Source organism: Pseudomonas sp. W5-01 (assembly GCF_046540435.1).
GTDB lineage: Bacteria > Pseudomonadota > Gammaproteobacteria > Pseudomonadales > Pseudomonadaceae > Aquipseudomonas > Aquipseudomonas graminis_B.
This window is the reverse complement of the sequence record NZ_JAXCIP010000012.1, coordinates 1-56,067: the sequence shown is the minus strand read 5'-3', so window position 1 is coordinate 56,067 and position 56,067 is coordinate 1. Positions and strand designations below refer to the sequence as shown.

Sequence of the window (56,067 nt, the reverse complement as noted above, 5' to 3'; positions counted from 1 at the left end):
GATCGAAGTGCTGGTTGCGCTGCTGATCTTCAGCGTTGGCATATTGGGTGTGGCGATGCTGCAGCTCAACGCGCTGAAGTACACCGACAGCTCGATGCGCAGCATGCACGTCAGTTTCATCGTCCATGATCTTCTCGAGCGAATCCGCGCCAATCCGGGCACCAGTTATGCGCTGGCTTCGCTGAGTCAGGCGCCATCGTCCGGCAGTCTCGCCGTCCCACGCCAGCAAGACCTGTACGACTTCGCGACGCAGTTGAGACGCGCGGTCGGTGACGATGCCGAGGCATCCATTGCGGTGTCGGGATCGAGCGTGACCGTTACATTGAAGTGGGACGATTCCCGCGCCAGCCAGGAGGCCGCACAGAAGCAGACGCTGACGTTGACCGCAGATGTATCTGCCGAGCGGGGCGCACGACCATGAGGCCTTTGGAGAAAGGCTTTGGCCTCGTCGAAGTTATGCTGGCGCTGGTGTTGGGATTGGTGATGTCGCTGGCCTTGGCGCAGATATTCATCAGCTCAAAGAGCAGCTATGCCAGTCAGACATCGTCCGCCAGCCTGCAGGAAGACGCGCGATTCGTGCTCAGCAAAATGGTCCAGGAAGTGCGGCTGGTCGGCATGTTCGGCTGTTTGGGAAAAGTCGACGACGCCAGCGTCGGCAATGGCTTCTCCAAGGCGTTTGAAGCGCCGATCCACTGGGACGCGAGCTCGCAGACACTGAGCCTCGCCACCGCCGGAACCGGGGAGGGCGGAGGCTGGTCGACCTGGGTCATACACACCGACTGCGTGTCATCCGCCACCGCGTACTCCAACGGCCGGGCGCCCCGGCTCGCCGGACATGAGACCGCGATGCCCATTCACAAGCAGGTGTATCGCTTCAACAAGGCCCGCAATGAGCTGTCGCTGAATGGCCAGCCCCTGGTCAGCAATGTGCGCGCGTTCAGCGTGCTGTTCGGCGTTGCCGGTTCGATCAATGACCGCTCCGTTGCGCGGTACGCGGCCACCGCCGAACCCTCGTTGATCCGCAGCGTACGGCTGACCCTGACACTGTTCGACCCCGCAGATCGGGGGCAGGAACAGACCATCGACGTCGTTGCCGCCCTCCGTAATCGGCTGGGGTGATCACATGAATATGAATCCACAACGTGGCGCGGTGTTGATCGTCAGCCTGGTGTTCCTGCTGTTGCTGACCCTCTTGGCGACATCGTCGATGCAGAACGCCACCCTCCAGGAAAAAGTGGCGGGCACGCTCAAGCGGCGTGATGCGTCGTTTCAGTCCGCCGAGACAGCGCTGCGCATTGCTGAATCAAACATCCTGTCATCCGGGTTTTCACTGCTGGCCTGTTCGTCGCCAGCGAGATGTTTGCCTCCGCCTGAAGCGCTGACACTTTCCAAAAGCGGAACGGGCGGGGCGTCGGGTGTGGATTGGGTCGCGACGCGCGGTGGTTTTTACGGCATTCAGCATGTCGGCCAAACCGATCAGCCGCCCGGTGGCGGAGACGGTCAGTTTCGGATCCTGTACCGCGTGACGGCCATCGGCATTGAGGGCGACTCACGCACCGTGATCGAAAGCATTCACACCGAGGAGCGTCGCGTGATGTGGCGGCAGCGGCAATGAACAGACCATCCGCGGGTTTCACCCTGATCGAGCTGCTGATTGCCATCGCCATCGTCGCGATTCTCGCCGCCGTCGCGTATCCGCAATACAGCGAATACACCCGGAAAACCCGCCGCTCGGAGATCGCCGGGGTGCTGGTTGAAGAGGCGCAGAAGCTTGAGCGGTTTCATTCACGGGCAGGGCAATACTCGGACGTCAGCGGGCCTCCGGCGTTTAGTCATGAGGTGTCGATGGGGAATGCGTTTTATCGGATAGGGGCTGAGCGCAAGGAGCGGACGTTCACGCTGACCGCTTCGCCGGTTGGCGGAGGAATGATGGCGGGCGATGCGTGTGGGAATTTTGTGCTGGAAAACACTGGCAAGCGCGACAATCTCGGGATGTCGGGGGCTGCCAGTGTGGCGGGGTGTTGGGGGCGCTGAAATGACCTGGATCGGCTACGGCGCCGCGCGTCAGGGCGTTCGTCCGCCGAAAACAGCCACACATCCCCCCGGCAAATATTGAAACAACCGGTTGCTATATAGTTTCTCCATCAAGGAGAGATTAAATGCCCAAACGGTGTCGGGGTTTTACGCTGGTCGAGTTGCTGGTGACCATCACGTTGGTCGGCATCCTCGCCGCGATCGCCATTCCAAGTTTCACCTCTGCTATTCAGAACACCAAGGCCGACACGGAAGTAAGCGACTTTCAGCGTTTCCTTAACTACGCCCGCCAACAGGCTATAAACAGCGGCACTGTCATCCGTGTAACGCCATCGGTGGCGGGTGCTGCCTGGAATACTCAGCTGAGTGCCATTGATCCTGCGGCAACGGCGCCGATTCCCATTCTGCGAGTTTTGCCAGCGATGGACTCTGCATCAGTGCTTGCAGTGAGCGGAAATCCTACTGCGATCGACTTCAACAACCTGGGGGGGTTGGCCGCACCGGTGCCGACGGCGGCTGCTGCCGTAAGCATCACCTACACACGCGGCACCATCACCCGCGTGATCAACATATGCCTGAGCGGCCGTATCGTGTTGGGCGGTTGCTGATGAAGGCCAGAATTGATTCCAGGCAACAGGGCACGACGCTGATTGAGGTGCTGGTTGCCCTGCTTGTTCTAGCCATTGGGCTGTTGGGTGCGGCAGCGCTCCAGTTGAATGCGCTGAAATACACCGACAGTTCAAGGCTCAGCAGCCAGGCCAGCTTTATTGCGTACGACATGATGGATCGCATACGTGCCAATCCTGATGCTGACTATAGTTTGACTTCCCTGGCGGCGGTGACTTCTGGTCCCAATCTGACTGTTCCGCGGACGCAGGACCTCTACGACTTCAAGACTAATATCCGAACTCTCGACCCTGTCACGGGGGATGGGACGATTGCGGTGGATTCGGCAAATAAGCGGTTGGTCACCATTACTGTGATCTGGAGTGATGCCCGGGCCACCAACACGGCAACTGCCTTGCAGACCTTCAAAGTTACAAGTCGTGTGGCGATAGACGCGAAGGTGACGCAATGAAGCACCGCGCCAGGGGCTTCGGCCTGATCGAGATCATGATCTCGCTGCTATTGGGTTTGCTTATAGTGGCGGGTGTTATTCAGATTTTCATTTCAGCCAAGAACACCTATCTGTCACAGAACGCCTCGGCGGTCATGCAAGAGGATGCACGTTTCATCCTCACCAAGATGGCTCAGGAAATACGCATGGTCGGAATGTTTGGCTGTCTGGCGACGGTCAAAGACTCAAGCGCCAACAGTGACTTCGCCGCTGCGCAAATGACGCCGGTCCGGTGGGATAACGCAACGTCGAAATTGACGCTGGTAACAGCCGACGTGGGAAATAATGGTGGTGTTCCTACCTGGACCGTTGTCTCCGATTGCAAGTCAGGAGCGACCGCTCGGACCGGAACGGCCATCCCTGCCGCCACCGAATTAGCATTTCCAATACGCCAACTCGTCTACCAGTTTGCGAATAAGCAGTTACTTCTTGGGGGGGCTGTCATCGTAAATAACGTGAATGACTTCTCGGTGATGTTTGGTACTGCCAATACGGCGTCGGACACAACGGTTACAGCGTACACCGCGACGCCCGCCAGCATGGCTACGGTGCGCAGCGTCAGGCTGACCCTAGAACTGCAGGACGCAACAGGTCGAGTTAAAAACCAGAAGTTCAGCGTTATGACCGCTTTACGCAACCGTCTCTACTAGGTGTTGCCATCTTGAATGTAACCAGACACAGAGGTGTACAACGTACCCGGGCCCGCGAGCGCGGAATGGCGCTGATCGTCAGTCTGGTGTTTCTGTTGCTGCTGACGTTGATCGGGATTTCATCAATGCAGAACGCTACGCTTCAGGAAAAGATGTCCGGCAGCGTCAAGTTCCGCAACGAGTCCTTTCAGATTGCGGAGGCGGCTGCGCGTATGGGGGAGTCTGCAGTTCAGGCCAGTAATTACAAGCTGGCGACATGCATAAAATGTGCTCCACCTCCGGAAGCTACAAGCGTAACGGGACCGGGTGCCAACAGTACCTCGGGAGTGACCTGGTTCGCGACGACAGGCATGACGGGAGGTTTGTGGGCTGTCCAGAAAATCGCCACAACCAAGGACCCGGTTAACATCAATTCTGTGGGGTGGGATGAAAGTAAGTCGTGGACGCTTTATCGCATCACAGGCGTTGGCATCTCTGGTAACTCACGAACTGTAGTGGAAAGTATTTATGCCAAACGTTGAGTGGTGCCGCAGGGCAAGGCTTTATCTGTGCAAGCTGATGATGGGCGCACTGCTTGGCCTTTATGGCTCGGCCACCGCTTTCGCCGCATTTGTGCCGTCTGATTCTCCCTTGTTAACCGTGGGGTCGGTGACGCCGAACGTCATGCTGCTGGTGGATGACTCCGGGAGTATGAACAGTATCATCTGGGCCTCGGGGTTTGATCCCAACGCGGATCCGGTTCAAGTTTACAGCTGCAATTCGGATTTCAACTGCAGTAATGTCACTGCAATGGATATGACGGACACCAACTTTTTTGTGGGAAACCTGCGTGCCGGCGGCTGCGATAATGGGTATGACGGTTTCTACAAGTTCACCACACGCACGCGCGTCTGTCTCAAACTCCCCGACCCGGTGGGCAACGGGAATACCCGGTACACCACTGCTTACATCAGCTACTTGCTTTACGCCACGTCGTTGTCCAAAAAAGACTACACGGATGATTCGATTCCCGACGATTACAGAATCAGTGTCGCGCGCACGGTGTCTGCCGCGCTGGTGGCCAGCAATCGAAATCTGCGAATTGGCCTGGCCACCTTCAATCCCCCTACGAGCGGAAACGCTGGGCCTGGCGGCAACATCGCAAGGGCGATCAGCGATCTGTCCCAGACGACCGCTACAACTACCGCGCAAGCCAATGCCAACTACAACTCGCTGATCTCGTCCATCAACGGCCTTGCGGCAATCGCCAACACGCCATTGGCTGAAACCTATTACGAGGTGACCCGCTACTTTCGCGGAATGACGCCCTATTACAATACGACGCCTTCGACCTACACCAGCCCGATTCAGTACCGTTGTCAGCGAAACTATGGAGTCGTGATTACCGACGGTCTGCCGACCTACGATCGAACCTTCCCCACGAATGATCCGCTGGGCGGCGCAAGCTTGCCCAACTGGGACGGCAAGAACAACGACGGTGATAACCTCAATGGCGATGGGGAGGGTGACACCCTTTATCTGGACGATATCGCGAAATTCGCCTACGACATCGATATGCGAGCGAGCGGAACCGATGCCGCCGGCAAGAGCTGGGACGCTGCAGATTTCACCAAACAGAACATGTTCACCTACACAGTAGGATTTACAGCAGCCAATGCAATGCTCTCGGACGCGGCCACTTATGGTAAGGGTACTTATTACCAGGCGACGGACAGCGCGGGTCTCAATGCTGCGTTATCCGCGGCTCTGAACGACATCACCTCCCGCGCAGGAACCGGGGGAGGTGTAGCGTCGAATTCATCCACACTGTCCAGCTCATCGGTTTATTTCCAGACGCAATACGATCCGACTGACTGGCGGGGCACAATTAAGGCTTCGGCAATTTTGGCTGATGGAACCGTAAACACCGCATCGCCTATCTGGTCCACCGACAAACAAATCGTTCCGGGCATTACTGCTACTTACGAGTCCTGGAACTCCCTGACCAATGCCGTTATTCCGTTGTCCTTTCCAAGCTTTTCATTGCCCCAACAGACCGTGCTCAACGCCAATCTGCCGCTTGGGATTTCTGGGCTGGATTTAGTGCAATGGAGTAAAGGGACGAACAAAACAGGATTGAAAACGCGTACGGTGTTGCTCGGTGATGTGATCAACTCGCCCTTGACGTACGCCTCACCTACGGACAACCCAGCGTCGGACCCTGCCTCTGATAATAGCTATTCCACGTATTTGGATATCAAATCAAACTCAATGAATCCCTCCCTCGTGGTCAACGCCAATGATGGGTTAGTCAACGTGATCGACCCGTCGACCGGTAACAGGCTTTATGGGTACATGCCATCCACCGTTCTCGCGAACCTGCATTACGTCGCTGACCCTAACTACATCAACGGCGTATCTCACAAATTTTTGGTGGATGGGCAAATTTCCATCGTAGATGTCCAGTTTGCTTCGTCCTGGAAAACTCTAGCCATCGGGGGGACGGGCTCCGGTGGCAAGGGATTTTATGCGCTGCAGCTGTTTAATGCCGGTGCTTCTAATACGGTTAAAGCGCTTTGGGACATCAGCAGCGTTAGCACAGGTTTTGCCAACATGGGTTACGCGTATGCCAAACCGGAGGTGGCTCAACTGCCAGACGGCCGATGGGCAGCATTCATCTCTAATGGCTATGGCAGCACCAATGGCGTGGCGTCACTCTTTGTCGTTGATGTCAGCAATGGGGCTCTGATAAGAGAGATCGCCGTCGATACCTCGGGCAACAATGGATTGTCTTCAGTCAAGCTACGCGTCAATGCACAGAGTGTTGTTCAGTACGCTTATGGCGGTGATTTGAAGGGTCAGATGTGGAAGTTTGACTTCACGGGGCAAACCGCATCCACCTGGAAAGTAGGGCTGGGTGGAAGTCCACTGTTCACTGCCTCAGGAGGGGCGAATCAGCCGATCACTGCTCAGCCGGTCGTGGGAAATAATCCGAACGGCGGCAAGATGGTTTATTTTGGCACGGGCAAATTGCTCGAAACCGCGGACAAGACCACAACCGCGACTCAAGCGTTTTATGCGGTCTGGGACAATGACGGGACGAGTGCCAACTATCGCGAAAGCGACCTTGTAGCGCAGGCTATAAATGGGGTCTCAAGCGGAGCTTCTGGGCAGTTTTTTACCACTACCCAAAATGATGTGAATTATGCAGCCAAGAAAGGCTTCTACCTTCCGTTGATCTATAACACCGTCGCGACGGGGGAGCGTGTCATCTATCCGGCGACACTCGCGTTCGGCCGGGTTCGATTTACCACGGCTATCGTCGACACAGGTGATCCATGTTCAAGCTCTGGATCGGGTAGATACGTTGAACTTGATGCATTAAGCGGGCGGATGCTTAGCTATCCGGTTCTGGATACAAACGGTGATGGGCAGGTCAACAGCGCTGACGCTAATTCAAGCGGTATCCTGATAAGCGGTGGCGTGCCTAACGCAGCCGTTACGCTTGATAAAGAGAACGGCAATCAAGCAATTCCTTTGGGCGGTTTAGGTACCCCTCAAACCATCACTGATTTGGGCGGGGTGTCAAACCGACGCATCATGTGGCGACAGATCAGATGAGGAAAGAAAAAATGATGGGCAGTAAATCGAAAGGATTCACCCTCATAGAACTGATGATCGTGGTGGCCATTGTGGGTATTCTCGCGGCGATCGCGTACCCCAGTTACACCGAGTACGTGCGGCGCACTCACCGTACCGAGATTGCCGGGTTGCTCATGGAGCAGAGCCAGATTCTGGAACGCGCTTTTACCAAAACCGGCAGTTATCTGAACGTGCCAGTCGCTGGGAATGCTTGGTACAACGTTGCCATTGCCTATTCGAACGCTACTACTGGTATGGACTTTACGCTGACCGCGACGCCTGTCCCCGCCTCCATGATGAACGGCGACAAGTGCGGCACCTTCCAGATCACCAATACCGGCGTGCGCACCAACTCCACCGGGCTGTCGAATAAAGACTGTTGGGGCCGTTGAATCCATGCAGATGAACAGGCCGTGGCCGTCGTGCTAAATCAAAACATAGTCATCATCGGCGGAGGCGTCATCGGCCTTCTGACCGCCTTCAACCTCGCCTCCAAAGTCCGAAGCGTAACGCTGATCGACCGATCGGAAGTCGGCCAGGAATCCTCTTGGGCCGGTGGCGGCATTGTGTCTCCGCTTTACCCGTGGCGCTACAGCCCCGCCGTAACGGCACTCTCGCACTGGTCGCAGGATTTTTATCCGCAGCTCGCCGAGCGCTTGCTGGCAATGACCGGCATCGATCCGCAAGTGCACAAGACCGGCCTTTACTGGCTGGATCTCGACGACGAAGCAGAGGCGCTCGAATGGGCAGCGCGTGTGAATCGTCCGCTGACATCGGTGGATATTTCTGCGGTCTACGACGCCGTGCCCGTCATGGGCGGCGGGTATTCACGTGCGGTGCACATGGCCGATGTCGCTAACGTGCGCAACCCGCGTCTGGTCAAGTCGCTCAAGGCTGCGTTACTGGCATTGCCCAACGTGGTGATTCGCGAGCACTGCCAGGTCATCGACTTTGTGCGCGAAGGTGATCGCGTCCTGGGTGTCACGACGGACGGGGGCGATGTGCTCGGCGACAGCGTGGTGCTGGCCGCCGGTGCATGGAGCGGTGATCTGCTCGGCAAATTGGGGCTGGCGCTGCCCGTTGAGCCGGTCAAAGGCCAGATGATCCTCTACAAGTGCGCCGCCGACTTTCTGCCGAGCATGATCCTCGCCAAGGGTCGTTACGCGATCCCTCGGCGTGACGGGCATATCCTCATCGGCAGTACGCTTGAGCACGAAGGTTTTGATAAGACACCCACTGAAAATGCTCTGGAAAGCTTGAAAGCTTCGGCGATCGAACTGATCCCGGCTCTGGCGGATGCGCACGTGGTCGGGCACTGGGCGGGGTTGCGACCGGGGTCGCCTGACGGCATTCCATTCATCGGGCCGGTGCCAAATCATCAAGGCCTGTGGCTGAACTGCGGGCACTACCGCAATGGCCTTGTGCTGGCGCCGGCGTCGTGTCAGTTGCTGACGGATTTGCTGGTCGGGGAAGTGCCGATTATTGATGAAGCGCCTTATGCGCCAGAGGGGAGACTGAAACCATGAGCGGCCATCTCCGACGCCAGTAGCCCTCGAAGTGCTTCGGTACTCGTGAGTAGCTCCGCGAGCAACGCGTCATCGATATCCATGTAGCCTTCGTACTCAGCGAGGTTTCTGCGCTCGTGGCAAAGCGCAGAGAGCCGTACCCGCACTTTATCCAGATCAGCGTGTGTGGAAGGCACTGAAACACAAGATAGCGGCGGTCCGACCGGTATCCTTTCAGGCGCAGTGCCGACAGCGCCATTGCGTGTGCAGCGTTATAGGCCAGATCAAAACGGCTGGCGTATGAAAGAGCGGAATTATGAGCGTCCAACAGCCTATCAAGGGCCGAGCGGACCAGTCCGATATTCGTTCTTGTCAGCAGGCTCGGCTTTCAATCCGCCGGTACGTACCAAGTTCGCCAAAGGCTCGTTGCCCATTCCGTGGGTTCTCCCTAATCGCTTCCGATGATGTCGATCTTTTCCTGCTCTGCCACTCGGGTCACGAAGCTGTTGCCGGTGGCGAGCTTCGCTTTCCAGTCCGACGGCGTGTAGAGCGTTGGGCTGATGGGCCTGCCCAGCATCTCTTCGAGCGGGATCATACGCTCCATCACTTCGCTGTAGCTGACGCCTTCACCGATCAGCATCAGATCTATGTCGCTGGATGTGTTGGCGGTCCCTTTCGCAACCGAGCCGTAGATAAACGCTCGCTGAATCTGGTCTGCGAAAGGCAGCAACTCCACTCGGAGGTGATCGGCGTGCCGAATGTTTTGCGCACAAGGCCAACCAGTTCGGGGTACACCGGACTTTCAGGATTCGCCTGATAATGGATTTGGTTGCCCTGCCGGGTTGCGGTCAGCAAACCTGCTGAGTGCAATTTCTCCAGCTCACGAGTTGTGCTGCCTTTGCCGACCTGGACCCAGCGACTGATTTCGTTGGTATAGAAGCTCCGCTCCGGATTGCCGAAGAGCAGGCCCAGCACTCGTTGCTGAGTCGTGGTGAAGAGCGCGTCGCCGATGTTCATAGGGATCTGTCTAGATAAGTCCCAAAAAGGGAACGATAGGTCCCTTTTTGGGACCTGCCCAGCGCGGCGTAATCCATCACTCCAATCCCAACTTCTTCAACCGATAACGCATCGACCTGAACGTCAAATTCAAACGCTGCGCTGCCGCCGTGCGATTCCAGCGGGTTTCTTCCAGCGCCTGCAGGATCAGTTTGCGCTCGATGCTTTCCAGATAGTCTTCCAGGTTATCAATGTTGGCCAGGCTCGGGCCGTTCTCCTCGGCGGGGCGTGATGGCTCGGCCAGGCGCAGGTCCGCGGTGTCGATCTGATCGTCTTCGCACAGCGTGTATGCCCGCTCAAGCATGTTTTCCAGCTCGCGCACGTTGCCGGGGAAGCGATAGCCCTTGAGGGCCGCCAGCGCATGGGGCGGTAGGACGGTCGCTGGCTCACCGGCGGACTCGGTCAGGCGGCGCAGTACGCTGTTGGCGATCTCTTCGATGTCTTCGCGACGTTCGCGCAACGGCGGCACGCGCAGCTCGATGACGTTCAGTCGGTAATACAAATCCTGCCGGAAACGCCCGGCAGCCACTTCCTGATTAAGGTCCTTGTGGGTCGCGCACAGCACGCGAACATCCACCACTTGCTCCTGCTGACCGCCGATGGCGCGAACGGACTTTTCCTGGATCGCGCGGAGCAGTTTCACCTGCATCGCCAGCGGCAGGTCAGCCACTTCATCGAGAAACAGGGTGCCGCCGTGGGCGACCTGAAACAGCCCGGGCTTGTCTTCATGGGCGCCGGTGAAGCTGCCTTTGCGATGTCCGAAGAATTCGCTTTCCATCAGCTCTGAAGGGATCGCGCCACAATTGACCGGCACAAACGGCTGCTCGGCGCGCGGGCCTTGCTCATGAATAAGCCGGGCGACCAGTTCTTTGCCGCTGCCCGATTCGCCGCTGATGTAGATCGGCGCCTGGCTGCGCGCCAGTTTGGCGATCTGCTTGCGCAGCGCCTGCATCGGCGGGGAGCTGCCCAGCAGGCGATGGTCAATGCGATTTTCTTCGGCAGGCGCGGTGCGCAGGCGCAAGGCGCTGGACACCAACTCACGCAACCGTGTCAGGTCGACCGGCTTGGTCAGGAAATCGAACGCGCCGGCTTTCAGTGCATGGATCGCCGTGTCGAGGCTGCCATGGGCGGTGATCATCGCCACCGGTACCTGGTTGTGGCGTTTCTGAATGTGTTGCACCAACTCCAGGCCGTTGCCATCGGGCAAGCGCATGTCGGTCAGGCACAGGTCGAACGGCTCGCGGGCCAGCCACTCCTGGGCTTCCTTGACGTTGCGCGCGCTGCGGGTGTCCAGTTTCATCCGACCGAGCGTGATTTCCAGCAGCTCGCGAATGTCCGGCTCATCGTCGACGATCAGGATCTTTTGCCGTTGGCTCATGTTCAGCTCAGCTTGAACGGATGGGCGAAGGTCATTCGCATGCAGCTTCCGCCGCCTTCCCGTGGAATGTAATTGAGGCTCGCCTGATTGCTTTCGCACAACTCGCGCGAGAGATACAGGCCCAGGCCGGTTCCTTTGCTTTCGGTGGTGAAGAAGGGTTCGAAGATTTTCGCCAGATGCTCTTCGGCAACACCCGGTCCGTCGTCGAGGACGTCCAGCGTCGGCAGTTCGCTGTACGGGGCTTGAAACAACCTTAGCCAAACTTGCGCGTGTTCGTGGAGCTGGCCGCTGTAGCGCAAACCGTTTTGCACCAGATTGCTCATCACCTGCTGCAATTGTTCGGCGTCCATCTGCGTACTGAGCACGCCTGCGCCGATGTCCAGATGCACGCTTTGACCCGCCGTCAGCTCATCCCGAAGGTTAACGACGAACGCCTCCAGCCATTGCTTGAGATCGAGCAGCTGGGGTTCGGTCTGACGTCGACGAGACAGCTGCAGAACGTTCTCGATCACCAGATTCATCCGCCGCGATTGGTCGTGAATGATCTGATTGAGACGCCGGTCCGGCGCGGTCAGTTCCTCCGATTCCAGCAGCAGTTGCGCGGCATGACTGATGGCGCCCAGCGGGTTGCGGATCTCGTGGGCAATACCGGCGGTCAGTCTGCCCAGCGCGGCCAGTTTGAGCTGCTGGGCCTGTTGGGAAATCTGGGACAGGTCATCGAGAAATACCAACGTGTGGCGATGACTGCCGCGTGCCAGTGGGATGAAACCCGGACGCAGCACCGGACCAATGGCCGAAGTGGTGATGCTGCGCGGGGCCATCGACGGGTTGGTCATCCATTGACCCAGGCGCTCGACCAGTTGCGGCGAATAGGCGTCGACGATTTCGCCCAGCAAGCGCTCGTGGCCCAGCAAATTCAGCGCGCTCTGGTTGGCGAGCAGTACCTTGTGGTCCTCGTCGAGCACCAGAATGCCGGTGCGCATGCGCTGCAGGATCAGCGCGTTGAGCTCTTCAAGGTTGTCGACGTCAGCGGCGCGACGTTCGGCGATGTCTTCACTGAGCTGCAAGCGGCGTGACAGGGCCTGAACCAGCAGTGCCGCCGCAAAACACAGGGCGCCCAGCGAGCCGGCCTGCACGAAATGGTTGGCGGCAGAGGGCTTGTGATAGCTGATGTAGAAGGTCAGATAGATGATGCCGATGGCTGACAGGGCGGCAATCAGCAGGCCGGTTCGCTTGCGCAGGAGCACATTGCTGATTGCCACCGAGGCGATGATCAGGTTGCCAATGCCGCTCGGTGCACCGCCCCCGGCGTAGAACAGCGCCGCCAGCATCAGCGTGTCGGCCATGGCGAGGGAGAACAGTTGCCCCTGACGGCTCGGGCGTTCGAGCAGCACCACGACAAGGATGTTGAAGACCAGATACAGCCAACAGCCGATGCGGAACAGCTCGATGTCGGCCAGCTCCAGCAATTCGGCGTCCAGGCTGCTGGAGATCAGCAGCACCAGCAGCACGCCGATGCTCAGACGATAGAGGTGATATAGCCGCAGGATGCGTTGGGCCTGAGGCGTCGCCAGCGACAGGCTATCAGCGGTCACGTGCAACGGGGCCCTGCAAACGGTGCGCTTCGGTGCAATACCATTGCTGGTTCTGGCTCAGCGCGCGATCGCGAGGGATATGCACGCCACATTGCGCGCAACGCACCATGGGCGCTGCGTCGAGCTCCGGCGTTGCGCGGTTCGGGCGTGGGGCAGGCCCTTTGACCAAGCGTTTGAAAAACCAGACGACCGCCACAATCAGGGCGAGCCACATAATCAAGCGAATCATGTCTGTCAGCTTATGAAGTGAAGAGCGCGCAGTGTAGCCAAGCGGATGTCGGGCGCACAGTCATCTCCATCGCCGGATGCTGTCGGAAAGTGGTCGGGCATGAAAAAAGGCCCCGAAGGGCCTCTTATAGCTGACGTTTGGCAGGGACTGAATCAGTCGAACAGGCCAAAGGTCATGTAGCTGAAGATCGAGCGGCTTTTCGGCGTGCCGTCGTCGTCATCGTTTTTCTTCTCTTCGTCAGCCGACTGGTTCTCAGGCAACAGTTCGGCAGGGATGGCTTCCTTGGCGTCCTGATACTGCTTGATCACGTCCTGGTTGGCGCGGGTTTGTCCTGGCGGCAGCGGCGGACGGCTTTCAATCAGACCCAGGGTCGCCTTGGACAGCCAGGAGCGGTTGTCGGCTTCTGCCGTGCGCGCTTCGAACTTGCCATCTACCAGCTGCGGGTGATCCGGATAGTTGGTTTTCAGGACTTCCAGGCTGGTGTCAGCCAGGTCGTCCAGGTGCAGACGCTGATAAGCCTCGACCATGACCGCCAGGCCGTCACCGACCGATGGGGTTTCCTGGAAGTTTTCGACAACGTAACGACCGCGGTTGGCCGCTGCGACGTAAGCCTGACGGGTCAGGTAGTAGTCGGCAACGTGAATCTCGTAGGCGGCCAGCAGGTTGCGCAGGTAAATCATGCGCTGCTTGGCGTCAGGGGCGTAGCGGCTGTTCGGGTAGCGGCTGGTCAGCTGGGCGAACTCGTTGTACGAATCGCGAGCAGCGCCCGGATCACGCTTGGTCTGATCCAGCGGCAGGAAGCGGGCAATGATGCCGACGTCCTGGTCGAACGAGGTCAGGCCCTTGAGGTAATAGGCGTAGTCGACGTTCGGGTGTTGCGGGTGCAGACGAATGAAACGCTCGGCCGCCGACTTGGCAGCCTCGGGCTCGCCATTCTTGTAGTTGGCGTAGATCAGCTCGAGTTGCGCCTGGTCAGCATAGCGACCGAACGGATAACGCGACTCCAGCGCCTTGAGCTTCTCGGTGGCGCTGTTATAGCTGTTGTTGTCCAGATCGGCCTGCGCCTGCTGGTACAGCTCGACTTCACTGAGGTTTTCGTCGATGACTTCTTTCTTCGAAGAACAGGCAACAGTAAGTCCGAGGATGGCTATCAGCAGCAGGTGTTTCACTTGCATGGCGGCTTGCGTCCCTATAACGGCCTGCTGTCTTGCGCAGGACCGTCCTGTTATGATGGGCGCCCCGTGGAACCCCCGGGACAAAAGACGCCGTATTTAACCACAAGCGCACAGCCGAAACCAAAGGCCAGTGCCACCTCCTAGTTTGAGCATGTCTGAGATCATAGAACTCCGCGCAGAGGTGCCGTCCGAATTGGGCGGTCAACGCCTCGACCAAGTCGCCGCCCAACTATTCGCAGAGCACTCGCGCTCGCGCCTTTCCGCCTGGATCAAAGACGGCCGCCTGACTGTGGATGGCGGCGTTTTGCGCCCGCGTGACATCGTGCATGGCGGCGCCGTTCTGCTCCTCAAAGCCGAGCAGGAAGCCCAGGGCGAGTGGATCGCGCAGGACATCGAGCTCGATATCGTCTACGAAGACGACCAGATCCTGGTGATCAACAAGCCGTCCGGTCTGGTGGTGCATCCGGCAGCAGGTCATGCCGACGGCACCCTGCTCAACGCTTTGCTGCATCACGTGCCGGACATCATCAATGTCCCGCGTGCCGGCATCGTGCACCGCCTGGACAAGGACACCACCGGTCTGATGGTGGTCGCCAAGACCATCCAGGCGCAGACGCAACTGGTCACCCAGCTGCAGAATCGCAGCGTCAGCCGCATCTATGAGTGCATCGTCATCGGCGTGGTGACCTCGGGTGGCAAGATCAACGCACCCATCGGTCGTCATGGCCAGCAGCGTCAGCGCATGGCGGTCATGGAAGGCGGCAAGCCTGCGGTCAGCCACTACCGGGTTCTGGAGCGTTTCCGTTCGCACACCCACGTGCGGGTGAAGCTGGAAACCGGGCGCACCCACCAGATCCGCGTACACATGGCCCACATCAACTTCCCGCTGGTCGGCGATCCTGCCTACGGCGGTCGTTTCCGTATTCCGCCTGCAGCCAGTGTCACCATGGTCGAATCGCTGAAACACTTCCCGCGTCAGGCGCTGCATGCGCGTTTCCTTGAACTGGATCATCCGACGACCGGTAAGCCCATGAGCTGGGAATCGCCGCTGCCGGACGACTTTGTCTGGCTGCTGACCCTGCTCAAGCAAGACCGCGAAGCGTTCATCGGATGACTGAGCGCGTGACGGACTGGCTGATTCCCGACTGGCCTGCGCCGGCGGGTGTCAAAGCGTGCGTCACGACGCGTTCGGGCGGTGTCAGTGTGGCGCCGTTCGACAGCTTCAATCTCGGCGATCACGTTGATGACGATCCGGCAGCCGTTACACACAACCGTTCGGCGCTGACCACACGCCTGCACGTTCAGCCTGCATGGCTGAAGCAGGTTCACGGTATTGACGTCGTCGAGGCTGCACCGGCAGATGTACTTCAGGCTGATGCCAGCTGGAGCCGAACCCCGGGCGTTGCCTGCACCATCATGACGGCTGATTGCCTGCCGGCGCTGTTCTGCAACAAAGCCGGTACTCAGGTCGCCGCTGCCCATGCAGGTTGGCGCGGTCTGGCGGCAGGTGTGCTTGAGGCGACTGTGGACAGTTTTGCCGATGCGTCATCCGACATCCTCGTCTGGCTTGGCCCTGCCATCGGGCCGCAGGCATTCGAAGTCGGTCCCGAAGTGCGTGAAGCCTTTATAGCCATGCACCCCGAGACGGCCGATGCGTTCGTGCCGGGCGCCAACGCCGGCAAATTCATGGCCGACATCTATCAGTTGGCGCGTCTGCGTCTCGCTGCCCACGGTGTCACAGCGGTCTACGGCGGCGGTTTTTCGACCTATAACGATGAGCGCTTCTTTTCTTATCGCCGTGGCGCACGCACTGGACGCTTCGCTTCGCTTGTCTGGGTCGAAGCCCGGTAGCCTCCGCCGCTCCACTCATTCCTCCCGAATCCTCTCCTTCAAGCTAATGTTGACCCATGTCAACCAGTGCGCGCTTGAATCCTGCCTAATCGACCGCATCTAAAGAATCATCTGGCAGGTTTTCTTTATTAGGTGTGTTCATTGCTCCGGCCTGCCCATATAGGAAGGTGAAGAATGCGTATTGACCGTTTAACCAGCAAATTACAACTCGCTCTCTCGGATTCTCAATCACTGGCGGTGGGCCTGGACCATCCGGCTATCGAACCCGCGCACCTGATGCAGGCGCTGCTTGAGCAGCAGGGCGGTTCGATCAAGCCTTTGCTGCTGCAAGTGGGCTTCGATATCAACAGCCTGCGCACCGCGCTGACCAAAGAGCTCGACCAACTGCCGAAGATCCAGAACCCGACTGGCGACGTGAACATGTCGCAGGACCTGGCGCGCCTGTTGAACCAGGCCGATCGCCTGGCTCAGCAGAAGGGCGATCAGTTCATCTCCAGCGAGCTGGTGTTGCTCGCCGCGATGGACGAGAACAGCAAACTCGGCAAGCTCCTGCTCGGCCAGGGCGTCAGCAAGAAAGCCCTGGAAAACGCCATTAGCAACCTGCGGGGCGGCGATGCCGTCAACGACCCGAACGCAGAGGAATCCCGTCAGGCGCTGGACAAGTACACCGTCGACCTGACCAAGCGCGCCGAGGAAGGCAAGCTCGACCCGGTGATTGGCCGCGACGACGAGATCCGTCGGACCATCCAGGTACTGCAGCGTCGGACCAAGAACAACCCTGTGCTGATCGGTGAGCCTGGCGTGGGTAAAACCGCCATCGCCGAAGGCCTTGCCCAGCGCATCATCAACGGCGAAGTGCCGGACGGGCTGCGAGGCAAGCGTCTGCTGTCGCTGGACATGGGCGCACTGATCGCGGGTGCCAAGTTCCGTGGCGAATTCGAAGAGCGCCTGAAAGGCCTGCTCAACGAACTGTCGAAGCAGGAAGGGCAGATCATCCTGTTCATCGACGAGCTGCACACCATGGTCGGTGCCGGCAAGGCCGAAGGCTCGATGGATGCCGGCAACATGCTCAAGCCGGCGCTGGCCCGGGGTGAGTTGCATTGCGTGGGCGCCACGACGCTCAACGAGTACCGCCAATACATAGAGAAGGACGCTGCCCTCGAGCGTCGCTTCCAGAAAGTGCTGGTGGATGAGCCGAGCGAAGAAGACACCATCGCCATCTTGCGCGGCCTCAAAGAGCGCTATGAGGTTCACCACAAGGTGGCGATCACTGACGGCGCAATCATTGCGGCCGCCAAGCTCAGCCACCGCTACATCACCGACCGGCAACTGCCGGACAAAGCCATCGACCTGATCGACGAAGCCGCCAGCCGCATCCGCATGGAGATCGACTCCAAGCCGGAAGTGCTCGACCGTCTTGAACGTCGCCTGATCCAGCTGAAGGTGGAAGCGCAGGCGCTGAAGAAGGAAGACGACGAGGCCGCGATCAAGCGCCTGGAAAAACTCCAGGAAGAGATTCAGCGCCTTGAGCGGGAATACGCCGACCTCGAAGAAATCTGGACCTCTGAAAAAGCGGAAGTGACCGGTTCTGCACAGATCCAGCAGAAGATCGAGCAGTCCCGCCAGGAACTGGAAGCGGCGCGGCGTAAGGGCGACCTCAACCGCATGGCCGAATTGCAATACGGCGTGATTCCCGATCTGGAACGCAGCCTGCAGATGGTCGACCAGCACGGCAAGCCGGAAAACCAGTTGCTGCGCAGCAAGGTGACCGAGGAAGAGATTGCCGAAGTCGTGTCCAAGTGGACCGGCATTCCGGTTTCGAAGATGCTCGAAGGCGAGCGTGACAAGCTGCTGAAGATGGAAGAGCTGCTGCACCAGCGGGTGATCGGCCAGAACGAAGCGGTCGTCGCCGTGGCCAACGCGGTGCGCCGGTCGCGTGCCGGGTTGTCGGACCCGAATCGTCCGAGCGGCTCGTTTATGTTCCTCGGCCCAACCGGTGTGGGTAAGACCGAGCTGTGCAAGGCGCTGGCGGAGTTCCTGTTCGACACCGAAGAGGCCATGGTGCGCATCGACATGTCTGAGTTCATGGAGAAACATTCCGTGGCTCGTCTGATCGGCGCGCCACCTGGCTATGTCGGGTACGAAGAGGGCGGTTATCTGACCGAAGCGGTACGCCGCAAGCCTTACTCGGTCATCCTGCTGGACGAAGTCGAGAAAGCGCACCCGGACGTCTTCAACGTCCTGCTGCAAGTGCTCGAAGACGGGCGTCTGACCGACAGTCACGGGCGTACGGTGGATTTCCGTAATACCGTGATCGTCATGACCTCCAACCTCGGCTCGGCTCGCATCCAGGAGCTGGTGGGCGATCGGGAAGGGCAGCGCGCGGCGGTCATGGATGCGCTCACCACGCACTTCCGTCCGGAGTTCATCAATCGGGTGGATGAAGTGGTGATCTTCGAACCGCTGGCCCGCGATCAGATCGCAGGCATCACCGAGATCCAACTCGGCCGCCTGCGCAAGCGTCTGGCGGAGCGCGATCTGGGGCTGGAGCTGTCCAGCGAGGCGATGGACAAGCTGATCGCTGTCGGCTACGACCCTGTGTATGGCGCGCGGCCGCTCAAGCGGGCCATCCAGCGCTGGATCGAAAACCCGCTGGCTCAGTTGATTCTGTCGGGTGGCTTCATGCCTGGCACCAGCATCAGAGGCACGGTGCAGGACGACGAGATCGTCTTCGGCTGATCCGCACTTCTATATAGAAACGCAACGGGCTCTCCTGATGGGGGCCCTTTTTTATGCGGGGTGATTTATTCGCCGAGCGCAAGATTTTCGCGAGGTTGAGGGCGATCCGCAAAAAATTCGCAAATCATTGTCTTGAAAGCAATTTAGAGGGTTGACAGGTGTTTCTGGAAATGTAGAATAGCGCGCCTCAGAGACGTGAACGCAGCGATGCAGACAGGTCGAAGAGGCTGAAAATGCGGTAGGTTCAGTGAGGTAAACGCCAGATTCGTTTGGTGCGAAATTACTGAATTTGTTGTGTTGAAGCGCGTCAAACGCTGCATCTGAAATTGATAGATTTGAAAAGATCGTTCCGTGATAGCTCAGTCGGTAGAGCAAATGACTGTTAATCATTGGGTCCCAGGTTCGAGTCCTGGTCACGGAGCCAATTTCAAGAGGTAGTACCGTCGGGGTATAGCGCAGTCCGGTAGCGCGCCTGCTTTGGGAGCAGGATGTCAGGAGTTCGAATCCCCTTACCCCGACCATTATTTGGGTCGTTAGCTCAGTTGGTAGAGCAGTTGGCTTTTAACCAATTGGTCGTAGGTTCGAATCCCACACGACCCACCATTTTTGACCTGGCTTCATCGGGTTGGATCTTAGGGAGTGACGCCATTCGCGTCACCCGCTCTGGAAACGCCTTAGGGTGTTTTCATGTTTCACCGGGGTATAGCGCAGTCCGGTAGCGCGCCTGCTTTGGGAGCAGGATGTCAGGAGTTCGAATCCCCTTACCCCGACCATTTTCGCCTAAGCAGTATCCGGGCAGAAAATACCGCTTCAACGCCACTCGCGCTGAAGCTACAAAAAAGCGTCCCTCGGGACGCTTTTTTCGTTTCTGGCTTTCACTGAGCCTTGGGCGGATTAGCCCAGTACGCCTCGATCTGATTCCTCAGGTCATCCGGGATCGGCGCGAAGTCCAGCGAGCGTGCGTGTTCCTGCCCGCTCTCCAGCGTCCAGCGAAAGAAATCCTGGACGGTCTTCTGACGATCAGCGTCCTTGGGTTGCCTGTACATCACGATGAACGTCGCGGCGGTGATCGGGTAAGCGTTTTCCCCCGGCGCGTCGAGCATCGACAGGTCAAAATCCTTCGCGTTTTTCCAGTCTGCCGTCGCGGCTGCCGCCTGAAAGCTTTCGGTGCTCGGCGTCACGAACGTGCCGGCAGCGTTCTGCAACAGCCCATAATTCAACTTCTGCTGTTTGACGTAGGCGTACTCGACGTAGCCGATCGAGTTCGGCACCTGTTTCACGTACGTCGCCACGCCCTCGCTGCCCTTGCTGCCCATGCCCACCGGCCAGTGCACCGATGCGCCTGCCCCGAGCTGACTCTTCCATTGCGGGCTGACCTTCGCCAGATAGCTGACCCAGTTAAACGTGGTGCCGGAATCATCCGAGCGGTACACGACGCTGATTTTCGCGTCAGGCAATTTCACGCCCGGGTTGAGGGCGGCGAGGGCCGGGTCATTCCATTTGCTGATCTTCCCCAGGTAGATGTCGGCCAGCACTGGGCCTGTGAATTTCAGGGTGCCGGGTTTGACCGAGGCGACGTTGATGACCGGTACGATGCCGCCGATCACCGAGGGAAATTGCTGCAGCCCGAAGGATTGCAGGTCTGCCGAGCTCATCGGCCGGTCGGTCGCACCGAAATCCACGGCGCCTTCCTTGATCAGCGCAATGCCTGCGCCAGAGCCGATATATTGGTAGTTAACCTTGATCTGGGTCTTCTGGTTGTAGTCAGTCGCCCACTTGTACAGCACCGGATAAATAAACGTGGAGCCGGCGCCGGTGACCTCGGACGCTGCGCCTGCCGTGGCGGCCATGGATAGATTGAGCGCGATGCCAAGGCCTGCGGCCAGCATCAGTCGGGAGAGCTGCGACATGGATGACTTCCTGTAATCGAGCGACATCGGGGTGAGATGCGTTGATGGGATCACAGCAAACAGCACGTTTTTATGACAAGGCGTGACAGAATTCCTTCTTTGATAGCGTGATCAATTGCCACGGCCAGGTCAGTTATTTACACGTCGCTCCGGTGCGGATTCATGAGGCCGGGTATAGACTTCAGGCAGTCTTTTCAGGATCGGCCGTGTTATGAAGTCGCCAACTCCTTCATTCGAGCAACAGCGACTTGAAGCGCTGCATCTTCTCGAAGTACTCGACACCCCACCCGAGGTCGCGCTGGACCGGATCACTCGTCTGGTGGCGCAAGTGCTGAACGTGCCTATTGCCCTGATATCGCTGGTGGATCAGGACCGCCAGTGGTTCAAGTCCCGAGTGGGGCTTGAGGCTGTCGAGTTGCCGCGGGAGCTCGCTTTCTGTGCGCACGCCATCCTTGAGGCCACCGAGCTTGTGGTGCCCGATGCCATCGAGGACGCGCGGTTCTGCAACAGCCAACTGGTCACCGGCGATCCCCATGTCCGCTTTTATGCCGGCGTACCCATACGCACCAGCCAGGGCTTCGCTGTGGGCACGCTTTGCGCCATTGACGCACGGCCCAGAATCCTTACCCCAGACGAGCTGTCCATCCTCCACGACCTGGCCGAGATCGTCAGCCGCGAAATGCAGCTGCGGGAAAACCTGATGCTGACGCGGATTCAGAAGAACCGCTCCGAAGCAATGTTTCAGGCCAGCGAGGCAGGCTATCGCTCGATGTTCGAGCTGGCCTCGGTGGGCATTGCGCTGGTTGCGCCGGATGGTGGCTGGATCAGCGTCAACGCCGCGCTGTGCGACGTCCTTGGCTACGCACCCGACGAGCTCCAGCATCTGACGTTTCAAGACATCACTCACCCCGACGATCTGGACAGTGACCTGGAGATGCTCCACCAGCTGAGTGTCGGTGAAATCAACAGCTACCAGATGGAAAAGCGTTACCTACGCAAAAACGGCAGCGCGGTCTGGGTCAATCTGAGCGTCACGAAGAAGCTGTCCGAAGCCGGAGAGCTGGAATATTTCATCTCCATCATTCAGAACATTCAGGCGCGCAAAGAGCTTGAGCAGGAAGCCCGACATGACGCCCTGACCGGCCTGCACAATCGCCGCGCGCTGGACTCGCTGTTGCCGATCGCTCAGGCCCGTGCCGACCGCTCCAGGTTGCAGCTGGCGTTGATGTTCATCGATCTGGATGGGTTCAAAGTCATCAACGACAGTTACGGGCACGATGCCGGGGATGATCTGCTGCGCGCTGTTTCCACACGTTTGCAGAGCTGCATTCGCAGGACTGACAGCCTGGTGCGGCTGGCCGGTGATGAATTCATCGTGATCCTGGAAGGCATCACGCCGGGTGTGGAGGAGGCCCGCGAAGTGGCTCAGAAACTCCTCGTCGCGATTGCACAGCCCCTTACAATCAAAGGCGATGTCATTCGCTGCAACGCAAGTATCGGCTTTTCCATGTACGAACCCTGCTCGGGCAAGGCCCCTGACGAACTCATGCGCGAAGCCGACCGCTGGATGTACAAGGCCAAGCATCTGGGCAAAGGGCAGGTGATGCCTTAGCGCAGGCGTGCGCTCGTGGCAGACAAGTTGCGGGGGAGGTAGTGCAGAATGGCGAGGAATGAGGCCCGCCGCACTGGCGCGGCGGACCTGCAGGACTGAGCCTTAGTGCAGCTTCATCCGTGGCTCGGTGCCGCGGCCGATTCGGCTGCCCAGCATGAGCATCAACGTGCGGAACATGCCGTAGAGTGCCATCTGGTGCATGCGGTACAGCGAAACGTAGAACATCCGCGCCAGCCAGCCTTCGAGCATGACACTGCCGGTCAGATTCCCCATCAGATTACCGACTGCCGAGAACTTCGACAGCGAGATCAGCGAGCCGTAGTCCTGATAGCGATACTCGGGCAGCGTGCCGCCCTCGATGCGCAGCTTCAGCGATTTCACCAGCAACGACGCTTGTTGATGCGCCGCTTGCGCACGGGGCGGGACATTGCGGTCGGTGCCTTTTTGCGGGCAGGCCGCGCAGTCGCCGAAGGCGAAGATACTGTCGTCGCGGGTGGTCTGTAGCGTCGGACGCACCTGCAGCTGATTGATGCGGTTGGTCTCAAGACCGGCGATGCCCTCCAGAAACGCCGGAGCGCGGATGCCCGCCGCCCAGACCTTCAGCGTTGCAGGAATCACCTGACCGGTCGCAGTCACCAGGCTGTCAGCCGTCACCTCGCTGACCGCCGAGTTGGTCAACACCGTCACGCCGAGTTTCTCCAGCGTCTTGTGTACCGGGCCGCCAATACGCTCCGGCAGTGCCGGGAGGACGCGCGGCCCGGCCTCGATCACGGTGATGCGCAGGTTTTCCGGCTTGATCTGGCCGAGCCCGTAGGCCGCCAGTTCATGCGCAGCGTTGTGCAGCTCTGCGGCCAGTTCGACACCGGTCGCGCCGGCACCGACGATGGCGACGTTGATTTCTTCGGCCGCATCGTTCTGGCTGGCGTGGGCCTGCAAATAGCGATTCAGCAATTGCTGATGGAAGCGCTCGGCCTGCTTGCGCGTGTCGAGGAAAAGGCAGTGCTCAGCCGCGCCTTTGGTGCCGAAATCATTGGTCGTGCTGCCCACGGAAATGACCAGCGAGTCGTAATCCAGGCTGCGCGCCGGGACCAGCGCATTGCCGTTTTCGTCGAGGGTCTCGGCCAGGTGGATCTGCTTGTTTTCGCGGTCCAGCCCGGTCATGCGGCCCATCTGAAACTGAAAATGGTTCCACTTGGCTTGCGCCACGTAGTTCAGTTCGTCCTCATAAGAGTTGAGCGAACCGGCGGCCACTTCGTGCAGCAGCGGTTTCCAGATGTGGGTCAGATTGGCGTCCACCAGCGTGACGCTGGCCTTGCCTTTCTTGCCGAGGGTTTTACCCAGACGGGTAGCCAGTTCCAGACCGCCAGCGCCTCCGCCGACAATCACAATACGATGGGTCATGGGGATATCTCATAAGGCTTAAGGAATTCTGTGTCAGCGAAATCCGCGCGAGCGCAAGGCAGCTCATAGCGTCAGATCGCTCAGCAAACGGGTCAACGGGCCCGGTCCGAGCACCACCACAAGGAGCAGCCGAAGCCAAAAAGGCCAGCGCTCGACTTGGGGTGGGGGCTCGAATGTACGCTTCGACACGCGCTGGGTCGGCAGGTTTCAGGCCGCTGATCATTTGAGGCGCTTTATCAACATTGACCCGGATCAGGAGGCGGCGCTGTTGGCTGCGTTAAAGTCATGGACGCTCGGTTCGATCGGCTCGATACACAACACGTCGTCCAGACGCACGATGCCGCTTTGTATCACCCGCGCGGTGATTCCGCCATGGCCACGAAGGGCCTGAAAGATGCCGTGGCCGAGGCGTTGCTCTAGGCGCGCGCAGGGCTGGCACCAGCCGGTGGTTTCGAAGATCGCCTGGCCGATGCGGAAGCGTCGGTTCTTCAGGCTGAACAGGTTGATGCCGCTGATCACGATGTTGCGTCGCAAATCCTGGGGCAACACCGGATTGTCCTCGGCCCGGCCCATCAGCGAACTGACCACTGCAAAGTGTTCCCACTGGATCAGCGTCACCTGTCGAGCGTTGCGCGGGCCGGGGCGGGCATGATCGCCCGTCAGGCCTGCTTCGCGACGGGCTTCCACGGCGTCCAGCTCAACCATCTCGCCCCGGGATTCCGGGCGCACACCAATCCAGCGCACACGCCCGCGCTGGGGTACATCGGCGATCAATTCCTGCAACGGGCTCATAAACTGATTCCTACATCAAACACCACGCTGCGGCCCAGATTGGTCCGCAGGAAATCCGGGGCATCCGGATGGGCGAACAATACCCGGGCGAAGGTCGGCCCGACCAGCGAGAGTGACCGCCAGCCCTGACGCAAATACTCGGTGGGCGGCGGAAAGTGGCTGTTCAAGTCGAGCACCTCGCGCTTGAGGCTAGCGAAGGCAATGATGTCCAGCTCGCCCACATCCAGCCCACGCTCTTTGTAGTTGTGGGCCTTTTTGCGCAGCGTGGGTGCCAGGCGCCGGAGCAGCTCGGCAGCGGGAATGCGCTTGGGTTTGGCTTCGCGCCGCACCAGTTGGCTGAGGGAAAACGCGCTGCGTCGACGTTGCAGTTCTTCACGCCACTCATCATTGAGCCGACGGCCTTCATCCAGAACAAAGAACACTTCAAAACACGCGTCGCGAAACAGTACGTCCGGCGGCTCTTGCCCGGCAGGCTGGAAGTCGTCAGTACGATGGGGAATATTCAGGCCCTGCAGCAACCGCTCGCACACCCAACGTTCGCGCTCCCACTTGCGCGCATTGGACAGAAACGCATTGGCTTGCTCGGCCTGGCTCGTCAAAAGACGCAGATAATCAGAGTCATCCATGGCGCCAAGCTTAACGCTGCTGAGGGGATAAGAAATACTGGAGCGGAGATAAAGTTGGGCGGGGCGGTGCTTATCGGCTCAAGAAATTGCCGCTAGCCCATTGTGGGAGTGTGCTTGCTCACTAAGACGGCATTGGAACTGCTGGATATCCAGCGGATGTACCGGCCTCTTCGCGAGCAGGCACGCTCACACAAAACGTCATCCCGCTCGCCGCTCGCTTTTGTTGGCGGGATGCTCTCAGCTCTTGGGAGATATGGCAGCACTGGCGTTGTTCGTCCTGTGTGGCTGCCCACTTAGATCAATGTTGACGAGGGTCGAAGTCACCCGAAAACAGCTCGTCTTCAGCATCCGGCGCCACCGGAATCGCATGTTCTTCCGACGCCCAGGCGCCCAGGTCGATCAGCTTGCACCGGTCCGAACAGAACGGCCGAAATTTACTTTCCGGCGCCCATTCCACGGGCGCTCCGCAGGTTGGGCAATCGACGGTCATTGGTTGGCTCATCATTGGCCTCCACGCAAAGTTAAATAAAAGTGATGAAGACGCTCGACCTCGCTTTTCAGCCAGGCCGGGTCACGGTCATTGACGATCACATCATCGGCCCGGCTCAAGCGCTCCTCGCGACTGGCCTGCGCCTTGAGAATCGCCCGCACCTGTTCCTCGTTGGTCTTATCGCGCAACACTGTGCGCTGGATTTGCACCGATTCCGGCACATCAATGACCAACACCCGCTGAACCATCTGGTGCTGAGAAGTCTCCAGCAACAACGGCGACACCAGAATCGCGTAAGCCGATTCAGCGCGCGCCAGATACTGACGGATTTCCTCGCGGATCAGCGGATGCAACAGGCTTTCGAGCCAGACCCGCTGTTGCGGGTCTTTGAAAATCAGCTCGCGCAACGCCGAGCGATTCAGCGTGCCATCGGCCTGCAACACGCTTGGGCCGAAGTGCTCGGCAATCCGCGCCAGGGCAGGGCGCCCGGGCTCGACGACCCAGCGCGCAGCGTGATCGGCGTCCACCAAGTGCACGCCCAGATCCACGAAGCACTGAGCCGCCGCACTCTTGCCGCTGCCGATGCCACCGGTGAGGCCCAGAATCCAGGGTTTTGACGCAGGAGAAGTCATCTGAAACCGGCGATCTGCAGATACGAAGTCGTTATTTGATCACCCCAGAGCAAAGCGATCCACCCTGCGAGCGCCAGATAAGGACCGAAGGGGATCGGTGTGCTGGTTTCGACATTGCGCAAGCGCAGCAGAATCAGGCCCAACACCGCACCGACAATCGACGACAGTAGAATCGTCAGCGGCAAAATCTGCCACCCGCCCCACGCGCCAAGCATGGCCAGCAACTTGAAGTCGCCGTAACCCATGCCTTCCTTGCCGGTGATCAGCTTGAACAGCCAGAACACACACCACAACGCCAGATACCCCGCGACCGCGCCCCACAGCGCATCGGTCAGCGAGGTGAACAGGCCGAAGGCGTTGACGATCAGGCCGAGCCACAACAGCGGCAACACGATTGCGTCCGGCAGAAGCTGGTGATCGGCGTCGATCAGGCTCATCGACAACAACCCCCACGTCAGCACCAGCATCGCCGCTGCCTGCCAGCCGAAACCGAAATGCCAGGCGATGAAGGCCGAGAGTAAGCCGCAGGCCAGTTCAACGAGGGGGTAGCGCTTGCTGATGGAGGCTTTGCATTGGGAACACTTGCCGCCCAGGAACAGGTAGCTCACCACCGGAATGTTCTCCCACGCGCGGATTCTGTGTGAGCAATGCGGGCAGCGGGAGTGAGGGAGGATGAGGTTGAAGGTTTCTGTTGGGGGCTCGGCGGGGAGGTCGAGCATTTCCCGGGACTGGGTTTTCCAGTCGCGGATCATCATTAGCGGTAATCGGTAGATCACGACATTCAGGAAACTGCCGACTAGCAGGCCCAAGATGAGTGCGCATAAAACAAAGGCCAGCGGGGAGCTGGCCAGGAGGTCGAGGAGGGGCATGTTAAACAGCGTTTCCGAGTTGAAAGATGGGGAGGTACATGGCTATCACCAGGCCACCAACGATCACGCCGAGCACTGCCATGATCATCGGCTCCATTAGCGCAGTGAGGCTGTCGACCATGTTATCAACCTCGTCCTCATAGTAGGTAGCGACCTTATCTAGCATCGAGTCGAGCGCACCAGATTCCTCGCCGATGGCCGTCATCTGCACGGCGAGCATTGGGAATACCCCGGTGCTGCGCATGGAGAAATTGAGCTGCATGCCGGTGGAGACGTCTTGTTTTACCTTGTTTACTGCGTTTCTAAAGACAACGTTGCCGGTCGCACCTGCCACGGAATCTAATGCTTCAACCAGCGGGACACCGGCGGCAAATGTGGTGGATAACGTGCGGGCATACCGGGCAACTGCGGATTTGTACAACAGAGGTCCTATTACGGGAACCTTCAAAAGTGTTCGGTCCAACCCATTTCGGAATTTTTCTGAATTTCTATAGGCGCGTCGAAATAGGAAGATTCCCAATACGATCCCGGCGAGCAATATCCACCAATAGTCTTGAACAATTTGAGACAACCCGATCACCATCAGGGTGAAAGTAGGAAGCTTCGCACCGAAACCGTCAAAAATGCTCTGGAACTGCGGGACCACTTTGAGAAGAAGAATCCCCGTAACGATAAAAGCTACGGCCACTACAGCGATGGGGTAAGTCATCGCCTTTTTGATCTTTGCCTTCAGGGACTCAGTCTTTTCCTTATATGTCGCAACACGGTCCAGCAGCGCTTCAAGAGCACCCGCCTGTTCCCCTGCGTCCACCAAGTTACAGAACAGGTCATCAAAATACAGCGGCTTCTGCCGTAGAGCCGTGGCGAAGCTGTGCCCGGCAGCGACCTCTTGTTTGATGTCGTCCACTAACTTGCGCATATTCGGGTTTTCATGACCCTCGCTGATGATGTCGAAGGACTGCAATAGTGGAACCCCAGCCTTCATCATCGTAGCCATTTGACGGCTGAAGAACGCGATGTCCAGCGGCTTGATTTTTTTACCCTTGCCAAAGATCGAAACTGATTTTTTACGTACCTTAGTAGGGTTGATCCCCTGCTTGCGCAATTGCGCTTTGACCAGCGCCGGATTGTGCCCATTGATTTCGCCCGTGAGCTTAGTCCCTTTTTTATCTACCCCTTCCCAAGCATAGACGCTGACTTTTACTGCTTTGGTCGCCATGCTTAATCCTTGGTCACCCTGTTTATTTCTTCAAGACTCGTCAAACCTTGCATGGCCTTGCGGAGCCCCGAGGTGCGCAAATCATCATATCCGTCTCTGCGCATCTGCTCGGATATCTGGATCGAGTTCCCTTCCTCCATGATGATGCGCTCCAACGCTGGCGTGCTCTTCACCACTTCGTAGATACCTACTCGGCCCTTGTAGCCGCCATTGCAGTGCTCGCAGCCCACTGGAGAGTAAAGCTGGAACGAGCCGATTTGCGACTCGGGGAAACCTTCCGCAATCAAAGTTTCACGCGGAATCTCCACCTCCTTTTTGCAGTGGGGGCACAGTTTCCGCGCCAGGCGTTGAGCAATGATCAGGTTGATGGCCGTAGCGATATTGAATGCCGCCACGCCCATATGGTGCAGGCGAGTCAGAGTTTCGGCCGCGCTGTTGGTGTGCAGCGTAGACAAAACCATGTGGCCGGTTTGCGAGGCTTTGATAGCGATTTCGGCAGTCTCGAGATCTCGAATCTCTCCGACCATGATCACGTCAGGATCCTGACGCAGAAACGCCCGCAGTGCCTGAGAAAAGTCCATTCCTTGACGCGGGTTAACGTTAACCTGGTTAATGCCTTCAAGGTTGATTTCGACCGGGTCCTCAGCTGTCGATATATTGATATCGACAGTGTTAAGGATATTTAAGCCGGTGTAGAGCGATACTGTTTTACCCGAGCCGGTTGGACCGGTTACGAGGATCATGCCTTGTGGTTGACGAAGGGCCTCAAGGTAAAGCGCTTTCTGTTCTGGCTCATAACCCAGAGCGTCAATGCCCATTTGCGCGGTGGTAGGGTCCAAAATCCGCATTACGATCTTTTCGCCCCATAAAGTCGGGAGCGTGTTGACCCGGAAGTCGATTGCGCGGCTTTTAGAGATTCTGAGTTTGATGCGGCCATCTTGCGGTTTACGACGCTCCGAAATATCTAGGCTCGCCATGACCTTCAGACGTGCAGCAATTCGCCCAGCAAGGTGAATGGGCGGCTTCGCCACCTCATGAAGAATGCCATCGGTGCGGAGTCTCACCCGGAAAATTTTTTCGTAGGGCTCGAAATGCAGATCAGACGACCCCAGGCGGATGGCGTCCATCAGCATCTTATTAACGAAGCGGACGACCGGCGCGTCATCGGCGTCTTGACCTCCGATCGCGGTCTCCTTGCTCTCATCGACCGCCTCGATTTCGAGGCCCAGATCGACGTCTGCCAAGTCGCCCATACCGGCATTACCGTCGAAGAACTTATCGATGGCGATGGTCAGTTTGTCGTCCTCGACCAAAATAGCTTCGGTGGTGAGGCCGGTGCTGAACTGGATGTCAGTAATAGCTTGATGATTGGTGGGGTCAGATATGCCCACAAAAAGCTTGTTACCCCTACGCCACAGCGGAAGCGCGCAGTGCTGGCGTATGAGCTTCTCACTGACGAGCCCTTTCGGTTGGGTCTCCTTGTCCAGCGTGCCGAGATCAAGAAAAGGAATGCCGAATTGATCTGACGCGACCTCAGCCAGCGTAATGCTCTTAAGTAGCTTCGTCTCGACGAGGTGGTGCACAAGCGAAACCTTGTCACGCCGCGCTTGTTCGTAGGCCTTCTGAGCCGTTTGTTCAGTGAGCAGCTCAGCGACAACGAGTTGTTTTGCCAAACCGGTTAATACGACATCAGTCATTACAGCCACCAGATACGGACATTGGACCGTTTATAGCGTAGTCGGGGCTTTGCTGCCAAACACACAACGTGCGTGTGACCAAAATTGTCATCTTCTGCGCGCGCCGAGCTACGTTGTCAGCCTAGACGCAGCGTAGCTGCCTTCTGGTTCGGACTCTAAAAGCTGGCACGCCGCGTGCTATGACCTATCTGAGCAACATCTAATTGACACTTGGAGTAGTACCGATGAATTCACAAAAAGGTTTTACACTGATCGAGTTGATGATCGTAGTTGCGATCATTGGCATTCTGGCAGCAGTTGCCTTGCCTGCTTACCAGGACTACACGATTCGTGCTCAGGTTACTGAGCTTATGGCGCTGACCGATGGTGCGAAGGTCGCCGTCGCTGAAAACTATCAGTCCACCGGTGTTCTTCCTGCGAACGGCGCTGCCGCAGGCTATGGCGGTGCTTCAGGTCGGTACACCGCTAGCGTCACTGTAGGTGCGAACGGTGTAATAACTGCATTGGCTGACCAAGTGAACTCAAACCCCGCTATCCGTGGAGGGACTATCATTCTCACGCCGCTTGCGAACGGGACTAACAATACGTTGACGTGGACTTGCAACGGCAACATTGATGTAAGATTTCGCCCTAGCAGCTGCCGTGGGTGATTGGGGCTGAGCTGTTGAATCAGGATTGATTAGCAAACACATATATTTGTGCTGTGCGGCGTCACATACAGATATGCCGAAATAGCTCAGTCGGTAGAGCAGCGCACTCGTAACGCGAAGGTCGTAGGTTCGATTCCTATTTTCGGCACCAGAAACACAAAAGCCCGGTCCTCAAGACCGGGTTTTTTCGTACTCAACATTGCACCACCCCGATAATCAACAGGTCCCCACACACGTGGTCGCTCGTTTCATAACGCAATTTGTTCGTACGGACACTTATCCAAGACGCGCATGCTCACGCGACCAATGCCGATATAATTAAGGTGTTTTGGACATCACTGTCCTAAGCGCTTAGGTCACCAGGCCAGTCAAAATCGGCCTGGATGTCGATTCCATCTGCTTACCAATCACGCCTTGCTGGGCTAAGACTTTAGATGCGTATTTAGAGGAACGCCCTTCAGAGGCCAAAGAAGACAGCTCCTCATCACTGAAAGATTTTTCGTATGCCTGCGCGATGTTCTCATTCCATTTCGGTTGGTACAGAGGAAGCAGCGCGTTGATTTCGTCAGATACGGCTTTCACGGCACCCGCATTACCCAGCTTGGAAGCGATAGTTGTGAAGGTTACGGTTTGCTTTGCAATCGAAAGAGCAATAACAGGAAGATTTTGTCCGATTTTCGCCTGATCAACGAACGCTATCGCATCCCTATGCGAGGGCGTATCAGCGAGTGCTGCATTTGAAGTCATAGCGAACGTCGCCATTGCTATAGCGGCAAGAAAAAGCATTTTCATCTTTACTCCCTACGTCTAGTCCTTAGGTTTTGGAGATTAATCCATCTGCACCCTGGCATCGAGAGATTGCTGAAAGAAGATCAACGAGTGTGAATCGATCATCAGAGGTAGCCCCGTGCGGAGTTTATAATTCGACAGACGCAGCTGAGATGGACTGACGCTTGCGCCCAGTCGGAATCCACTTCCCACAAAGAGCCGGGAATCGCAGTCCGCTAGACGACCCATTTACGCTGTTTGGCTGAGCATCTTGATGCTCGTTGCGACGGCGGCTCAGATGCTGCGACAATCCCAGCATCTTGCTGGATCTGCAACAGCAGAAGACACCGACGAAAGATCCCCCTGAATTCGAAAGCATTCCGAGAGATAGTATCGAGACGCATTAAATGCGAGAGATGGCACCACAAGTCGTTGCGTTGTGCGGCGTTACTGATAATCGGCACTGCGTTACTCGTGATGTGAAGTGGTGCGCAACCTGTGCTCACATCAGAAGCGGAGCTATCTGTCGGCTGAAAGCTGCCGCCACAGCGATACGCTTTGATATATTCCGCCGCCATTTTTGCCCCTTCTCAACACAAGGATGTCCAGATGCGCGCAGTCTTGATCGCTGGCTTGTTCGTTTCGCTTGCTGCCTGCTCCACTCACAAGAATTTCTATGCAACAGGCGGAAGCCGCGCGGACGGCGTTATCGATGTGGCGTACGACTTCAATAGTCTGGAAACGCCGGTGGTCGATAACAATCAGGCATACACCATCGCCAAGTCCAAATGTGCGTTGTGGGGCTATGCCGACGCCGAGCCGTTTGGTGGGAGGAGGCAAACCTGTCAAGCGCGGCGAGGATTTGGCGAATGTTCGGCCTGGCAAGTTTCGATCAAGTACCAGTGCCTGGGCAATTTGGGGCAGGTGTCGCAGCCTGTGAATTACCTAGGGTCTGGCACCCCGGTAGCTCCTGCCCAGGTGCGTGCCCCGTCCTATTCACCAAACCCTGCCGCTGCGGCGCAACCGATGAGCAAGGAGGATTTCCAGCGCGAGCAAGTACAGAAGTTGATGCAGGAGAACGTCTCGTATGAGGAGTATCAGCGGCGGTACCGGATGATCATGGGGCAGTAACAATGCTTCAATGAAACGCTATTCCTCCTCATGGCCCAATGCGACGGCTAGGTCATTATTCCCTGCCCAGCAAAAGGATGCGCGAGCATGTTTGATACCCTGACAGAAGAGATTTTTCGTGTTGCCTGCTTCCCCATCGGTTGGCCCTTGGTGCGGCTGGTCACGCTAGGCAAGTATCCATCGAAGGGCTCATGGCTTGCCTGTACGCCGGAAGCTGAGTGGACTGCTGCTGTAGGGCTTGCCATTTTAGTCGTCGCATTGATGGCAGCCATGAAGCAGTTCGTTTTTTCTTAGCGCGTCAATAACATCGCCGAGAGGTGCGATCACTGGATGCGTATCCTGGCAAACCTGGAGACCCAGAAATCGATGAGGAGACCCGCAGGAGATGAGATACAAAAGGATTTTGACGCGCATCGTCGTGTACGGCATCTACTCCGCCTGCCTACTGCTGTACGCGCTTTTTCAAGGGTCTGAATACGATTGGATGAACACTGGCTCGCCGATGGATGCGCCAGCAAAGTGGGGCGATAACGGCTCCAACAATCGTTCTGTGCTCAGAGGACTTGTAGTCGCGACGGCGTTAGGAGCGCAGTTGTTGATCTACCGGATTTACTCAAGGCGTGAGGCAATCTTGACGTCTATCTTTCTCAGTATCGTATTGATCGCGTTTCGGTGAGCGCAGCAGCTTCTCACTAACATGACGAACCTTTGACGCAGCTCAGATAAAGCATCAGCGAAGGCCGCATTTCCGGTTGGGCAACGCGGCCTGCGCTCGCTTTAGGGCGCTGTGAATCAACAAATCCCCGGCGGTATCCCGTCCTTATTGAAATCCTTCAACCGTTCCTTCTCCTCCTCAGTCGAGTGAGCCGGAACGTCTTCTTCAGGTTCGACAGGTTGCTTCTCGTCAGCCATCGTCATTTCCCCTTCCGTTTGATTACCAATTCGATCTCAGGGATCTCAAGCCCATAACAAGCAGAGCCCGGGCAGCCAGCGCAGTTCAACCTTTAACACGTCGATACGTTCTCAAATGCTCAACCGCATAGACAAATCCACCGCCTTCACATCCTTAGTCAGCGTCCCGATGGAAATGTAATCAACACCAGTTTCAGCAATGGTGCGCAAAGTCGCGTCAGTCACTCCGCCGCTCGCCTCAAGCTTCGCGCGACCCGCCGTGAGGCGCACGGCTTCGCGCATGTCGTCCAGGCTCAGCTCATCAAGCATGATGATGTCGGCGCCGCCGTCGAGGGCTTGCTTGAGTTCGTCGAGGCTCTCCACTTCGATTTCCACGGGTTTGCCCGGCGCGATCTTGTGGGCGGCGGTGATAGCTTCCGCAATCCCGCCACAGGCAGCGATGTGGTTTTCCTTGATCAGGAACGCGTCGAACAAGCCGATCCGATGGTTATGGCAGCCGCCGCAGGTGACGGCGTACTTCTGCGCCATTCTCAGGCCGGGGAGGGTTTTGCGGGTGTCGAGCAGTTTGACCTGAGTGTCCGCGACCATGTCGGCGTAGTGCTGCGCGCGGGTGGCGACGCCTGACAGCAGCTGCAGAAAATTGAGTGCGCTGCGTTCGCCCGTCAGCAGCGAACGCGCGGGGCCTTCCAGGTGGAACAGCGCCTGATTCGGCTGCACGCGATCGCCGTCAACGACCTGCCAATGCACCGCGACGCGCGGGTCAAGCTGACGGAAAACAGCATCGACCCACGCTGTGCCGGCGATCACCGCTGCGTCGCGGGAGATTACAGTGGCCTTGGCTAGGCGCTCTGCCGGAATCAGCTGCGCGGTGATGTCACCACTGCCCACATCCTCCACCAACGCACGGCGCACGTTGGCTTCAATTTCGGCAGTGAGGGCGTCGAGACGTAGGTTTGGCATATCAGGCTCCACGAACTAAGTGCGCCGAGTATATGGCAGGCGCGTGTACCAACCTATGTAGGCCACGTGTCCAGTCGGGTGCATAACCTGCACTTTGTCGGTTTTTTCCTCGCTTATGCGACAGATTGTGATTTTGAGGGTCTATCGCTGCGCACGTCCCTTCGCCGCCTCCTATTATTCCAATCAAGGCGAAGTGTCCGCTGGCGAGCGGCCCGGATTTACCTGATACTTTCGCCTTGTATTTGACGTCATAGCGTTGACGTTAGCCTGCAACATCCCCAGGGATAAAATGTTGAGATCCGTTTGAATGGAGTCAAGTCTTCATTCGCTGCGGGGTGTAGCTGTTGTTAAAGCAGTTGTGTCGACGGTGTGAAGGAGTCCTTGATGCAGAACGACGGAAACAAAGTGGTGCCCTTGAAGGCAGGTGCGGATCATCCGGGATCCTCGCCTGTCGCTCGGCTGCCCGTCGTTTTGCTTCAGGTTCGTGACCGAGCCGCGCAGCAGTTGAAGGAAAGCCTGCAGACGCTGTTCGATAACGCTGACGACACGCTTTTCGAAATGGCCGACCGTGCTCACAACAACGCTGAGCAGAACATCTTCTTCGAGGCCATGCGCGACTTGCGTTTGAAGCGCAAAAGCATCGAGCGCAACTTCCTCGACAAATTCTTTGAAGCATTCCTGCGCTTGGGTCAGTACGAAGTGGCCGAGCCCCCGATGCCCGAGCCCGTTTCCTACGACAAGTTAGCCTTGGTCCATAACGATGATCTCGAACGCACCGTTGCGGTTGACGCCATGGTGGTCAAGGTCATGAGTCGCGACGGTATCGCCCTCGGTCAACTGACCACACGTTTGAATGTTCTTATCCCTCAGCCGTTGACCGACGAGACCAATCCGTTGGGGCCGACGCTGCTGTGCGACTATTTCCTGCAGGCCGGACGCAGTCTCGGCGTTGAAATCAAGGTGAAGCTGATCATTCTCAAGTTGTTCGAGAAGTACGCCTTGAGCAACGCCGATCAGCTCTATGAGGAAGCCAACCAGTTGCTAATTTCCGCAGGTGTATTGCCGGAACTGAAGGCGTTGCCGTCCCGTCGCTCCACTGATCGTATCGCCAGCGTGCCGCCTTCGAGTGAAGCCTTGCGTGCCGACAACGCCGCTATTCTCCAGGCGACCGAAAGTCTCGATAAAAGCGTGCAGGACGTGTTTTCCGCGTTGCAGGAGTTGCTGGTGCATGTGCGTGGTCACCTGACGCCGCGCCCCGAGTCGGTGACCGATGCGCGTCCGATTTCCAGTCAGGACTTGCTGCGTCTGCTGTCTCACTTGCAGCAGTACGTACCGAAAGCCGAGGAGAGCGACGACTTCGACCTGCGCGCCCAGCTTGAGCAGTTGATCAGTCGTGTCAGCGCGAGAAGCGGCAAGTTTCGCGTTGTGGGTACCATGGATGAGGACGTCATCAACCTCATCTCGATGTTGTTTGAATTCATTCTCGACGACCGCAACCTGCCAAGTTCGCTGCGGGCGTTGATCGGCCGCTTGCAGATACCGATGCTCAAGGTCGCGGTGATCGACAAGAGTTTCTTCAGCCGTGGCAGTCACCCTGCGCGTCGGCTGCTGAATGAAATCGCCTCTGCGGCGCTCGGCTGGGGTGGTCGCGACGACACCCAGCGTGACTCGCTTTATGCCCGCATCGACCAAATCGTCCAGCGCCTGCTCCACGATTTCGTCGATGACCCGGCAATCTTCACTGAGCTGCTGGTGGACTTTCTGGCCTTTACCGGCGACGAGCGTCGTCGCAGTGAGTTGCTTGAGCAACGCACCCGTGACGCCGAACAAGGCCGCGCACTGGCAGAGTTGGCCCGTCAGCGGGTGCAGCAGGCGCTGAACGATCGCCTGCTCGGCAAGACCCTGCCGCAGGTCGTTGTTCGCCTGTTGCAGGAGGCGTGGAGCAAGGTGCTGTTGCTCACGTGCCTCAAACACGGCGATCAGTCAGTTGAATGGACGTCAGGCCTTCAGGCGATGGACGATCTGATCTGGAGCGTTGAGTCCCATGACGAGCCGGAAGCGCGACAGCGTTTGCTCGAGCTGGTGCCTGGGTTACTCAAGTCCCTGCGCGATGGCTTGAGCAGTGCCGCCTTCGATCCGTTTGCCACCAGCGAATTCTTCAGTCAGCTCGAAGCGCTTCACGTCCAGGCGTTTAGCCACGTGACGAAAGCACCTGGCACGACCACCGTTGGCGACCAGGTAGCGTCTGATCATGGGCCGACGATGATGGCCGTGGTCGAAGAGATCGTTCTCGTTGGGCCGGGCGAGCAGATTCAGACCGAGCCGTCGATGCAGTTGCCTGCCGACGACGAAGGTTTGATGCAAGTCGAAAAGCTTCGTCTGGGCAGTTGGGTCGAGATCCAGGAAGACGAATCCCACAAGCTGCGCTGCAAGCTGGCCGCCATTGTTGATCCGAGTGGGCGCTATGTGTTCGTCAATCGCACGGGTATGAAGGTGCTTGAGAAAACCCGCATGGGCCTGGCGGTGGAATTTCGTCGCGGCGCTATTCGCGTCCTCGACGACGCGCTGTTGTTTGACCGCGCTCTTGAGTCAGTACTGGGCAATCTACGCAAGCTGAAGGGCTAGGGCTGAGATCGATCCTACGACTTCTTGCTGCGAATCCGCGCAACCTCAGGGTCGATTCGCCATCCACATCCTTTCCCGTCGCGGGCATACTGCGCGCTGTTGTTTCACGCCCTAAGGATTTTCCATGCATCTGGACCCTGCCACCGGCTGGTGCCACGGCGCGCAGCATTGCCCTTCACCCAATTTCAATGCCCGGCCTGAAAATGAAATTTCGTTGCTGGTGATTCACAACATCAGCCTGCCGCCCGCGCAGTTCAAAACCGGCAAGGTCCAGGCGTTTTTTCAGAATCGGCTGGACGTCACAGAACACCCTTACTTTGAAGGCATCGCTGAACTGCGGGTGTCTGCGCATTTCCTGATTGAGCGCGATGGAGCGGTCACTCAATTCGTGTCGTGCCTCGACCGTGCATGGCACGCAGGTGTCTCGATCTTCGACGGTCGAGAGACGTGCAATGACTTTTCCGTTGGCATCGAGCTTGAAGGCACGGATGATCAACCTTTCACCGGCGCGCAGTATGAGGCGCTGATCGAGTTGACCCGCCAGTTGCAGGCGGCGTGGCCAGCGATCACGGGGCAACGCATATGCGGTCACAGCGACATTGCGCCGGGGCGCAAGACCGATCCGGGTCCGTGTTTTGACTGGGAGCGGTTTCGTGCCGCCCTGGACGTTTGAAGTGAGGAGCAGCTAATGAGTTTTCTGGTTTTGCTGCTGGCGGTCTGGATCGAGAAGTTTTCGGCCCTGCGCCAGCGCATTCAGCGCGACGGGCCATGGCTCAATCAATTGAGCCGGCTGGAATCCAACCCACGCTCAGCCAAGCGACCGTGGTGGATTTTGATGGTGACGGTTGTGCTGCCTTTGGTGGTCCTGGCCCTGGCATTGGTGATTGTCGGCTCGGTGGCCTACGGCTGGCTCGCGCTGCCGATCCACTTGCTGGTGCTGATTTACAGCCTCGGCCGTGGCGACGTCAAAGCCGCGCTCGGCTCGTTTCGAGATGCCTGCCGTCGAGGCGATCAGGAAGCGGCGGTGCTGGTTGCCGAACGCGACCTGGGGGTCCAGGCCGAGAATGAAGAACAGCTACTGGGCGGCGCTCAGACATATTTGCTGTGGCAGATTTATCAGGGCTTTTTTGCGGTGATTTTCTGGTATTTCGTGCTCGGCCCGGTTGCGGCGTTGGCCTACCGCTTACTGGCCCTTGCTTCGGAACACGGCAAAACACCGGCGCTGGTCGAGCGTGCGACACAGGCAAGGCATGCCTTTGACTGGGTGCCCGTGCGCCTGCTGGCCGCCAGCTTTGCGCTAGTGGGCAACTTCGTCGCGGTCAGCCGCGTGATGCTCAGCGAACTGCTTAATTGGAACATCAGCGCCTCGCGCCTGATCAGCAAAGTCGGCTGCGTCGCTGGCGAGGTCCCTGCGCCCGTGGTGGGCGTCGAGGGCGTCAACAGCCTCGACGTGCTGTGGGAACTGCTCATCCGCTCGGCCATCGTCTGGTACGTCGGGTTTGCGCTGATCACGTTATTCGTTTGAAACGTCGGGAGCCGGCAAGCCGGCTCCCGCCTGTTCAGCCCTCGCTTCGCTTGGTCCAAAAAGACCTGTCCGAATTGACCGGCGTTGCCGCTTCGCTACCTGACCACTGATTGATATAGATCAATACCCCTCCCGGTCCTTGACGCTATCCTCTTTTGCCTTCGGCAAGACGCCGCCATCCCTCTGAACTGACAGTTCTTCTTAACGTTATTCACCCTTCAAACACATAATTAGCCCAAGTAAAGATGGCTTGTCGCCAGCAACTAGCGGCCGGCCGTTCTTGATTAACAAGACGCTGTTTTCTTGATTAACAACAATCCTTTGCTATAGCTAAATCCTCTCACCTTTTGCAAACAGGGCAACGGAATGTCAGTCGCTAAGAAAATGAGCGTCGGTCAGCTCACGATGTTGACTGCGGTCAACATGCTCGGGTCCGGCATTGTGCTATTGCCCACCAAACTCGCCGAGGTGGGCGGTATTTCCATCCTGTCCTGGCTGATTACGGCCACCGGTTCGCTGGCTTTGGCCTACGCTTTTGCGCGGTGCGGCATGCTCAGTCGCAAGACCGGCGGCATGGGTGGATACGCGGAATACACCTTCGGTAAATCAGGCAACTACATCACCAACTACACCTACGGTTTGTCGTTGTTGATTGCCAACGTGGCCATCAGTATCACCGCAGTTGGATATATACAGACGCTGTTCGATATCAAGTTGGGTTCGCTTCAAGTCGGCCTGGCCACCATCGCGCTGTTATGGATCACCACGTTCGCCAACTTCGGCGGCGCACGTATTACCGGCAAGATTGGCGCGGTGACCGTATGGGGCGTTATTGCGCCCGTGGTGCTGGTTTCGACGATCGGCTGGTTCTGGTTCGACAGCAGCACGTACGCGGCCGGATGGAATCCCCACGACAAAACCTGGTACGAGGCAGCGGGCGCTTCGGTAGCGATTACCCTGTGGGCATTTCTCGGCCTGGAGTCGGCGTGCGCCAACGGCGATGCGGTGGAGAACCCCGAAAAGAATGTGCCCATCGCAGTGCTCGGCGGGACACTCGGCGCAGCAGTGATTTACATCGTGTCCACCAACGTCATTGCCGGCATCGTCGACAACGCGGCACTGGTTTCCTCAACGGCGCCGTTCGGGCTAGTGTTCGCCAAGATGTTCAACCCCATGATCGGCGACATCATCATGGGGCTCATGGTCCTCGCCTGCGTCGGCTCGCTGTTGGGCTGGCAGTTCACGGTGGCGCAGGTGTTCAAAAGCTCCGCAGACACCGGTTACTTCCTGCCGATCTTCGCCAAAGCCAACAAGCACGGGGTGCCCATCATCAGCATGCTGATCCTGCTGGCGATCCAGACCGCCCTGGCGCTGCTGACCATCAGCCCTGACCTGGCCAAACAGTTCGACACGCTGGTCAATCTCGCGGTGGTCACCAACCTGGTGCCCTACATCCTGTCGATGGCCACGCTGATGACCCTGCAAAAGGTCTCCAACGTGCCGCCGCAAAAAGCTCTCATCACCAACATCGTCGCCGGGATCGCCACCGCGTACAGCTATCTGGCGCTGTACAGCTCCGGCGCCGAGGCGTTGATGCTTGGCGGTGTGGCGACCATCGTCGGCTACACCCTGTTCGGCTTCGTCAACACGCGCCTGATCAAGCTTGAAGCGCTTAACAACAGCGTGCCGACCCAGACCGTTTCCGCGCAGCACATCGTCGGCGAGCCGATCCCCGTCAACAACCTGAACCTGGCCACCCTGGAGACTCGACCATGAGCGACAACAGACACCTGCTCGGCATGCTGGCGCTGCTGGTCAGCAGCCAGCCCGACAAACGCAGCGTGTTCGGCCGGGCCCTGATCCAGCTGATCAGCGATGTGGAAGATCGCGCCATCAGCGTGCTGACCTCCGAAAGCCTCAGCGACGCGAAGTCGATCCTCAGCACCGATCCGGCGATCCAGTGTGTGTTGCTCAGTTGGGAAATGGACAGCAGCGACGACCACAAGCAATGCATCGATCTGCTCACCACGCTGCGTGAGCGCAACACGCGGGTGCCGGTGTTTCTGATCAGCGATCGCAGCACGGCGTCGAGTGTGCCGTTGATCGTCATGCAGCACGCCGATGACTTCATCTGGCTGCCGGAGGACACCAGCCGCTTCCTCAGCGGACGCATCATGGCGGCCATCGAACGCTACCGTCAGGCGGTGTTGCCACCGATGTTCGGTGCGCTGCTGAAGTTTGCCCGCAGCTACGAATACTCCTGGCACACCCCGGGCCACGCCGGCGGTACGGCCTTTCTGAAAAGCACGGCAGGCCGAGCCTTCTACGAGTTTTTTGGCGAGAACCTGCTGCGCTCCGATCTGTCGATTTCCGTCGGCGAACTCGGCTCGTTGCTCGATCACAGCGGCCCGATCGGCCAAGGCGAGCGCTATGCGGCGAAGGTGTTTGGCGCCCATCGCACGTACTACGTGACCAATGGTTCGTCGATGTCCAACCGGGTGATCCTGATGGCCAGCGTCACCCGGGACCAGATCGCCCTGTGCGACCGCAACTGTCATAAGTCCGCCGAACACGCGATGACGCTGTCCGGCGCCATCCCCACCTACCTGGTGCCCACGCGCAACCGCTTCGGCATCATCGGCCCGATCCTGCCGCAGACCTTGAGCGCCGAGAGCGTCAAAGCCGCCATCGCCAGCAACCCGCTGGTCAAAAGCCACATCGACCCGACGCCGGTGCATGCCATCGTCACCAACTCCACCTACGACGGCCTGACGTACAACGTCACCCGCGTTGAAGAGCTGCTGGGGCAGAGCGTTGACCGGCTGCATTTCGACGAAGCCTGGTACGGCTATGCCCGGTTCAATCCGCTGTACAAGGACCGCTTTGCCATGCACGGCAGCCCGGATGATCACGATCCGTCCAAACCCACCGTATTCGCCACGCAGTCAACTCACAAGCTGCTCGCGGCGCTGTCCCAGGCCTCGATGATTCATGTCCGTAACGGCCGCAACCCGATTCCCCACGGGCGGTTCAACGAGTCCTACATGATGCACGCGTCGACCTCGCCGAATTACGCGATCATGGCGTCCTGTGACGTCAGCTCGGCGATGATGGAGGCGCCTAGTGGCCAGATTCTGACCAACGAATCCATTGAAGAAGCGGTGGCGTTTCGTCAGGTCATCTCGCGCATGCAGACCGACATGCTAAGCCAGGACGACTGGTTCTTCTCTTGCTGGCAGCCGCCTACGGTGCAGGTCGGGGCCACGGCGATTGCGTTTCACGAAGTCGATCCGGTTCGGCTCAAGACCGACCCGAACTGCTGGGTCTTGCACCCCAACGAGGTGTGGCACGGCTTCGGCGACATCGAAGACGGCTACTGCATGCTGGACCCGATCAAGGTGTCCATCCTCAGCCCGGGGATGGGTGATGACGGCAACCTGCTGGACTTCGGCATTCCGGCCTGCTTGCTCAGTGCCTACCTGGGGCATCAAGGCATCATCGTTGAGAAGACCACCGACTTCACCATCCTTTTCCTGTTCTCCATCGGGATCACCAAGGGCAAGTGGGGCACGCTGGTCAACGCGTTGCTGGACTTCAAGCGTGACTACGACACCAACCTGGAACTGGAGCTTTGCCTGCCCGAATTGCTGACGGCGAATCAGCAGCGCTATGCCGGCATGGGCTTGAAAGATCTGGCAGAGGACATTTTCGCCGCGATGAAAGAGACCAAGACCACAGCGGCCATGTCGAAGGCGTTCGGCACGTTGCCCAAGGCCGAATTCAGCCCGGTGGAGGCGTACGAGAAGTTAGTCAAAAACGAGGTAGAGCAGGTCACCCTGGAAGAGGCCGCCGGACGAATTGCCGCGACTGGCATCGTGCCTTATCCGCCTGGCATTCCGCTGCTGATGCCCGGGGAAAACGCGGGCCCTGCAGATGGGCCGTTGCTGGCCTATCTTCGGGCGCTGGAAGGCTTCGATCGGTCATTCCCCGGCTTCACCCACGACACCCACGGGATTGAAAGCGAAGCGGGGGTGTATCGGATGCTGGTCTTGAAATAACTGCAGCGCTGGAAGGGGTAAACCGTCTGGCGCCCCTCCGGCTCAGTTGCTCTGGGCCTTCTGCAGCGCTTGCTGCGTCAGCGCCACACATTCACGCCCGCCGTCATCGTTGTGCCGCGCCAGGGCCGCTTCGGCGCGGTGCACGGTCGTGTCGATATCGCTTTTGACCGCATCGCTGAGATGGGGATTGGCGACTTTCGCGTCACGAACCTTGCTCAGGTTCATCTGGCACTGATTGTTGTCGTCGTTGGCATTTGCCGTGAAGGGCAGGGCACATGCAGTCAGGAGCAAGCCGGCAAGCAGGGCGTGTTTCATGTGGGTTTCCGCAGAAGTAGGGGTGTGGCTCGTTATCGGTACGAGCCTTGTGCATCAGACCTCAGATTCCGGATTTCTGCCAGTGGGTGCCCGACGCTGGCTATCAGTTGACCAGCGTGATGATGCCCACCACCTTCTTGTCACCATCCAGCACCGGCAGATATTTGCTGTCATTTTTGGCGAGCATCTTCATCGCGTCAGCCATCGAATGCTCCAGCGAGAGGCTGTGGGTACTGCGCGAGAGAATCCGGGCGGCGTCGATATCGGAACGGTTGCGTCGCAGCGCATGGGCTTCGGTCTTGTGCAGAATCTCCTCAAGGTCCTCGCGAGAAACATCGACGAACTCGCCCATTTCCTCCAGCGCCTTGTCGAGATCTTCAGCGTTGAAGCCGTCGCTGTTGAGTGGCACCTGTTCGGGCGTCGGCAGCTCACTGGCCTGCGCCTTGGGGTAACGCACCCTGGTCAGGTTGTTGTAGATCAGCGCGCCAGCCAGCAGACACACTGCGTTGAGCATCACCGGGCCAAGCACTTGAAGGCCCATGGGCGACAGCTCGTTCTTCGAGGTGACGATGCAGATCGCGACCGCAGCAGCGGGCGGGTGCAAACAGCGGAGCACGCACATAAGCAGGATGGACGAGCATACCGCTAGGCTAGCGGCATTAATGGTGTTGCCGAGCAGCCTGATGGACAACAGCGCCACCAGCGCGGCGATCAGGTAACTGCCGAGGATCGCCCACGGTTGAGCGAGCGCGCCGGTCGACACCGCGAACAGCAGCACCGCCGACGCGCCCACCGGCCCCAGCAGGTGCAGCGTGATGTCGATGCCGTACAACTCGCGGCAGAACACCGCGCTGACGAAGATGCCCAGGCACGCGCCGATGGCGGCACGCGACCATTCGGCAGGGTGGGTGTTTAGCGAGTGGGGGATAAAACTACGCAGGAGGTTTTTCACGATCAGCACATTTCAAGAGAGAGGATAAAAGCGTTGAAGCCCACCACCTCATTGCTGAAGTGGTTTTCCGCCGAACGCATCATGAAGGCGCCGAAGCGATTGTCCTCAACGAGACCGTGGCTGTTCTTGCGGGCGATGACATGTTGTGAGTAATAGTTCTTTCCAAATGTTGGAAAACTAACGTGCAACGTGACGTCTCGGGTCATGTCGATTGCTCCGCATGTAACAGAACGTTGAAAGCGTGAAAGGTGCTGATAAGTGTCAGCTACTTGGCCTTAGTTTGCCGGTGCCACAACACGACTGTCCTCATCGTCCGCGGTCATCAAGACCGATCCCAGATCGAAGAGTTTGAGGGCGACGACGTAGCTGGTGAGCGCTGCGAGCGTCAAGCAAGTAAGGAGATGAACGATCATTTTCCTGCCCTCGGTTCGTGTTTGGGTGTGAGGGCGATGGTACGCCCATCAGTTTTGAGCGGAAGGCATTAGCGGGAATGTTGGTTATCGATGGGAATGATGGATCGTTCGCCGTGGCGCGGCGAACGCAGTTCATGTGGGAGTGAGCTTGCTCACGAATACGGCGTTTCAGACGCTGGCTGTCTGGCAGATACACAACTGTTTGCGAGGAAGCTTGAGCGACATCACGGTCGCTCCCGCCTTTCATACTGTGTTCGGCGTTTCGTCTTTATGCCCGAATGGTTTCGCCATAGCGATGTGTCGCCAGGCACGCCAGCAACAAACCACTGATCGCGACCATCCCGCCTACCAGTCCGATGTTGGCCACGCCGAGCTGGCTGATCACCACGCTGCCCAACAGCGCGCCGCCGCCGATGCCAATGTTGTAGATGCCCGAATGCAGCGCCATGGCCACGTCCGTGGCGTCCGGCGCCATCGCCAGGACCTTGGACTGCATTACCAGACCAAAGCACATGATCGCCATGCCCCAGACCACGCTCAGCGTACCCATCGACGATGAGTTGCCGGACAGCGGCAGCAGCAGAATCAGACACGCCGCCAGGGCGCCGATCGCAGTGATCAGCAGGCCGCGCGGGTAACGGTCGTTGTAGCGGCTGAAGATCACCGACCCGACGATCCCGGCGCCGCCGAACAGCAAGAGGATAACGGTGGTCATGTCGCCATTCATCTTCGCCACGATCTGTGCGAACGGTTCGATGTAGCTGTAGGCCGTGAACTGCGCCGTCACCACCAGCGCCGTCAGCAGGTAGAGCGACATCAGCGCCGGGCGCTTGAACAGCATCGGCAGGCTGCGCAACGAGCCCGAGTTCTGGCTCGGCAGCAGCGGCAGCGACTTCATCAACACCAACACTGTAAGGCCCGAGGCAATGGCAATCGCCAGGAAGGTTGCGCGCCAGCCCAGCGCTTCGCCGAGCACGCGTCCCAGCGGAATGCCGAGTACCATCGCCAGCGCTGTGCCGGTTGCCAACAGACCGAGGGCTTGAACCTGCTTGCCCTCCGGTGCCACTCGCACCGCCAGCGATGCGGTCACCGACCAGAACACGGCGTGGGCCACTGCGATACCGACGCGACTGACCAGCAGCATGCCGAAGCTCGATGACAGGCTCGACATCACATGGGCGGCGATGAACGTCAGAAACACAAACAACAGCAACTTGCGCCGCTCGATGTTGCGGGTCATCAGCATCATCGGCAGCGACGTGAGGGACACGATCCACGCATAAACCGTCAGCATCAGGCCGACTTGGGCGGTGGTCATGTCGAAGCTATGACCGATGGCGCTCAACAAACCCACCGGTACGAATTCCGTGGTGTTGAAGATGAACGCTGCCAGGGCCAGCGCGATCACGCTCAGCCAACTTCCGGTGTGTGCATTAGTGGTATTCATTAAAACGAATGCCCTCCTGAAGAATTCGGTTTGCCGTTTCCCCGGTAAAAACGCCGACAAGCAGAAAGACCGCTCGAGGCGTGTGCCTGGGCGGTGCATGCGGTCAGCTGAATATTATGAGTATGGGGAGATGCGACGAGATGTTGCGGATTCTACGCCGTTGTCATCGTTGTCACAACCGCGGCCGGGCGCGGTCGCCGGGTCACAAGCCGGTGCTGATCGAAGGCTTCAGGCGTGTGCCTAAGCGGCGTTTTCCCGCAACGCACCTGTGGATAAGGCTCGCGCCGTTTGACATGTCGGGGTTTGTATCCTTCGCTTGTACTGTCAGGGCGACAATTGGACGCACTTGCTTGAGTGCGCTCTTTATAGGGATGTAAGCACGCGGGTCATTCCGCAGGACGTTGTGATGAAACAGCCCGATCGGGCATTTTTCCGCCAGTTTCTCCGTGTGTCTTGTGTATCAATGCTGTTGCCAGTCACGCCGATCGAAGCGGCTTGCACGTTGGTGTCAGGGACAGGAAATGACAACTACGTATGCGACAGCAGCACCAGTCCGGGCCTGATCGATCTGGCCGGCGATAACGTGCTGACGTTTCCAACTGGCGGCACGGGCGTGGTGACGGGCAACATCCTGTTTGGCAACGGCGCCGACCGGATTGTCATGAGCTCCGGCCGGGTGCAGGGCGCCATCAACCAGGGCGCGGGCACAAACGTGATGGTAATGGAGGCCGGGACCATCACCGGCAGCCTCATGCAGGGTCCCGGTATCGACAACTTTTTCATGAGCGGCGGCACCCTCCAGTCACTGGCGCAGGGTGATAGCCGCGACGTGTTCTTCATGAGCGGCGGGACCATCGTCGGGGCGTTTGAAGACGGTGATGTCGCGACCCTCAGCGGCGGCACCATTGGCCGCGTCGACATGAAGCTCGACAACAATCTTTTCGACATGTCGGGCGGCCGGATCATCGGCAACCTCGTCACCGGTTTCGGCCGCGACACCATTGTCGTTTCGGGCGGCAGCATTGGCGGCAACATCAGCGTCAGTGGCGGCAACGACAGCATCAGCGTGAACGGCGGGACGGTATCCGGCGAAATCCGCGCCAGCTTCGGCGACGACACGTTCGCGTGGAACGGGGGCGGAGTGATCCAGTCCTCCGTGCTGATGGGCGACGGCAATGACCGCGCCTCAATCAGCAACCTCAATGAAAGCACGCTGAGTTCGAACCCTTTGCTAGACGGCGGACTTGGTAATGACCAACTGACGTTTTTCCAGACCCTCAGCGCCGGGGCCGGGCGCTACCTGGGGTGGGAAGCGATTGATCTCACCGGGCAGTCGCGTTTCACGCTCGACACCGACCTCTTTCTTGGTGACAGCGTGAGCAACACCGGCACGTTCAACATCGACAGCTCCAGTACGCTGGAGGTGACCCAAGGCGCCATTCGCCCGTACGCCGCAGGGCAGCTCGCCTCGTTGAACAACGCCGGGACTGTCGATATGACCGCCAACAGCGTCGTGGCCGGCGACACACTTACCGTGTACGGCAACTACCTGGGCAATAACGGCCGGTTGCTGCTGCAGACGGTTCTAGGCGACGACCGCTCGGCCAGTGACCGACTGGTGGTGTCCCAAGGGGCAATCAGCGGCAACACCCAGCTGGGCATCAGCAACCTTAACGGGCTGGGCGGACTGACACAGGACAACGGCATCGAAGTGGTGCAGGCCGTCAATGGAGCGACCAGCACCAACGACGCTTTTGTGCTCGGTAACCGCGTCGTGGCCGGCGCTTACCGCTATCAGTTGTTCAAGGGCGGCGTGACGGCCGGGACCGAGAACAGCTGGTTCCTGCGCTCTTCGGTGGCTGCGGTCCGAAGCCCATTGAGCGTACCGCCGCCCACCGCACCGCCTGTGGTTGATCCGACACCCCAGCCCGTCACGCCGTCGCCTGTCATACCGACGCCTATACCAACGCCTATACCAACGCCAACGCCAACACCTGTTCCCGTTCCCGTTCCCGTTCCAGTGCCAGTGCCAGTGCCTCCGGTCCCTGTCGATCCGGACGAACCGGCCGTTGAGCCACCGACCCTTGCTCCCGTCCCACCGCCTGCTGCTCCGGTTACACCCTCCGTTGCGCCTGCCGTTGTCTCGCCAATCCAGGCCCCGTTAACGGCACCATTGCCAACGGCGTCGCCCGGCGCCGAGCCCATCCCGTTATATCGCCTGGAAGTGCCGATCTATTCGGTGTTCGTGCCGGCTGCGCAGATCATGGCGCGTGAAGCGCTGGGTACTTTTCATGATCGTCAGGGCGATCAAAACCTGCTCAGCGGTGCGCCCGGCGGATGGGCGCGGCTGTATGGCAGCGACATACGCAGGGACTGGGCCGGCGATGCCTCGCCGCATTTCGATGGGTCGACCAAGGGCTACCAAGTGGGCCACGACCTGTATGTCGCACCGACTGATTCCGGCCGGGTGCAACGCGCTGGCGTCTTCGTCGGCCAGAGCCGGCTACAAGGCAGCGTCGAGGGATTCGCCGAAGGCTTCAAGGGCACAAAAGCCGGCCGCATGAAAATCAACGGCGATCACTTCGGCGCCTATTGGAGCCTGGTCGACCCGGGCGGCTGGTACCTGGACGCCGTCGCCATGGGCACGCGTCTCGGCGGCAGCAGCCGATCCGATCAAGGCATCAGGCTCGACACCGACGGCCACGCCATCAGCCTGTCTCTGGAAACGGGCTACCCGATGGCCGTCTCCGAACGCTGGGTCGTTCAACCCCAAGTGCAGGTCATCCTTCAACGGATCGACCTCGACCGCCGGAACGACGGCATCTCCGACGTCTCGTTTGATTCACAGGACTACTGGACGAGCCGAGTCGGCGCGCGCTTGAAGGGTCGATACTTGATCGACAACTTGCCCGTCGAACCCTATCTGCGCGCGAACGTCTGGCAGGTGCTGGATGGCAAGGACACCGTGACCTACAACGGCGTCGACCGGATCAAAACCCGACACAGGTCCTCATCCACCGACATTGGCGCTGGCTTGATCGTTGGCGTGGCGAAGGGAGTAAGCGTGTACTTCGCGGTGGACTACGCCGCCCAGCTGGACAGCAATGAACTGGCGGTTGCCAGCGGCAGTATCGGCATTCGTGCGAGTTGGTGAGCCGTGTGATGGGCAGGCGATTTCGAAACCGCCCGTCTAATCCGCGGCACTTGGCGCGCTTGTGGGCTTCTCATGGTCATGGTGCGGACAACTCGCACGTAAACGAGGAGATCGAATTCATGGCTAATGACACTTCGCTTACAGGGACCAGCGCGCAGACGGATCCGGATAAGGATCTTGGGTTTAATGAGGAATCGCCCGATGTCTCTGACCCGCAGGTAGACCCGACTGAGCCCGCGCGGACCGAGAACGATCCGGTGACTGAAGAGCCAACCACTAGGCGTGGGAATGATGAGCTGTTGCCGGGGAAGGGCGGGGTCTGATCGACTCGCGGTGAACCCAAAAGCCCTGCTGATTCGAGCGGGGCTTTTTTATGGCTTTTGGCGAAATGTTGACGGCGTGCTGATCAGCGCTGCTTGCGCTTGACCGGAATAACACCGAGCTCATTCTGCTGATAAATCGTGTAGGGCAGGACGAGGGTGTCTGCAATCCCTGAAAGCAGCATGTCGGCCGCAGCGATCGGAGCCGAATCATGGACGCCATACCTTTCCGGCGCATCCATGGTGCAATACCCGTAAGCGAAGCCGCTGTAAACGCGCGGGATCTGAGAGCAATACGAATGCCACCCGGCCAGATTGTCCGCTGCGCCCGGCCCGTTGTAGAGCGTGATGATGGTGCCGCAGCCAGATAGGGGTAGGGTGAGGAATGCTGCAATCCATTGCTTCATGAGCGGTCCTGGTTTTGGGGTGTTAGGGGCTGCAAATCCAATTGCGGATTAGAGTCTGACGACGTGGCCAAATAATTTTTTGGTTTGAGGTATGTACCATTCACGACAGAGACCCTTGCCGCTATATCTCATACCCTGGCAGCGGTATGTCGGTCTTACTGTTGTACAAAGGGATATTGCTGTAGCTGACCTGCTCCAGCAGAGTCGGATCCCAAGTCTGTGTTTTGGCGGCCAGATACAACATCCCTAGCTTAATTGGTATCTTCCCCTGTCTCTCCTTGCCACGCCTGAAAGAGAGCAGGTCAAAACCTTCTGGCACGAAGTATCTGTAAGGGTCATAGTTATCGATGTTCACCGAGAACCGTTGGAAAAACTCTGGCATCAGCTCGTTGGCGTCGTCGCCTTCAATGCCTAGATCACGGTTGATATCCGTGGATAGACTTAAATCTTTAAATGCGGTTGCGCTGAATTCAAAGGTTTCGTGAATGCACTCTATTATTTTGCCGAGCAGTTCGTAATCAACTTCATTATTGTTCATTCAAAATACCTGATCTTCAGGGCGCACAATAGCGTTGTAGGTAACGACAGTCTTGTAGCCTATTAGGCCTAGCTCGGCGGCAGTGTAAGCCCATCCGAATACAGGTATGGCACGCCCTACGAATGCAGCGAGATAAGGGGTTCGTCTTAATCTGGGCGGCCACATTCCAACAACTGTTGGTGCCCGATACCCGCCAGGGAACTTTGTTTTTCTAAGCACGCGTCGGGAAAGGACAGACGCTACGGAAGTGTTCGGAATCGCGCCCCCAGGCTTCCCCCGAGTTGGAATTACATTAGCCCCGCTAACGATTGCCAACGCAGATGCTACATCGTCTAGACCAAATTCTTCCATTGTCGTCTCAGCGGCAATCACCCAGAGCAACTGATCCGCCGTAAGCCCACAATCGCCGTCATAGCAATATATATTAGGCACTTATACCGTCCTTATGCGTAAGTGTTGTTTCGGGTTTGGTCCCAGCCGGCAGAGATTTGCCCTGTGATTAGCCCGGTGATGCGGCTTTGCTGGGAGTACACAATGTTGACTTTGGCATAATCAAACCATACGACCTCTTCAGGGAATAACAAGGCCGCAGCGTCGAAAATATTTCCGCTGTGGATGCCACTTATGATAACTTCCTCGAATACAATCTCCAGAAATTTTTGTTTTTCTCCACCTGCTCTATACACGCTCATTACTATCTTTTTGAAGTGCCGTCCCGCGCAGCAGGCTTCGAGTATTTTAGGTGTTGCAACATCCACTCGTTTTACAACGCTGAAGTGACTTAAATAAACGCGGCCTACTGTGGCACCGCCAGCCGAGCTCGCTGTTCTGGAGACCGCTTGAGTAGCGGCGAGGTTGTACGCGGATATCTCTATCCAGTTTTTATGCTCGAAGTCCGAGCAATCGCCATCCAGACCGTCTATCCATAAAAAAGTATCAAATGCCATTCCTGCTCCCTGCAACTGATCGTGCGGATTTGATTGATGTCAGGGGCAAAGCTTAACGTCGCTATCAAACCTCGCCAACCCTTACCAACAGATGCCAGAGCACCTGAATGCTCATAGCCATTGGCATCAAGCAAAACAGACATCAGTAGGTGTCTTTTTGGATTCGAGCCAAGGGCGGCTCTTTGCGGCTAGTCTTGGATGCCGGGACACCGGATCACGCTGGCAACCCCTTGCTGGGCGGAGCGGTCATCGGGCTGTCTGGGGGGGGGCTGTCAGGGCAAAGTCAGCCGACTCTATCAGCGCCAAGGGGATGTCTGCGTAATACATTCATCTTGTGAGGTCCTAAGCTGGTCATTGAAATGCCCAGCCGAATGATGGCACTGTCTGGTCTCACCAACGAAAGGATTCCGACTGTGCACCGCAAACTTTCCCTGATCTTGTGCCTTAGCTGCCTGCCCGCTTTCTCTCAAGCCGCTGATTACGACATGAAAAAATACTGTGGAAAAGTTTCGGATGCAGTGGGGGGTAGTGCTCAGATCGAGCTCGGCTGTCGAGAGCAAGAAGCGGATGCTCGGGCTGAGATCCCTGCCAAGAACGCTTCGCCAAAAATAATGGCTTACTGTGATCGAGTAGCGAAAGCAGTAGGCGGGAGTTACCAAATATTGTCAGGTTGCATCGACCAAGAGCAGGAAGCCCAAGCGCAACTCGACAGGTGATCCTATTTAGCCGATCAATACCGCCCCGGTCCATCATTTCTGAAGAATCGGATGAGCCTGCCGCTTATGCTGGCGCTGGCGGTTCAATCCTAAGCTCAGCAAGCGCATCGAGTCGTTGCGCGGCCGCAAATCACTACACCTTTGCAGTGCCTGGCAGTGCATGGGCTCTTGAGTTAATCGCATTTCAGCCACAAAAAAAGACGTCCAAGGACGTCTTCTTTTTAGGATTTGGTGGAGCCGGGGGGATTTGAACCCCCAGCTAAGCCTTGAAATACGTGGCCCTCAGTCCGAAGGCTGGCATAAAGCTGTCATTGTCTAGCATCGGTCCGTCATAGCTGTTTTGAAAAACGTTCCACCGCCCCAACAACTTCACGAGCCCCGGCTTGAATTTCTAAAATCACGCTACCCGCTTGTTGAGCAAGGTTCAGACCTAATTCTGCCTGCGATTTGCTAGTACCCATGCCAGACACCGCTTGATTTACCAAGGACTGGTTCTCTTGGACTACGGTAACTATCTCCTCAGTGGCGGAGCTTGTGCGGGCCGCGAGTTGCCTAACTTCGTCAGCCACCACCGCGAATCCTCGTCCTTGTTCTCCTGCCCTTGCCGCTTCAATAGCAGCGTTCAATGCCAGGAGGTTAGTTTGCTGCGCAATGCCTCCAATGGTTTGAACAATTGAGCTAATCAATAATGACTGTTTTCCCAACGCCTCGATACCGTTTGAAGCCGACGTGACCTGATCAACGATCAAATTCATCGTAGCAACCGTTTCCTTTACTACTGCAGCTCCACGCATCGCCGTAGCATCAGTTCGCTGCGAAATATCGAAGGCGGTATTTGCCGCGTCATTGACCTCTTGCTCTCGACGCACCTGATCAGTGACTGGTGTTGCAAACTTTACGACTTTATAGAGCCTGTTTTGAGTGTCTAGGACTGGGTTGTAGGTGGCTTCTAGCCAGATCTCATTGCCGTGACTGTCAATTCTCTTGAAGCGATCGGCAACAAAGCGCCCTGACCTGAGAGTATTCCAAAAGCTTTCATATTCCGGTGATCCCACGTGTGTCGGGTCACAGAAAATACGGTGATGTCGACCCTTGATCTCGGCGAGTGAATAGCCAACAGCCCTTAGGAAGTGGTCGTTAGCGGTAATCACATTGCCTGCCATGTCAAATTCTATGACCGCTGTAGATCTCAGCAAAGCTTGAATGAGTGCGCTCTCTTCTTGATGCTTGTCGATAGATTCGGTGACATCAAAGCCGTAGCATGTCATGGCGATGACCTGGCCAGTGACATCGATCGATGGTCTCCATGCCGCACGCATCCAGACAAGAGTATTGTCATTTTTGATGAATCTATAATCATCAGATGTCGAGGTGCCATTTTTCATAGCTTTCATGAAATTTTTGTAGCAGGGAAGTTCGCTGACATATGGAGGCGTGATGCTCCCCAATGGTTGGCCTAGGAGCGATGATTTATCTCTGCTCAGAAAAGCCGCAAACTTTTCGCCAACCTGGATAATGTTCATGTTGCGATCGACGGTGATCGTCAGCATCTCCTGAGCAAGCATCTCCTGTGCGCTCCGTAGGTTCTGAACCTCAGCTTCTAGACTAGCAACCGTGCTTTTCAGCCTTTTGTTAAACATGCAATCACCGTCCGATATGAGCGCTCATATCGTTGTATCGGTGCTTAGGACATAAAGCTTAGCCTGCCAGAGAGAAATATTTAGTTGTATGGCTTGCTATTTATATTGGCATCCGCTTCGGCAGAGCTCGCATACCACAACTTCTCAGCTTTTGAGCCGACGGTTTCGTCCGCGCTTGGCATCCATCGGCCGTACACCCTCGCTATCATCGTCCAGTCGCTATGACCCATTTGCTGAGCGACCCACATCGGATGCTCGCCCGCAGATAGCATCATCGAGGCGTATGTGTGGCGGGTCTGGTACGGCCGCCGGTACCGAACACCAGCTTTCTTCACCGCGTGTGCCCACATGGTCTTCCGGATCGGTCCGTCACCAGCCCAGCGTTCGAGAGTGCGAGGATTCTGGAACACCTCATCCCCGGCTAGGAAGGTGTGATCCTTCTGCGCTTTTAATGCCGTCAGAGCTGGACCAAGTAGCTTTACCGCTCGGCGGCCTGATGCCGTCTTCGGTATCTCTGCAACCCCCTTTGCCGCTTGGGTCATAGCCTTGGTGATCATTATCTCTCCACGTATCCAGTCAACGTCCCCCCAATTCAGCGCAACCATCTCGCTCGTCCGGAGACCAGTCCATAACGCGAACTGCACTAGGTTTGCCGCTTGGCCAGCGAGGGCGGCAATGATCGCTCGCTGCTCTTCCGGACTGAATGGATCAACGTCATCCTCATCTGCCGGAGCCGACTTGCGCTTGTACGTCCATCCGGCCATCGGGTTGTTCTCAATCAACTCCTCGTCGACCGCTTCGGTGAGTGCCGAGCGGAGGCAGCTCTGGATGTTGCTCAGCGTCTTGTTGCCAATCTCCAGCGTGTCGAGCCAGTCCTTGATCATCTTCCGCTTCAGATCGACCATCATGTGCGTGCCGAGGGCTGGCACGAGTCGGTGCTCGACAAGTTTGCGATAGCCTTCGTAGGTGCTGCTGGAAAGGTGCTTCTTCTTCGACGCGAGCCACCTGGTCAGGAAACCGGCGACCGTTTCATGCGATGCTTGCGGCGCAAACTTAGCAGCCCTGGCCGAACCCGGGAAGGTGACCGAGTAATCGAACGTGCCGATGGAAATTGCATGCTCGATCGCCGCCTTGTGCTGCCCGGCTTTCTTCAGATTAGTGGCGGTGGGCTTGAGCGTGATGCGCTCGCGGCACCGGACGCCCCGATACATGAACGTGATTTCGATACTCGAATCGGAGATCGCCCGAACTCCCCGCCCATCTCTACCCATGACTCATATCCCTCTGTGTCGATCAGCGTCCGGCCGTCCGGAGCCTTGTACCAAATCTCGCCAAGCCGCCAAATTCCATCACGGATCTTCGAGCGGATAGCGTCCTCGCTGTAGCCAGACTCGCTGGCAAATTTTCTAATAGTCATGTAGCGCATTGAGTGACTCCTGACGCGTCAGGTTTGCTATCCGTCTAAAGCTGACGTGCGCGCCAATCCGCGCCAACTGAGTTGATTGGCGGGACGGTGCGGCGTGCTTTATCGTTTGGCATCAGACCGCAGGAGGCCCTATGCGCCAAAGAGGCTTGAAGTTTCATCAGTGGACCGAGCGAAGGCTCAGTGCTTTCAGATATAGCGAGATTTTGCCAGGCGGCACGCAGCTCGACATTCGGATTCATGTCTCTGAGCCAGTAACGCTCATCTTCGTCGGCATTTATACGAGCGATGGCTCGATGGTGAGTGAGGAAACTTACGCCACCCTGCACGTCGCACATGATGAAGCACTCAGGTGGGCGATTGTCCAGGCGCACTGGATGGCTGGCGCATGAGCTATTCATCATGCTTTCCATACGAATCATTCACCGTGCGTAGCTTCAAGTGGATGCCGCAGGAGTTGGCCAAGCTCGTGAGCTGGCCCACCGTGGTGGCTGGTTCTTTCAACGCCTGGCCGAAGCGGATTAGACGATCGCCCAAGCTTTCGAACTCAGCACGCGGGTGAAGCTGGCTGCCTTGGGACATGATCATTGGTCAGCCTCTACACCAGCGCGATATCCCGACAGGAAAACCACGTAGGCGTACTGGGCGTATTTGTTCGCGAAGCCTGAGCCTTCCTGCTCCAGATCCTCAGGAGCAAAGCCTGCTGGGTTTTCCTTCACAAAGAGGGAGCGTGGACCGACTTCGGCGGCCACCATCTTGATGCGCTCGTGAATGCAACCAGCCGCCCCGAGCTCACGCTGAATACGCTGGTAAACCTCCTCGCGGTGTACCTCGATGCTGGCCGGAGCCTGAATGCCTAACCGACATCTACGTTGACGCCCCGTCTGGGGTAGAACGGAACCTGATTCTTTCCGCTTACTGATTACAGAAACGCAAACACGCACCGCCCGAGAGGCGGTTTTTTTGTG

The 56,067-nt window shown here is 57.9% G+C and carries 52 protein-coding genes, 5 tRNA genes and 5 pseudogenes (1 of these 62 only partly in view); 32 read left to right on the top strand and 30 right to left on the bottom strand.

Features of this window, described 5'->3' with window-relative positions; translation table 11 throughout:
• From pilV (SLW75_RS26245) to thiO, 11 genes are all read left to right on the top strand, one after another.
• Window positions 1-421: the 3' portion of a type IV pilus modification protein PilV gene (gene pilV / locus SLW75_RS26245; RefSeq protein ID WP_410935823.1), read on the top strand. Its footprint begins 20 nt before the window's first position; the window shows 421 of its 441 coding nt (coding positions 21-441); its start codon lies off the left edge, out of view; its stop codon occupies window positions 419-421.
• Window positions 418-1,119, top strand: coding sequence for a PilW family protein (locus tag SLW75_RS26240; protein ID WP_410935822.1), 702 nt, complete (start codon window positions 418-420; stop codon window positions 1,117-1,119). The genes pilV (SLW75_RS26245) and SLW75_RS26240 overlap by 4 nt, the downstream gene beginning before the upstream one ends.
• 31 nt (window positions 1,120-1,150) lie before the next feature.
• Complete coding sequence (locus SLW75_RS26235; protein WP_342214622.1) at window positions 1,151-1,615, top strand: PilX N-terminal domain-containing pilus assembly protein; 465 nt, start codon at window positions 1,151-1,153, stop codon at window positions 1,613-1,615.
• The gene (locus tag SLW75_RS26230; protein WP_369318910.1) at window positions 1,612-2,034 is read left to right on the top strand and encodes a type IV pilin protein; all 423 of its coding nucleotides are present in this window, start codon (window positions 1,612-1,614) and stop codon (window positions 2,032-2,034) included. Before SLW75_RS26235 ends, SLW75_RS26230 begins: the two co-directional genes overlap by 4 nt.
• Before the next feature lie 125 nt (window positions 2,035-2,159).
• Complete coding sequence (locus SLW75_RS26225) at window positions 2,160-2,642, top strand: GspH/FimT family pseudopilin (protein WP_192133149.1); 483 nt, start codon at window positions 2,160-2,162, stop codon at window positions 2,640-2,642.
• Entirely contained in the window at window positions 2,642-3,112 is a 471-nt protein-coding gene (gene pilV, locus SLW75_RS26220) for a type IV pilus modification protein PilV (protein WP_410929578.1), read from the top strand. The genes SLW75_RS26225 and pilV (SLW75_RS26220) overlap by 1 nt, the downstream gene beginning before the upstream one ends.
• Window positions 3,109-3,801 carry a PilW family protein gene (locus tag SLW75_RS26215; protein ID WP_192133144.1) on the top strand — a complete coding sequence of 231 codons (693 nt, stop codon included), beginning with the start codon at window positions 3,109-3,111 and terminating at the stop codon, window positions 3,799-3,801. Before pilV (SLW75_RS26220) ends, SLW75_RS26215 begins: the two co-directional genes overlap by 4 nt.
• A gap of 65 nt (window positions 3,802-3,866) precedes the next feature.
• Window positions 3,867-4,322 (top strand): PilX N-terminal domain-containing pilus assembly protein, encoded by a 456-nt coding sequence (locus SLW75_RS26210; RefSeq protein ID WP_192133142.1) that lies wholly within the window; start codon window positions 3,867-3,869, stop codon window positions 4,320-4,322.
• On the top strand, window positions 4,309-7,401 hold the full coding sequence (locus SLW75_RS26205) for a pilus assembly protein (protein WP_410935821.1): 3,093 nt from the start codon (window positions 4,309-4,311) through the stop codon (window positions 7,399-7,401). The genes SLW75_RS26210 and SLW75_RS26205 overlap by 14 nt, the downstream gene beginning before the upstream one ends.
• Before the next feature lie 14 nt (window positions 7,402-7,415).
• On the top strand, window positions 7,416-7,814 hold the full coding sequence (locus tag SLW75_RS26200) for a type IV pilin protein (RefSeq protein ID WP_410935843.1): 399 nt from the start codon (window positions 7,416-7,418) through the stop codon (window positions 7,812-7,814).
• A gap of 30 nt (window positions 7,815-7,844) precedes the next feature.
• Window positions 7,845-8,948 (top strand): glycine oxidase ThiO, encoded by a 1,104-nt coding sequence (gene thiO, locus SLW75_RS26195; RefSeq protein ID WP_410935842.1) that lies wholly within the window; start codon window positions 7,845-7,847, stop codon window positions 8,946-8,948.
• Here thiO and SLW75_RS26190 read toward each other — a convergent pair.
• The 6 genes and pseudogenes from SLW75_RS26190 to SLW75_RS26165 all read right to left on the bottom strand — a co-directional run bounded on the left by SLW75_RS26190 (window position 8,918) and on the right by SLW75_RS26165 (window position 14,360).
• Window positions 8,918-9,361 (bottom strand): annotated as a pseudogene (locus SLW75_RS26190) (hypothetical protein). The gene thiO and the pseudogene SLW75_RS26190 sit on opposite strands and share 31 nt — an antisense overlap.
• Window positions 9,362-9,375: 14 nt before the next feature.
• A pseudogene (locus tag SLW75_RS26185) lies at window positions 9,376-9,944 on the bottom strand (nucleotidyltransferase domain-containing protein).
• Between the two features lie 76 nt (window positions 9,945-10,020).
• Entirely contained in the window at window positions 10,021-11,361 is a 1,341-nt protein-coding gene (locus tag SLW75_RS26180) for a sigma-54-dependent transcriptional regulator (RefSeq protein ID WP_192133137.1), read from the bottom strand.
• Window positions 11,362-11,363: 2 nt separating this feature from the next.
• Window positions 11,364-12,956 carry a sensor histidine kinase gene (locus tag SLW75_RS26175; protein WP_410935820.1) on the bottom strand — a complete coding sequence of 531 codons (1,593 nt, stop codon included), beginning with the start codon at window positions 12,954-12,956 and terminating at the stop codon, window positions 11,364-11,366.
• Window positions 12,946-13,185, bottom strand: coding sequence for a PP0621 family protein (locus SLW75_RS26170; protein WP_410935819.1), 240 nt, complete (start codon window positions 13,183-13,185; stop codon window positions 12,946-12,948). Before SLW75_RS26170 ends, SLW75_RS26175 begins: the two co-directional genes overlap by 11 nt.
• A gap of 152 nt (window positions 13,186-13,337) precedes the next feature.
• Window positions 13,338-14,360: an outer membrane protein assembly factor BamD gene (locus SLW75_RS26165; protein ID WP_410935818.1), complete on the bottom strand. Its 1,023-nt coding sequence runs from the start codon at window positions 14,358-14,360 to the stop codon at window positions 13,338-13,340.
• A gap of 151 nt (window positions 14,361-14,511) precedes the next feature.
• On the opposite strand from SLW75_RS26165, the gene rluD reads away from it, so the two are divergent.
• The 7 genes from rluD (at window position 14,512) to SLW75_RS26130 (ending at window position 19,723) form a co-directional block, all read left to right on the top strand.
• A complete protein-coding gene (gene rluD / locus SLW75_RS26160; RefSeq protein WP_410935817.1) occupies window positions 14,512-15,474 on the top strand; it encodes a 23S rRNA pseudouridine(1911/1915/1917) synthase RluD in 963 nt (320 codons plus the stop codon).
• An 8-nt stretch (window positions 15,475-15,482) separates the two neighbouring features.
• Window positions 15,483-16,211 (top strand): peptidoglycan editing factor PgeF, encoded by a 729-nt coding sequence (gene pgeF, locus SLW75_RS26155; RefSeq protein WP_410935841.1) that lies wholly within the window; start codon window positions 15,483-15,485, stop codon window positions 16,209-16,211.
• Window positions 16,212-16,385: 174 nt separating this feature from the next.
• Window positions 16,386-18,950 (top strand): ATP-dependent chaperone ClpB, encoded by a 2,565-nt coding sequence (gene clpB, locus SLW75_RS26150; RefSeq protein WP_065987654.1) that lies wholly within the window; start codon window positions 16,386-16,388, stop codon window positions 18,948-18,950.
• Window positions 18,951-19,298: 348 nt separating this feature from the next.
• Window positions 19,299-19,374 (top strand) — tRNA-Asn (locus SLW75_RS26145).
• A gap of 20 nt (window positions 19,375-19,394) precedes the next feature.
• Window positions 19,395-19,471, top strand: a tRNA-Pro gene (locus SLW75_RS26140).
• Window positions 19,472-19,477: 6 nt separating this feature from the next.
• Window positions 19,478-19,553 (top strand) — tRNA-Lys (locus SLW75_RS26135).
• Window positions 19,554-19,646: 93 nt separating this feature from the next.
• Window positions 19,647-19,723: transfer RNA gene (locus SLW75_RS26130), tRNA-Pro, on the top strand.
• A gap of 102 nt (window positions 19,724-19,825) precedes the next feature.
• Here SLW75_RS26130 and pstS read toward each other — a convergent pair.
• On the bottom strand, window positions 19,826-20,860 hold the full coding sequence (pstS, locus tag SLW75_RS26125; protein WP_410935816.1) for a phosphate ABC transporter substrate-binding protein PstS: 1,035 nt from the start codon (window positions 20,858-20,860) through the stop codon (window positions 19,826-19,828).
• Between the two features lie 211 nt (window positions 20,861-21,071).
• Between pstS and SLW75_RS26120 the strand changes: the two genes are divergently transcribed.
• A complete protein-coding gene (locus tag SLW75_RS26120; RefSeq protein WP_410935815.1) occupies window positions 21,072-22,472 on the top strand; it encodes a diguanylate cyclase domain-containing protein in 1,401 nt (466 codons plus the stop codon).
• 102 nt (window positions 22,473-22,574) lie between these two features.
• Here the strand turns inward: SLW75_RS26120 and SLW75_RS26115 are convergent, their stop codons facing one another.
• The 8 genes from SLW75_RS26115 to pilB all read right to left on the bottom strand — a co-directional run bounded on the left by SLW75_RS26115 (window position 22,575) and on the right by pilB (window position 30,198).
• Window positions 22,575-23,873, bottom strand: coding sequence for an NAD(P)/FAD-dependent oxidoreductase (locus SLW75_RS26115; protein ID WP_065987651.1), 1,299 nt, complete (start codon window positions 23,871-23,873; stop codon window positions 22,575-22,577).
• A gap of 252 nt (window positions 23,874-24,125) precedes the next feature.
• Window positions 24,126-24,665 (bottom strand): MOSC domain-containing protein, encoded by a 540-nt coding sequence (locus tag SLW75_RS26110; RefSeq protein ID WP_410935814.1) that lies wholly within the window; start codon window positions 24,663-24,665, stop codon window positions 24,126-24,128.
• Complete coding sequence (locus tag SLW75_RS26105; protein ID WP_410935813.1) at window positions 24,662-25,291, bottom strand: DUF1780 domain-containing protein; 630 nt, start codon at window positions 25,289-25,291, stop codon at window positions 24,662-24,664. Before SLW75_RS26105 ends, SLW75_RS26110 begins: the two co-directional genes overlap by 4 nt.
• Before the next feature lie 298 nt (window positions 25,292-25,589).
• Complete coding sequence (gene yacG, locus SLW75_RS26100; RefSeq protein ID WP_410935812.1) at window positions 25,590-25,793, bottom strand: DNA gyrase inhibitor YacG; 204 nt, start codon at window positions 25,791-25,793, stop codon at window positions 25,590-25,592.
• On the bottom strand, window positions 25,793-26,413 hold the full coding sequence (coaE, locus tag SLW75_RS26095) for a dephospho-CoA kinase (RefSeq protein WP_410935811.1): 621 nt from the start codon (window positions 26,411-26,413) through the stop codon (window positions 25,793-25,795). The genes yacG and coaE overlap by 1 nt, the downstream gene beginning before the upstream one ends.
• The gene (locus SLW75_RS26090; protein WP_410935810.1) at window positions 26,410-27,282 is read right to left on the bottom strand and encodes a prepilin peptidase; all 873 of its coding nucleotides are present in this window, start codon (window positions 27,280-27,282) and stop codon (window positions 26,410-26,412) included. The genes coaE and SLW75_RS26090 overlap by 4 nt, the downstream gene beginning before the upstream one ends.
• A gap of 1 nt (window position 27,283) precedes the next feature.
• Entirely contained in the window at window positions 27,284-28,501 is a 1,218-nt protein-coding gene (locus tag SLW75_RS26085) for a type II secretion system F family protein (RefSeq protein ID WP_410935809.1), read from the bottom strand.
• A 2-nt stretch (window positions 28,502-28,503) separates the two neighbouring features.
• On the bottom strand, window positions 28,504-30,198 hold the full coding sequence (pilB, locus tag SLW75_RS26080) for a type IV-A pilus assembly ATPase PilB (RefSeq protein ID WP_410935808.1): 1,695 nt from the start codon (window positions 30,196-30,198) through the stop codon (window positions 28,504-28,506).
• A 224-nt stretch (window positions 30,199-30,422) separates the two neighbouring features.
• Between pilB and SLW75_RS26075 the strand changes: the two genes are divergently transcribed.
• Window positions 30,423-30,848, top strand: coding sequence for a pilin (locus SLW75_RS26075; protein ID WP_410935807.1), 426 nt, complete (start codon window positions 30,423-30,425; stop codon window positions 30,846-30,848).
• A gap of 75 nt (window positions 30,849-30,923) precedes the next feature.
• Window positions 30,924-30,999: transfer RNA gene (locus tag SLW75_RS26070), tRNA-Thr, on the top strand.
• 200 nt (window positions 31,000-31,199) lie between these two features.
• On the opposite strand, the gene SLW75_RS26065 is transcribed toward SLW75_RS26070, so the two are convergent.
• Window positions 31,200-31,640: a hypothetical protein gene (locus tag SLW75_RS26065; protein WP_410935806.1), complete on the bottom strand. Its 441-nt coding sequence runs from the start codon at window positions 31,638-31,640 to the stop codon at window positions 31,200-31,202.
• 585 nt (window positions 31,641-32,225) lie between these two features.
• On the opposite strand from SLW75_RS26065, the gene yecR reads away from it, so the two are divergent.
• Both yecR and SLW75_RS26055 read left to right on the top strand, forming a co-directional pair.
• A complete protein-coding gene (gene yecR / locus SLW75_RS26060) occupies window positions 32,226-32,747 on the top strand; it encodes a YecR family lipoprotein (protein WP_410935805.1) in 522 nt (173 codons plus the stop codon).
• Between the two features lie 87 nt (window positions 32,748-32,834).
• Window positions 32,835-33,041, top strand: coding sequence for a hypothetical protein (locus SLW75_RS26055; protein WP_369318928.1), 207 nt, complete (start codon window positions 32,835-32,837; stop codon window positions 33,039-33,041).
• A gap of 729 nt (window positions 33,042-33,770) precedes the next feature.
• Here SLW75_RS26055 and nadC read toward each other — a convergent pair.
• On the bottom strand, window positions 33,771-34,619 hold the full coding sequence (gene nadC, locus SLW75_RS26050; protein WP_065987639.1) for a carboxylating nicotinate-nucleotide diphosphorylase: 849 nt from the start codon (window positions 34,617-34,619) through the stop codon (window positions 33,771-33,773).
• 384 nt (window positions 34,620-35,003) lie between these two features.
• Between nadC and SLW75_RS26045 the strand changes: the two genes are divergently transcribed.
• From SLW75_RS26045 to SLW75_RS26025, 5 genes are all read left to right on the top strand, one after another.
• Window positions 35,004-37,244, top strand: coding sequence for a DUF1631 domain-containing protein (locus SLW75_RS26045; RefSeq protein ID WP_192133104.1), 2,241 nt, complete (start codon window positions 35,004-35,006; stop codon window positions 37,242-37,244).
• 124 nt (window positions 37,245-37,368) lie between these two features.
• Window positions 37,369-37,917 (top strand): 1,6-anhydro-N-acetylmuramyl-L-alanine amidase AmpD, encoded by a 549-nt coding sequence (gene ampD, locus SLW75_RS26040; RefSeq protein ID WP_065987637.1) that lies wholly within the window; start codon window positions 37,369-37,371, stop codon window positions 37,915-37,917.
• Window positions 37,918-37,932: 15 nt separating this feature from the next.
• Window positions 37,933-38,769 (top strand): regulatory signaling modulator protein AmpE, encoded by an 837-nt coding sequence (gene ampE / locus SLW75_RS26035; RefSeq protein WP_065987636.1) that lies wholly within the window; start codon window positions 37,933-37,935, stop codon window positions 38,767-38,769.
• A gap of 366 nt (window positions 38,770-39,135) precedes the next feature.
• A complete protein-coding gene (potE, locus tag SLW75_RS26030) occupies window positions 39,136-40,545 on the top strand; it encodes a putrescine-ornithine antiporter (protein WP_410929598.1) in 1,410 nt (469 codons plus the stop codon).
• A complete protein-coding gene (locus tag SLW75_RS26025; RefSeq protein WP_065987634.1) occupies window positions 40,542-42,827 on the top strand; it encodes an Orn/Lys/Arg decarboxylase N-terminal domain-containing protein in 2,286 nt (761 codons plus the stop codon). The genes potE and SLW75_RS26025 overlap by 4 nt, the downstream gene beginning before the upstream one ends.
• A gap of 42 nt (window positions 42,828-42,869) precedes the next feature.
• Here the strand turns inward: SLW75_RS26025 and SLW75_RS26020 are convergent, their stop codons facing one another.
• The 4 genes from SLW75_RS26020 to SLW75_RS26005 all read right to left on the bottom strand — a co-directional run bounded on the left by SLW75_RS26020 (window position 42,870) and on the right by SLW75_RS26005 (window position 45,954).
• On the bottom strand, window positions 42,870-43,142 hold the full coding sequence (locus SLW75_RS26020) for a hypothetical protein (protein ID WP_065987633.1): 273 nt from the start codon (window positions 43,140-43,142) through the stop codon (window positions 42,870-42,872).
• 103 nt (window positions 43,143-43,245) lie between these two features.
• Window positions 43,246-44,094 carry an HPP family protein gene (locus tag SLW75_RS26015; protein WP_410929600.1) on the bottom strand — a complete coding sequence of 283 codons (849 nt, stop codon included), beginning with the start codon at window positions 44,092-44,094 and terminating at the stop codon, window positions 43,246-43,248.
• Between the two features lie 2 nt (window positions 44,095-44,096).
• Window positions 44,097-44,300: a hypothetical protein gene (locus tag SLW75_RS26010; protein ID WP_410935804.1), complete on the bottom strand. Its 204-nt coding sequence runs from the start codon at window positions 44,298-44,300 to the stop codon at window positions 44,097-44,099.
• 475 nt (window positions 44,301-44,775) lie between these two features.
• Window positions 44,776-45,954, bottom strand: a complete 1,179-nt coding sequence (locus tag SLW75_RS26005) for a sugar transporter (RefSeq protein ID WP_192133090.1) — start codon at window positions 45,952-45,954, stop codon at window positions 44,776-44,778.
• A gap of 463 nt (window positions 45,955-46,417) precedes the next feature.
• Here SLW75_RS26005 and SLW75_RS26000 point away from each other — a divergent pair, with 463 nt between their 5' ends.
• Together SLW75_RS26000 and SLW75_RS25995 are read left to right on the top strand one after the other, a co-directional pair.
• Window positions 46,418-49,108 (top strand): autotransporter outer membrane beta-barrel domain-containing protein, encoded by a 2,691-nt coding sequence (locus SLW75_RS26000; protein ID WP_410935840.1) that lies wholly within the window; start codon window positions 46,418-46,420, stop codon window positions 49,106-49,108.
• An 8-nt stretch (window positions 49,109-49,116) separates the two neighbouring features.
• Window positions 49,117-49,431, top strand: coding sequence for a DUF6021 family protein (locus SLW75_RS25995; RefSeq protein ID WP_410935803.1), 315 nt, complete (start codon window positions 49,117-49,119; stop codon window positions 49,429-49,431).
• A gap of 83 nt (window positions 49,432-49,514) precedes the next feature.
• Here SLW75_RS25995 and SLW75_RS25990 read toward each other — a convergent pair whose 3' ends face one another.
• The 4 genes from SLW75_RS25990 to SLW75_RS25975 form a co-directional block, all read right to left on the bottom strand.
• Entirely contained in the window at window positions 49,515-49,835 is a 321-nt protein-coding gene (locus tag SLW75_RS25990) for a YceK/YidQ family lipoprotein (RefSeq protein ID WP_410935802.1), read from the bottom strand.
• A 121-nt stretch (window positions 49,836-49,956) separates the two neighbouring features.
• On the bottom strand, window positions 49,957-50,373 hold the full coding sequence (locus SLW75_RS25985) for a DUF1493 family protein (protein WP_410935801.1): 417 nt from the start codon (window positions 50,371-50,373) through the stop codon (window positions 49,957-49,959).
• Entirely contained in the window at window positions 50,374-50,805 is a 432-nt protein-coding gene (locus SLW75_RS25980; protein WP_410935800.1) for an STM2901 family protein, read from the bottom strand. It lies immediately after the preceding gene.
• 11 nt (window positions 50,806-50,816) lie between these two features.
• A complete protein-coding gene (locus SLW75_RS25975) occupies window positions 50,817-51,320 on the bottom strand; it encodes an Hcp family type VI secretion system effector (RefSeq protein ID WP_410935799.1) in 504 nt (167 codons plus the stop codon).
• A 413-nt stretch (window positions 51,321-51,733) separates the two neighbouring features.
• Here SLW75_RS25975 and SLW75_RS25970 point away from each other — a divergent pair, with 413 nt between their 5' ends.
• A complete protein-coding gene (locus SLW75_RS25970; protein WP_410929607.1) occupies window positions 51,734-52,036 on the top strand; it encodes a hypothetical protein in 303 nt (100 codons plus the stop codon).
• A 329-nt stretch (window positions 52,037-52,365) separates the two neighbouring features.
• Here SLW75_RS25970 and SLW75_RS25965 read toward each other — a convergent pair.
• The 3 genes and pseudogenes from SLW75_RS25965 to SLW75_RS25955 all read right to left on the bottom strand — a co-directional run.
• Window positions 52,366-52,800, bottom strand: a pseudogene (locus SLW75_RS25965) (methyl-accepting chemotaxis protein); the annotation flags it as partial.
• A 99-nt stretch (window positions 52,801-52,899) separates the two neighbouring features.
• Window positions 52,900-53,586, bottom strand: a pseudogene (locus tag SLW75_RS25960) (PAS domain-containing protein); the annotation flags it as partial.
• 170 nt (window positions 53,587-53,756) lie between these two features.
• The gene (locus SLW75_RS25955; protein WP_410929608.1) at window positions 53,757-54,947 is read right to left on the bottom strand and encodes an Arm DNA-binding domain-containing protein; all 1,191 of its coding nucleotides are present in this window, start codon (window positions 54,945-54,947) and stop codon (window positions 53,757-53,759) included.
• Between the two features lie 286 nt (window positions 54,948-55,233).
• Here SLW75_RS25955 and SLW75_RS25950 point away from each other — a divergent pair, with 286 nt between their 5' ends.
• Window positions 55,234-55,491, top strand: coding sequence for a hypothetical protein (locus SLW75_RS25950; protein ID WP_192133079.1), 258 nt, complete (start codon window positions 55,234-55,236; stop codon window positions 55,489-55,491).
• 1 nt (window position 55,492) lies between these two features.
• Here SLW75_RS25950 and SLW75_RS25945 read toward each other — a convergent pair whose 3' ends face one another.
• A complete protein-coding gene (locus tag SLW75_RS25945; protein ID WP_410935798.1) occupies window positions 55,493-55,687 on the bottom strand; it encodes a hypothetical protein in 195 nt (64 codons plus the stop codon).
• Window positions 55,688-55,881: 194 nt separating this feature from the next.
• Window positions 55,882-55,998 (bottom strand): annotated as a pseudogene (locus tag SLW75_RS25940) (carbon storage regulator); the annotation flags it as partial.
• Window positions 55,999-56,067: the final 69 nt, after the last annotated feature.

Excerpts from the sequence above, each read along its gene's own strand:
- SLW75_RS26240 (WP_410935822.1), top strand. The coding sequence starts at position 418 with ATGAGGCCTTTGGAGAAAGGCTTTGGCCTCGTCGAAGTTATGCTGGCG.
- SLW75_RS26230 (WP_369318910.1), top strand. The coding sequence starts at position 1,612 with ATGAACAGACCATCCGCGGGTTTCACCCTGATCGAGCTGCTGATTGCC.
- SLW75_RS26225 (WP_192133149.1), top strand. The coding sequence starts at position 2,160 with ATGCCCAAACGGTGTCGGGGTTTTACGCTGGTCGAGTTGCTGGTGACC.
- pilV (WP_410929578.1), top strand. The coding sequence starts at position 2,642 with ATGAAGGCCAGAATTGATTCCAGGCAACAGGGCACGACGCTGATTGAG.
- SLW75_RS26215 (WP_192133144.1), top strand. The coding sequence starts at position 3,109 with ATGAAGCACCGCGCCAGGGGCTTCGGCCTGATCGAGATCATGATCTCG.
- SLW75_RS26210 (WP_192133142.1), top strand. The coding sequence starts at position 3,867 with ATGGCGCTGATCGTCAGTCTGGTGTTTCTGTTGCTGCTGACGTTGATC.
- SLW75_RS26205 (WP_410935821.1), top strand. The coding sequence starts at position 4,309 with ATGCCAAACGTTGAGTGGTGCCGCAGGGCAAGGCTTTATCTGTGCAAG.
- SLW75_RS26200 (WP_410935843.1), top strand. The coding sequence starts at position 7,416 with ATGGGCAGTAAATCGAAAGGATTCACCCTCATAGAACTGATGATCGTG.
- SLW75_RS26180 (WP_192133137.1), bottom strand. The coding sequence starts at position 11,361 with ATGAGCCAACGGCAAAAGATCCTGATCGTCGACGATGAGCCGGACATT.
- SLW75_RS26170 (WP_410935819.1), bottom strand. The coding sequence starts at position 13,185 with ATGATTCGCTTGATTATGTGGCTCGCCCTGATTGTGGCGGTCGTCTGG.
- SLW75_RS26165 (WP_410935818.1), bottom strand. The coding sequence starts at position 14,360 with ATGCAAGTGAAACACCTGCTGCTGATAGCCATCCTCGGACTTACTGTT.
- rluD (WP_410935817.1), top strand. The coding sequence starts at position 14,512 with ATGTCTGAGATCATAGAACTCCGCGCAGAGGTGCCGTCCGAATTGGGC.
- clpB (WP_065987654.1), top strand. The coding sequence starts at position 16,386 with ATGCGTATTGACCGTTTAACCAGCAAATTACAACTCGCTCTCTCGGAT.
- pstS (WP_410935816.1), bottom strand. The coding sequence starts at position 20,860 with ATGTCGCAGCTCTCCCGACTGATGCTGGCCGCAGGCCTTGGCATCGCG.
- SLW75_RS26120 (WP_410935815.1), top strand. The coding sequence starts at position 21,072 with ATGAAGTCGCCAACTCCTTCATTCGAGCAACAGCGACTTGAAGCGCTG.
- SLW75_RS26115 (WP_065987651.1), bottom strand. The coding sequence starts at position 23,873 with ATGACCCATCGTATTGTGATTGTCGGCGGAGGCGCTGGCGGTCTGGAA.
- SLW75_RS26110 (WP_410935814.1), bottom strand. The coding sequence starts at position 24,665 with ATGAGCCCGTTGCAGGAATTGATCGCCGATGTACCCCAGCGCGGGCGT.
- SLW75_RS26105 (WP_410935813.1), bottom strand. The coding sequence starts at position 25,291 with ATGGATGACTCTGATTATCTGCGTCTTTTGACGAGCCAGGCCGAGCAA.
- yacG (WP_410935812.1), bottom strand. The coding sequence starts at position 25,793 with ATGAGCCAACCAATGACCGTCGATTGCCCAACCTGCGGAGCGCCCGTG.
- coaE (WP_410935811.1), bottom strand. The coding sequence starts at position 26,413 with ATGACTTCTCCTGCGTCAAAACCCTGGATTCTGGGCCTCACCGGTGGC.
- SLW75_RS26090 (WP_410935810.1), bottom strand. The coding sequence starts at position 27,282 with ATGCCCCTCCTCGACCTCCTGGCCAGCTCCCCGCTGGCCTTTGTTTTA.
- SLW75_RS26085 (WP_410935809.1), bottom strand. The coding sequence starts at position 28,501 with ATGGCGACCAAAGCAGTAAAAGTCAGCGTCTATGCTTGGGAAGGGGTA.
- pilB (WP_410935808.1), bottom strand. The coding sequence starts at position 30,198 with ATGACTGATGTCGTATTAACCGGTTTGGCAAAACAACTCGTTGTCGCT.
- SLW75_RS26075 (WP_410935807.1), top strand. The coding sequence starts at position 30,423 with ATGAATTCACAAAAAGGTTTTACACTGATCGAGTTGATGATCGTAGTT.
- SLW75_RS26065 (WP_410935806.1), bottom strand. The coding sequence starts at position 31,640 with ATGAAAATGCTTTTTCTTGCCGCTATAGCAATGGCGACGTTCGCTATG.
- yecR (WP_410935805.1), top strand. The coding sequence starts at position 32,226 with ATGCGCGCAGTCTTGATCGCTGGCTTGTTCGTTTCGCTTGCTGCCTGC.
- SLW75_RS26055 (WP_369318928.1), top strand. The coding sequence starts at position 32,835 with ATGTTTGATACCCTGACAGAAGAGATTTTTCGTGTTGCCTGCTTCCCC.
- nadC (WP_065987639.1), bottom strand. The coding sequence starts at position 34,619 with ATGCCAAACCTACGTCTCGACGCCCTCACTGCCGAAATTGAAGCCAAC.
- SLW75_RS26045 (WP_192133104.1), top strand. The coding sequence starts at position 35,004 with ATGCAGAACGACGGAAACAAAGTGGTGCCCTTGAAGGCAGGTGCGGAT.
- ampD (WP_065987637.1), top strand. The coding sequence starts at position 37,369 with ATGCATCTGGACCCTGCCACCGGCTGGTGCCACGGCGCGCAGCATTGC.
- ampE (WP_065987636.1), top strand. The coding sequence starts at position 37,933 with ATGAGTTTTCTGGTTTTGCTGCTGGCGGTCTGGATCGAGAAGTTTTCG.
- potE (WP_410929598.1), top strand. The coding sequence starts at position 39,136 with ATGTCAGTCGCTAAGAAAATGAGCGTCGGTCAGCTCACGATGTTGACT.
- SLW75_RS26025 (WP_065987634.1), top strand. The coding sequence starts at position 40,542 with ATGAGCGACAACAGACACCTGCTCGGCATGCTGGCGCTGCTGGTCAGC.
- SLW75_RS26020 (WP_065987633.1), bottom strand. The coding sequence starts at position 43,142 with ATGAAACACGCCCTGCTTGCCGGCTTGCTCCTGACTGCATGTGCCCTG.
- SLW75_RS26010 (WP_410935804.1), bottom strand. The coding sequence starts at position 44,300 with ATGACCCGAGACGTCACGTTGCACGTTAGTTTTCCAACATTTGGAAAG.
- SLW75_RS26005 (WP_192133090.1), bottom strand. The coding sequence starts at position 45,954 with ATGAATACCACTAATGCACACACCGGAAGTTGGCTGAGCGTGATCGCG.
- SLW75_RS26000 (WP_410935840.1), top strand. The coding sequence starts at position 46,418 with ATGCTGTTGCCAGTCACGCCGATCGAAGCGGCTTGCACGTTGGTGTCA.
- SLW75_RS25995 (WP_410935803.1), top strand. The coding sequence starts at position 49,117 with ATGGGCAGGCGATTTCGAAACCGCCCGTCTAATCCGCGGCACTTGGCG.
- SLW75_RS25990 (WP_410935802.1), bottom strand. The coding sequence starts at position 49,835 with ATGAAGCAATGGATTGCAGCATTCCTCACCCTACCCCTATCTGGCTGC.
- SLW75_RS25985 (WP_410935801.1), bottom strand. The coding sequence starts at position 50,373 with ATGAACAATAATGAAGTTGATTACGAACTGCTCGGCAAAATAATAGAG.
- SLW75_RS25975 (WP_410935799.1), bottom strand. The coding sequence starts at position 51,320 with ATGGCATTTGATACTTTTTTATGGATAGACGGTCTGGATGGCGATTGC.
- SLW75_RS25955 (WP_410929608.1), bottom strand. The coding sequence starts at position 54,947 with ATGGGTAGAGATGGGCGGGGAGTTCGGGCGATCTCCGATTCGAGTATC.
- SLW75_RS25950 (WP_192133079.1), top strand. The coding sequence starts at position 55,234 with ATGCGCCAAAGAGGCTTGAAGTTTCATCAGTGGACCGAGCGAAGGCTC.
- SLW75_RS25945 (WP_410935798.1), bottom strand. The coding sequence starts at position 55,687 with ATGATCATGTCCCAAGGCAGCCAGCTTCACCCGCGTGCTGAGTTCGAA.